Annotated in this window: 55 protein-coding genes and 2 tRNA genes (2 of these 57 running past the window's edge); 30 read left to right on the top strand and 27 right to left on the bottom strand. The window is 41.2% G+C overall.

Features of this window, described 5'->3' with window-relative positions:
* The 4 genes from ACM9H2_RS00575 to ACM9H2_RS00590 form a co-directional block, all read left to right on the top strand.
* A protein-coding gene (locus ACM9H2_RS00575; protein WP_415487113.1) for an amidohydrolase family protein crosses the window boundary here: on the top strand, positions 1–460 show its final stretch. The gene continues 629 nt to the left of window position 1, outside the view; the window shows 460 of its 1,089 coding nt (coding positions 630–1,089); its start codon lies beyond the left edge, outside the window; its stop codon occupies positions 458–460.
* Positions 457–819 (top strand): Rieske (2Fe-2S) protein, encoded by a 363-nt coding sequence (locus tag ACM9H2_RS00580; RefSeq protein WP_415487115.1) that lies wholly within the window; start codon positions 457–459, stop codon positions 817–819. Before ACM9H2_RS00575 ends, ACM9H2_RS00580 begins: the two co-directional genes overlap by 4 nt.
* Before the next feature lie 53 nt (positions 820–872).
* Positions 873–2,366, top strand: a complete 1,494-nt coding sequence (locus ACM9H2_RS00585; RefSeq protein WP_415487117.1) for an amidase — start codon at positions 873–875, stop codon at positions 2,364–2,366.
* A 68-nt stretch (positions 2,367–2,434) separates the two neighbouring features.
* A tRNA-Lys gene (locus tag ACM9H2_RS00590) sits at positions 2,435–2,508 on the top strand.
* A gap of 89 nt (positions 2,509–2,597) precedes the next feature.
* Here the strand turns inward: ACM9H2_RS00590 and ACM9H2_RS00595 are convergent.
* Positions 2,598–3,500 carry an EamA family transporter gene (locus ACM9H2_RS00595; RefSeq protein ID WP_415487119.1) on the bottom strand — a complete coding sequence of 301 codons (903 nt, stop codon included), beginning with the start codon at positions 3,498–3,500 and terminating at the stop codon, positions 2,598–2,600.
* 96 nt (positions 3,501–3,596) lie between these two features.
* On the opposite strand from ACM9H2_RS00595, the gene ACM9H2_RS00600 reads away from it, so the two are divergent.
* On the top strand, positions 3,597–3,950 hold the full coding sequence (locus ACM9H2_RS00600; RefSeq protein WP_415487120.1) for a 4a-hydroxytetrahydrobiopterin dehydratase: 354 nt from the start codon (positions 3,597–3,599) through the stop codon (positions 3,948–3,950).
* Between the two features lie 11 nt (positions 3,951–3,961).
* Here the strand turns inward: ACM9H2_RS00600 and ACM9H2_RS00605 are convergent, their stop codons facing one another.
* The gene (locus ACM9H2_RS00605) at positions 3,962–5,155 is read right to left on the bottom strand and encodes an NAD(P)/FAD-dependent oxidoreductase (RefSeq protein ID WP_415487122.1); all 1,194 of its coding nucleotides are present in this window, start codon (positions 5,153–5,155) and stop codon (positions 3,962–3,964) included.
* A gap of 263 nt (positions 5,156–5,418) precedes the next feature.
* Here ACM9H2_RS00605 and ACM9H2_RS00610 point away from each other — a divergent pair, with 263 nt between their 5' ends.
* Positions 5,419–7,452, top strand: coding sequence for a DEAD/DEAH box helicase (locus ACM9H2_RS00610; protein ID WP_415487124.1), 2,034 nt, complete (start codon positions 5,419–5,421; stop codon positions 7,450–7,452).
* Positions 7,453–7,512: 60 nt separating this feature from the next.
* Positions 7,513–8,274 carry a nickel pincer cofactor biosynthesis protein LarB gene (larB, locus tag ACM9H2_RS00615; protein ID WP_415487126.1) on the top strand — a complete coding sequence of 254 codons (762 nt, stop codon included), beginning with the start codon at positions 7,513–7,515 and terminating at the stop codon, positions 8,272–8,274.
* Positions 8,275–8,286: 12 nt separating this feature from the next.
* Here the strand turns inward: larB and ACM9H2_RS00620 are convergent, their stop codons facing one another.
* A complete protein-coding gene (locus ACM9H2_RS00620; protein ID WP_415487128.1) occupies positions 8,287–9,639 on the bottom strand; it encodes an aryl-sulfate sulfotransferase in 1,353 nt (450 codons plus the stop codon).
* A gap of 107 nt (positions 9,640–9,746) precedes the next feature.
* On the opposite strand from ACM9H2_RS00620, the gene ACM9H2_RS00625 reads away from it, so the two are divergent.
* Entirely contained in the window at positions 9,747–10,922 is a 1,176-nt protein-coding gene (locus ACM9H2_RS00625) for a M24 family metallopeptidase (RefSeq protein WP_415487130.1), read from the top strand.
* Between the two features lie 21 nt (positions 10,923–10,943).
* Here ACM9H2_RS00625 and ACM9H2_RS00630 read toward each other — a convergent pair whose 3' ends face one another.
* From ACM9H2_RS00630 to pyrH, 5 genes are all read right to left on the bottom strand, one after another.
* Entirely contained in the window at positions 10,944–12,179 is a 1,236-nt protein-coding gene (locus tag ACM9H2_RS00630; RefSeq protein ID WP_415487132.1) for a threonine synthase, read from the bottom strand.
* Complete coding sequence (locus tag ACM9H2_RS00635) at positions 12,179–13,186, bottom strand: LLM class flavin-dependent oxidoreductase (protein WP_415487134.1); 1,008 nt, start codon at positions 13,184–13,186, stop codon at positions 12,179–12,181. The genes ACM9H2_RS00630 and ACM9H2_RS00635 overlap by 1 nt, the downstream gene beginning before the upstream one ends.
* Before the next feature lie 68 nt (positions 13,187–13,254).
* Positions 13,255–15,042, bottom strand: a complete 1,788-nt coding sequence (locus tag ACM9H2_RS00640; protein WP_415487136.1) for a site-2 protease family protein — start codon at positions 15,040–15,042, stop codon at positions 13,255–13,257.
* Positions 15,043–15,050: 8 nt separating this feature from the next.
* Positions 15,051–16,706 carry a lysine--tRNA ligase gene (gene lysS / locus ACM9H2_RS00645; RefSeq protein ID WP_415487138.1) on the bottom strand — a complete coding sequence of 552 codons (1,656 nt, stop codon included), beginning with the start codon at positions 16,704–16,706 and terminating at the stop codon, positions 15,051–15,053.
* Between the two features lie 12 nt (positions 16,707–16,718).
* Positions 16,719–17,408 carry a UMP kinase gene (gene pyrH / locus ACM9H2_RS00650; protein ID WP_415487140.1) on the bottom strand — a complete coding sequence of 230 codons (690 nt, stop codon included), beginning with the start codon at positions 17,406–17,408 and terminating at the stop codon, positions 16,719–16,721.
* Between the two features lie 110 nt (positions 17,409–17,518).
* On the opposite strand from pyrH, the gene ACM9H2_RS00655 reads away from it, so the two are divergent.
* From ACM9H2_RS00655 to ACM9H2_RS00665, 3 genes are all read left to right on the top strand, one after another.
* A complete protein-coding gene (locus tag ACM9H2_RS00655) occupies positions 17,519–18,310 on the top strand; it encodes a molybdopterin synthase (RefSeq protein ID WP_415487142.1) in 792 nt (263 codons plus the stop codon).
* Positions 18,311–18,544: 234 nt separating this feature from the next.
* The gene (locus ACM9H2_RS00660; protein ID WP_415487144.1) at positions 18,545–18,793 is read left to right on the top strand and encodes a hypothetical protein; all 249 of its coding nucleotides are present in this window, start codon (positions 18,545–18,547) and stop codon (positions 18,791–18,793) included.
* A gap of 67 nt (positions 18,794–18,860) precedes the next feature.
* Positions 18,861–20,039 carry a site-2 protease family protein gene (locus ACM9H2_RS00665; protein WP_415487146.1) on the top strand — a complete coding sequence of 393 codons (1,179 nt, stop codon included), beginning with the start codon at positions 18,861–18,863 and terminating at the stop codon, positions 20,037–20,039.
* 16 nt (positions 20,040–20,055) lie between these two features.
* Here the strand turns inward: ACM9H2_RS00665 and thiL are convergent, their stop codons facing one another.
* A complete protein-coding gene (gene thiL, locus ACM9H2_RS00670; protein WP_415487148.1) occupies positions 20,056–20,928 on the bottom strand; it encodes a thiamine-phosphate kinase in 873 nt (290 codons plus the stop codon).
* 83 nt (positions 20,929–21,011) lie between these two features.
* Between thiL and ACM9H2_RS00675 the strand changes: the two genes are divergently transcribed.
* From ACM9H2_RS00675 to truA, 4 genes are all read left to right on the top strand, one after another.
* The gene (locus tag ACM9H2_RS00675; RefSeq protein WP_415487150.1) at positions 21,012–21,470 is read left to right on the top strand and encodes a 30S ribosomal protein S19e; all 459 of its coding nucleotides are present in this window, start codon (positions 21,012–21,014) and stop codon (positions 21,468–21,470) included.
* An 80-nt stretch (positions 21,471–21,550) separates the two neighbouring features.
* A complete protein-coding gene (locus ACM9H2_RS00680; protein ID WP_415487152.1) occupies positions 21,551–21,898 on the top strand; it encodes a DNA-binding protein in 348 nt (115 codons plus the stop codon).
* A 65-nt stretch (positions 21,899–21,963) separates the two neighbouring features.
* A complete protein-coding gene (gene hisS / locus ACM9H2_RS00685; RefSeq protein ID WP_415487154.1) occupies positions 21,964–23,274 on the top strand; it encodes a histidine--tRNA ligase in 1,311 nt (436 codons plus the stop codon).
* 12 nt (positions 23,275–23,286) lie between these two features.
* The gene (gene truA / locus ACM9H2_RS00690) at positions 23,287–24,081 is read left to right on the top strand and encodes a tRNA pseudouridine(38-40) synthase TruA (RefSeq protein WP_415487156.1); all 795 of its coding nucleotides are present in this window, start codon (positions 23,287–23,289) and stop codon (positions 24,079–24,081) included.
* On the opposite strand, the gene ACM9H2_RS00695 is transcribed toward truA, so the two are convergent.
* Positions 24,073–24,573, bottom strand: a complete 501-nt coding sequence (locus ACM9H2_RS00695) for a hypothetical protein (RefSeq protein ID WP_415487158.1) — start codon at positions 24,571–24,573, stop codon at positions 24,073–24,075. The two genes, truA and ACM9H2_RS00695, sit on opposite strands and share 9 nt — an antisense overlap.
* 130 nt (positions 24,574–24,703) lie before the next feature.
* Between ACM9H2_RS00695 and ACM9H2_RS00700 the strand changes: the two genes are divergently transcribed.
* Together ACM9H2_RS00700 and ACM9H2_RS00705 are read left to right on the top strand one after the other, a co-directional pair.
* A complete protein-coding gene (locus ACM9H2_RS00700; RefSeq protein WP_415487160.1) occupies positions 24,704–25,999 on the top strand; it encodes a glucose-6-phosphate isomerase in 1,296 nt (431 codons plus the stop codon).
* A gap of 5 nt (positions 26,000–26,004) precedes the next feature.
* On the top strand, positions 26,005–26,805 hold the full coding sequence (locus ACM9H2_RS00705; RefSeq protein ID WP_415487162.1) for a type II CAAX prenyl endopeptidase Rce1 family protein: 801 nt from the start codon (positions 26,005–26,007) through the stop codon (positions 26,803–26,805).
* On the opposite strand, the gene ACM9H2_RS00710 is transcribed toward ACM9H2_RS00705, so the two are convergent.
* Together ACM9H2_RS00710 and ACM9H2_RS00715 are read right to left on the bottom strand one after the other, a co-directional pair.
* On the bottom strand, positions 26,797–27,258 hold the full coding sequence (locus ACM9H2_RS00710; RefSeq protein WP_415487164.1) for an NOB1 family endonuclease: 462 nt from the start codon (positions 27,256–27,258) through the stop codon (positions 26,797–26,799). The two genes, ACM9H2_RS00705 and ACM9H2_RS00710, sit on opposite strands and share 9 nt — an antisense overlap.
* Before the next feature lie 11 nt (positions 27,259–27,269).
* Positions 27,270–27,536 carry a PRC-barrel domain-containing protein gene (locus tag ACM9H2_RS00715; protein WP_415487166.1) on the bottom strand — a complete coding sequence of 89 codons (267 nt, stop codon included), beginning with the start codon at positions 27,534–27,536 and terminating at the stop codon, positions 27,270–27,272.
* A gap of 113 nt (positions 27,537–27,649) precedes the next feature.
* Here ACM9H2_RS00715 and infB point away from each other — a divergent pair, with 113 nt between their 5' ends.
* Complete coding sequence (infB, locus tag ACM9H2_RS00720) at positions 27,650–29,449, top strand: translation initiation factor IF-2 (protein ID WP_415487168.1); 1,800 nt, start codon at positions 27,650–27,652, stop codon at positions 29,447–29,449.
* A gap of 9 nt (positions 29,450–29,458) precedes the next feature.
* On the opposite strand, the gene ACM9H2_RS00725 is transcribed toward infB, so the two are convergent.
* Both ACM9H2_RS00725 and pepF read right to left on the bottom strand, forming a co-directional pair.
* Positions 29,459–29,947, bottom strand: a complete 489-nt coding sequence (locus ACM9H2_RS00725) for a pyruvoyl-dependent arginine decarboxylase (protein WP_415487170.1) — start codon at positions 29,945–29,947, stop codon at positions 29,459–29,461.
* Between the two features lie 2 nt (positions 29,948–29,949).
* A complete protein-coding gene (gene pepF / locus ACM9H2_RS00730) occupies positions 29,950–31,749 on the bottom strand; it encodes an oligoendopeptidase F (protein ID WP_415487172.1) in 1,800 nt (599 codons plus the stop codon).
* Positions 31,750–31,856: 107 nt separating this feature from the next.
* Here pepF and ACM9H2_RS00735 point away from each other — a divergent pair, with 107 nt between their 5' ends.
* Both ACM9H2_RS00735 and ACM9H2_RS00740 read left to right on the top strand, forming a co-directional pair.
* Entirely contained in the window at positions 31,857–32,717 is an 861-nt protein-coding gene (locus ACM9H2_RS00735) for a protein translocase subunit SecF (RefSeq protein ID WP_415487174.1), read from the top strand.
* Complete coding sequence (locus tag ACM9H2_RS00740) at positions 32,714–34,249, top strand: preprotein translocase subunit SecD (protein WP_415487176.1); 1,536 nt, start codon at positions 32,714–32,716, stop codon at positions 34,247–34,249. The genes ACM9H2_RS00735 and ACM9H2_RS00740 overlap by 4 nt, the downstream gene beginning before the upstream one ends.
* A gap of 8 nt (positions 34,250–34,257) precedes the next feature.
* On the opposite strand, the gene rnhB is transcribed toward ACM9H2_RS00740, so the two are convergent.
* Complete coding sequence (gene rnhB, locus ACM9H2_RS00745; RefSeq protein ID WP_415487178.1) at positions 34,258–34,905, bottom strand: ribonuclease HII; 648 nt, start codon at positions 34,903–34,905, stop codon at positions 34,258–34,260.
* On the bottom strand, positions 34,905–36,209 hold the full coding sequence (locus ACM9H2_RS00750; RefSeq protein ID WP_415487180.1) for a tRNA pseudouridine(54/55) synthase Pus10: 1,305 nt from the start codon (positions 36,207–36,209) through the stop codon (positions 34,905–34,907). Before ACM9H2_RS00750 ends, rnhB begins: the two co-directional genes overlap by 1 nt.
* 120 nt (positions 36,210–36,329) lie before the next feature.
* On the opposite strand from ACM9H2_RS00750, the gene trmY reads away from it, so the two are divergent.
* Genes trmY through ACM9H2_RS00765 form a run of 3 tightly spaced genes read left to right on the top strand, consistent with a single transcriptional unit; the run spans position 36,330 to position 39,168 of the window.
* On the top strand, positions 36,330–36,917 hold the full coding sequence (gene trmY / locus ACM9H2_RS00755) for a tRNA (pseudouridine(54)-N(1))-methyltransferase TrmY (protein WP_415487182.1): 588 nt from the start codon (positions 36,330–36,332) through the stop codon (positions 36,915–36,917).
* Positions 36,918–36,973: 56 nt separating this feature from the next.
* Positions 36,974–38,263 carry an OFA family MFS transporter gene (locus ACM9H2_RS00760; RefSeq protein WP_415487184.1) on the top strand — a complete coding sequence of 430 codons (1,290 nt, stop codon included), beginning with the start codon at positions 36,974–36,976 and terminating at the stop codon, positions 38,261–38,263.
* Between the two features lie 8 nt (positions 38,264–38,271).
* A complete protein-coding gene (locus tag ACM9H2_RS00765; protein ID WP_415487186.1) occupies positions 38,272–39,168 on the top strand; it encodes a hypothetical protein in 897 nt (298 codons plus the stop codon).
* Positions 39,169–39,189: 21 nt separating this feature from the next.
* Here the strand turns inward: ACM9H2_RS00765 and ACM9H2_RS00770 are convergent, their stop codons facing one another.
* Entirely contained in the window at positions 39,190–41,136 is a 1,947-nt protein-coding gene (locus ACM9H2_RS00770) for a hydantoinase/oxoprolinase family protein (protein ID WP_415487188.1), read from the bottom strand.
* A gap of 141 nt (positions 41,137–41,277) precedes the next feature.
* On the opposite strand from ACM9H2_RS00770, the gene tgtA reads away from it, so the two are divergent.
* Both tgtA and arcS read left to right on the top strand, forming a co-directional pair.
* The gene (gene tgtA / locus ACM9H2_RS00775; RefSeq protein ID WP_415487190.1) at positions 41,278–42,759 is read left to right on the top strand and encodes a tRNA guanosine(15) transglycosylase TgtA; all 1,482 of its coding nucleotides are present in this window, start codon (positions 41,278–41,280) and stop codon (positions 42,757–42,759) included.
* Between the two features lie 24 nt (positions 42,760–42,783).
* On the top strand, positions 42,784–44,532 hold the full coding sequence (gene arcS, locus ACM9H2_RS00780; RefSeq protein ID WP_415487192.1) for an archaeosine synthase subunit alpha: 1,749 nt from the start codon (positions 42,784–42,786) through the stop codon (positions 44,530–44,532).
* Here the strand turns inward: arcS and ACM9H2_RS00785 are convergent.
* Both ACM9H2_RS00785 and ACM9H2_RS00790 read right to left on the bottom strand, forming a co-directional pair.
* Positions 44,529–44,918 (bottom strand): Rieske (2Fe-2S) protein, encoded by a 390-nt coding sequence (locus ACM9H2_RS00785; protein WP_415487194.1) that lies wholly within the window; start codon positions 44,916–44,918, stop codon positions 44,529–44,531. The two genes, arcS and ACM9H2_RS00785, sit on opposite strands and share 4 nt — an antisense overlap.
* Positions 44,887–46,023 (bottom strand): amidohydrolase family protein, encoded by a 1,137-nt coding sequence (locus ACM9H2_RS00790; RefSeq protein ID WP_415487196.1) that lies wholly within the window; start codon positions 46,021–46,023, stop codon positions 44,887–44,889. Before ACM9H2_RS00790 ends, ACM9H2_RS00785 begins: the two co-directional genes overlap by 32 nt.
* Before the next feature lie 110 nt (positions 46,024–46,133).
* On the opposite strand from ACM9H2_RS00790, the gene ACM9H2_RS00795 reads away from it, so the two are divergent.
* Both ACM9H2_RS00795 and cofH read left to right on the top strand, forming a co-directional pair.
* On the top strand, positions 46,134–47,201 hold the full coding sequence (locus ACM9H2_RS00795; protein WP_415487198.1) for an archaeosine biosynthesis radical SAM protein RaSEA: 1,068 nt from the start codon (positions 46,134–46,136) through the stop codon (positions 47,199–47,201).
* 20 nt (positions 47,202–47,221) lie between these two features.
* Positions 47,222–48,604, top strand: coding sequence for a 7,8-didemethyl-8-hydroxy-5-deazariboflavin synthase subunit CofH (gene cofH / locus ACM9H2_RS00800; protein WP_415487200.1), 1,383 nt, complete (start codon positions 47,222–47,224; stop codon positions 48,602–48,604).
* A 13-nt stretch (positions 48,605–48,617) separates the two neighbouring features.
* On the opposite strand, the gene cofG is transcribed toward cofH, so the two are convergent.
* From cofG to ACM9H2_RS00825, 5 genes are all read right to left on the bottom strand, one after another.
* The gene (gene cofG, locus ACM9H2_RS00805) at positions 48,618–49,715 is read right to left on the bottom strand and encodes a 7,8-didemethyl-8-hydroxy-5-deazariboflavin synthase subunit CofG (RefSeq protein ID WP_415487202.1); all 1,098 of its coding nucleotides are present in this window, start codon (positions 49,713–49,715) and stop codon (positions 48,618–48,620) included.
* Positions 49,712–50,335, bottom strand: a complete 624-nt coding sequence (gene cofC / locus ACM9H2_RS00810) for a 2-phospho-L-lactate guanylyltransferase (RefSeq protein ID WP_415487204.1) — start codon at positions 50,333–50,335, stop codon at positions 49,712–49,714. Before cofC ends, cofG begins: the two co-directional genes overlap by 4 nt.
* Positions 50,335–51,108, bottom strand: coding sequence for a hypothetical protein (locus tag ACM9H2_RS00815; protein ID WP_415487206.1), 774 nt, complete (start codon positions 51,106–51,108; stop codon positions 50,335–50,337). The genes cofC and ACM9H2_RS00815 overlap by 1 nt, the downstream gene beginning before the upstream one ends.
* A complete protein-coding gene (locus ACM9H2_RS00820; protein ID WP_415487208.1) occupies positions 51,086–52,273 on the bottom strand; it encodes a tubulin/FtsZ family protein in 1,188 nt (395 codons plus the stop codon). The genes ACM9H2_RS00815 and ACM9H2_RS00820 overlap by 23 nt, the downstream gene beginning before the upstream one ends.
* A gap of 207 nt (positions 52,274–52,480) precedes the next feature.
* Positions 52,481–53,407 (bottom strand): complex I NDUFA9 subunit family protein, encoded by a 927-nt coding sequence (locus ACM9H2_RS00825; RefSeq protein ID WP_415487210.1) that lies wholly within the window; start codon positions 53,405–53,407, stop codon positions 52,481–52,483.
* Positions 53,408–53,507: 100 nt separating this feature from the next.
* Between ACM9H2_RS00825 and tmk the strand changes: the two genes are divergently transcribed.
* Positions 53,508–54,086 carry a dTMP kinase gene (gene tmk / locus ACM9H2_RS00830; protein ID WP_415487212.1) on the top strand — a complete coding sequence of 193 codons (579 nt, stop codon included), beginning with the start codon at positions 53,508–53,510 and terminating at the stop codon, positions 54,084–54,086.
* Between the two features lie 37 nt (positions 54,087–54,123).
* Positions 54,124–54,546: a VOC family protein gene (locus tag ACM9H2_RS00835; protein WP_415487214.1), complete on the top strand. Its 423-nt coding sequence runs from the start codon at positions 54,124–54,126 to the stop codon at positions 54,544–54,546.
* A 34-nt stretch (positions 54,547–54,580) separates the two neighbouring features.
* Here the strand turns inward: ACM9H2_RS00835 and ACM9H2_RS00840 are convergent, their stop codons facing one another.
* Positions 54,581–55,666, bottom strand: a complete 1,086-nt coding sequence (locus ACM9H2_RS00840; RefSeq protein WP_415487216.1) for a hypothetical protein — start codon at positions 55,664–55,666, stop codon at positions 54,581–54,583.
* Positions 55,667–55,767: 101 nt separating this feature from the next.
* Here ACM9H2_RS00840 and ACM9H2_RS00845 point away from each other — a divergent pair, with 101 nt between their 5' ends.
* The gene (locus ACM9H2_RS00845; protein ID WP_415487218.1) at positions 55,768–57,228 is read left to right on the top strand and encodes a UbiD family decarboxylase; all 1,461 of its coding nucleotides are present in this window, start codon (positions 55,768–55,770) and stop codon (positions 57,226–57,228) included.
* Here ACM9H2_RS00845 and ACM9H2_RS00850 read toward each other — a convergent pair.
* Both ACM9H2_RS00850 and ACM9H2_RS00855 read right to left on the bottom strand, forming a co-directional pair.
* A tRNA-Leu gene (locus tag ACM9H2_RS00850) sits at positions 57,229–57,313 on the bottom strand. It lies immediately after the preceding gene.
* Positions 57,314–57,351: 38 nt separating this feature from the next.
* Positions 57,352–57,671 carry the 3' portion of a peptidylprolyl isomerase gene (locus ACM9H2_RS00855; RefSeq protein ID WP_415487279.1) on the bottom strand. 163 nt of this gene lie beyond the right edge of the window, so only the last 320 of its 483 coding nucleotides appear in the window; its start codon lies off the right edge, out of view; its stop codon occupies positions 57,352–57,354.

Here is a 57,671-nt window from a genome sequence, read left to right on the forward strand (position 1 = left end):
TGCCGGATATGAGAAATTCATTGAGACTCATGTTTTAGGATTTTTGATGGCAAACCAATCTCAAATAACCAGCTTAGTCGTTCAAGGAATCCCTGAGAAATTCCCCAATCTAAAGATAGTTTTCCAAGAATCTGGTGTATTTTGGATCCCATTAATGATGCACAGACTCGACACAGAATACTTAAAAAGACAATCAGAGGCCCCTCTGTTAACAAAAAAACCATCCGAATATATCAAAGAAATGTACTTTGGAATTCAACCACTAGAAATACCCGACGAACTTTCTTATTTGCGCCAGGTAATCGATATGATCGGTGGGGCAGATAGGCTTCTCTACGCATCGGATTACCCCCACTGGGATTATGACCCACCTAGTGCCATCACTGATTTGAGTATCTTATCTGATGATGAGAAAAAACGCATTTTATCAGGAACTGCAAACGAGGTTTTTGGAATATGACACAAGTACTTATTTGTCATGTGGACGAATTACCCGTGGGCGAACGAAAAATAGTTGAGTTAGAGGGGAAGTCTATCGGTGTTTTCAATATTGAAGGAAAGTACTATGCCGCATCCAACACTTGTCCTCATAGAGGCGGACCAGTCTGCACCGGTCGCGTGGGAAATGAACTACTTGCAGACTTTGTCGGAGTTGGACTCCGGGTTAAAGAACACTTTGGTCCCAATTTAGTTCTCGCTTGCCCTTGGCATGGATGGGAATTCAACATGGAAACAGGGGTGCATTTAGGGGACCCTCAGATTTCGTTACCTGTGTACACGGTCACTGTTCAAGACAAAGAAATTTTCATTGAAATATAGTTCTCTATTTCTAGTATGGTCAATTTAACTCGTATCCGAGCTAACTATGACTTATGGAAATCAATCTCACCCCATCTGAATTAGTTCAACTTGGTTCTCGATTCGGCATTTCTGTGAACTCTGCCGATGCAGAAATTTTATGCCAAGATGTGATAGATAACATCCAAAATTTAGAAGACCCATATCTGACCCCTACACTTCCTCCAACTGCTACTGAAAATAGATCTTGGCAACCTCCACAAAAAGATCCTTATAATGCAATTGCAATCTCCTGTATAGTTCCACCCTCTCACCAAGGAACTCTCTCTAATCTAAAAGTAGGCGTCAAAGATGCCATTTCGGTTGCAGGTATACCCATGAGAGCTGGGTCTGAAATATTCTCAAATTTCATTCCAACCTCCGATGCAACTTTAGTGACACGATTGTTATCCTCTGGAGCAACTATCACTGTAAAGACAACTCTAGATGAATTGGCGGCCTCTCCCCGTTCCACGACCAGTGTAGACGGTCCTATACTAAACCCTCATGATCCCAATAGGGTCGCTGGAGGCTCTTCGGGAGGTAGTGCCATCGCTACAGCCACTGGTATTGTAGACATCGCCATTGGAACTGACACAGGAGGTTCTGTCCGCGGACCAGCTTCTTTCTGTGGTATTTTAGGAATTAAACCCACTTATGGACTTATCTCTCTCAATGGTGTTGTGGAAAACACCTATACCCTAGATCACGTAGGTATTTTTTCAAAGACAGTTGAAAATATGGCCCTTTGCCTCGATGCAATTGCAGGAAAAGACGAAAAAGATCCGGCAAGTATGCAGGCAGCAGGCAAAGATGATTACAAATTTGGGGGTTATATGGAATCCTTACAGAACCAACCTCCTGTAGACCAGATAACATTTGGATTGTTAGAAGAAGGATTCGGCGAAGGGGTCAACACCAAAATCGAATCAAAAACACGAGAAACGATCGATAATCTGTCAAACGCTGGCGCATCTATAAAATCCATTTCTATCCCAAAACTAGCAGAACACAAAGCACTAAAGGATCACATATCTTACGCCGAAACAGCGGTTCATTGGAGAGCCAGAGGCGCACCCTACCGAAAAGGAGGTTCTGCCGATCCCTTCTATCAATCGACTTTTACCCATCGCGCACAAGAAAAAGATTTCAAATTGGGACGTTACTACAAATCGAAATTACTTACTGGTTGTTATCTACTCGATGAAAACAATGGGCAGAGCTATACTCATTCTCAAGCAGCAAGATCTCAATTTACCACCAACTTTGAGAATTCGATGATTGACGTAGACGTTTTGATAACTCCCACCATGGTGGGCCTCCCACCTCGCGTTGAAGATGCTTCTAATCCTGGATTTGACACGGGAAGGAATACTCGAATAGCAAACCTCACCGGACTTCCTGCAATATCCATACCCAATGGGAAAATAGACGGTTTATGTATTGGGATTCAATTAATAGGAAAATCTTTCGATGAAGCAAAGCTACTATGTTATGCTAACGCCGTCCAGAATTTTACCTCAAAATAATTTTTACTTAAATAATTAGCTTGGAGTGTATGGAAACCTATTTGACCACGTCGATTTTACACGACTTAGGGCAGTTAGCTCAGTCAGGTAGAGCATCTGGCTTTTAACCAGATGGCCAGGGGTTCAAATCCCTTACTGCCCGTACCTGGGAATGGTTCAAATCCCTTAGGTTCTAATCAACGGAACTAATACCTGTATTTTTCCATAACACCAACACTAAGTAGACTACATCTACCAACTGATAGTTAGGAGCGCAATTCCTATAATGGTCAACAAGGTCCCTATAATCAACGTCTTTGTTATCTTCTCCACTTTCCCCAACAATACAACTGCTATCACTGCAGTGAATAATGGCGCGGTTCCAAGAATGGGATCTGCTATTGAAACAGGCCCTATGATAAGTGCCTGAAATAATAAAAATAAAGCAAAAAAGACAAATATTCCACTTAATAGAAAATTCTGATAACTTTTAACATCACCTTTGTATAGCTCATGTCCCCTCCCTAACCAAATCCCATAAATGCCCACTGTGATTAATGCGGCTATTTCATTTATCGCCAATGCTTGGATGGCACTAATTGGCTCTACTACAAACCCAAATTTTCTAGCCACATTTCCCACCGCAAAAAGGAGAGCTGCAATAAGTGGAAATGCAACATCACTTTTTTTCCATCCTGTCAAATTTCCACTTTTCGACTGAGTTATGAGTATGGCCCCTATTACTGCCAATATTATTCCTATAACTCCTGAAATCGTTATATCCTCCCCAAGAAGAACGACTGCAAGAACAACAACAAAAAGAGGACGAGTATTCGTTATCGCGGTACAAACACTAGCTCCCATCCTATCTACTCCGTTGTAAAAAAGTAATGAACCAATGCCTGCCGCAACCACTCCAGAAAACACAAAAGCCCCCATTGAAACAATGGATATTCCACGAATTAGTATCTCGCCCTCTGACAGCACAAACAACAACGACCATGCTAGTACCGTTCTAACGAAGAGAGTTTGAAATGTATTCTGTAACCAATTCCCCCCACTTTCCAAACCCCTTTTCGAAAATATTACCTCACTCCCTCTGAAAACAGCACATGCCATTAATAACATATAAAACTCAGTTGGCCACTCAAACATCTATCTCAAAATAAACTACATTGTAGTATATGCTTGCCGAACGGTTCATTTCACCATTTTTAGTAAACTCTTTTTTCTTTCAAATTAAGATTAATTATGGATTTCGACCTAGCCAATCAACAATGTCTTGCATGTTCCAGCGACGACGAGCCCCTCCCACCTGAAGTCTACCTAGACTACCTAAAACAACTTGATACCGGGAAATGGAATGTCATAGAATACCATCACCTAAACGGAGTGTATACTTTCCCCGATTTTAAATCTGCCCTATCATTTTCCAATTCAGTAGGACTCTTAGCCGAAGAAGAATGGCACCATCCTGATATTCATCTCTCCTGGGGAAAAGTAGAAATCGATGTTTGGACTCACAAAATAAATGGACTACACAAAACTGATTTTGTTTTCGCTGCCAAAGTCGACCGGATGTACGCAGAACTCTCCGCGAATTAACATGACCATCTCTACTTATTTAATGACCATTTGGTATCAGTATGCCCCTCGAATCTAGTAATCGATACGTTTTCATAAAGTTCAGTTTGATCCCCATCTAGTATTTGTTTTGATATGATATTCCCTACTGCTGGAGAGAGTTGAATCCCCGAAGAATCAAATGCAGCGATGGAGAATCCTTTCACTTCTGTCCAACCCACAATAGGAACTCCATCGGACACACCCGATCGAATCCCAACCCATTCTTTCGCAACTTTGGCCTCTTTTAAAATAGGGAAAAATTTCGTTGCAAACTTTAGCATTTTCTCTCTTAGTTCAACCGGTATCTTGTCATTTATCTCTCTTGGATCGTACTCCCCTCTGTCTCCATAAGATCCAACATATACTGTTTTATTATCTCTTCCTATTACATATACTCCCGATTCAATATTCTGGAACAACGGCGGTACTACTTTCATCGAGTTTGGTACTTTCATCATCAATATTGGTGCCAATGTATGTGTTGCTGGCAATTTAATCCCTATTGATCTAGCCATTGGAATGTTCCATGGACCTGCCGCACATACGATCCCATCAACTTCTTTAAAATCACCATTTACAGTCAACCCTTCTATTTCACCTCCCTTTTTTACAATTTCATTTACCTCTGAAGACTCATGAAATTGAGCTCCATGTTTTTTTGCTCTATATACAAATTCTCTACCCATCCCAATTGGCTCTAAAAACCCTACATTTGGCTGATAAAGACAACCCATTATCTCACTATCATCCAAATATGGCACGGTTGCTATTCTCTTCTTTAATTCCCCCCTGGCTATGTAAGTAACCGGATCGTCTAGTATCAATCTCTCTTTCTCAGGAACACCACTCCCTGCAGAACTTTCATCCACATCTACTCCATCCGTACCTGACAGAGCGTCTGCACCCTCCTTTGTCGTCGAACAAAGCAATCTTCCAGTCAAATTAAAAGACAATTCTCTATCAGATTCTAGAAAAAATTTATTGTATAATTCAGCACCGTATCTTTTCATTTTTACTTCAGTAGCATTTCCGTAGTGACCAAACACCGCAGCGGATCTACTAGTGGTTTCCGAAAGTAATTCCCCCCGTTCGTAAACATCCACTGAACAACTCCCCCTTTTCGATAGATGATATGCTATGCTTGCACCTGCAATTCCACCTCCTATAATTGCGATTTTGGGCATAGATTCAAGTAACGCATCTAAAAAATATAAAGCTTGCTCCCCGATTGACCATATCCAGATTATGGTGGGCACTACCCACCTAGTGGGGGCATAGATTCAAGTAACGCATCTAAAAAATATAAAGCTTGCTCCCATATCAATCTCGTAAAATATTACTCATATGAATGTCTTTAGACTGGAACCTCTGCGCTATCATTCGGTTAGATCAACTTTATACTTGAAAATAGAAAACTCTCATATCAATTGAAATCTTACCCAACCTTGTGGCCCCTAGCCGCCAAGACTTCACACTGTTTTTGCATTCAAAAAATTCTGATTTTTTCGTATCTGGAATTCACAACGATGAAAAATTATTTCAATCCATTCTTGAAATAAAATCAACAAAAGCAGGACCGAGGCCTTTAAGATTTAGGGTACAGGGACGAACAAAAGAACAACTACGCCGCCCCGAAGATTTTATTGATATAGGACGGAAGGCAAAAAAAATAAGAATTTCTAGTCAAACAAAAAAAGAAAAACGCGATGAAATTAAGTCCCTTTTGTCTAGTTATGGACTTCAAGCAGAAGTCGTGCGAACTTGCCATTATTGTTCTTCTTCAGGTGATTTCTCCCCTCTTGTTGATTCTAATGTCATTGTTTCATATCCCCATGAAATATGTTTACCTTGTGCCCTTTCCGAGCTAGAAACTGAGTATTCACCAACTGGTATTTGGACTAAGGCGACCAAAAATCACATCCAAAAAATCCTCTTGGATTTCCAGGACATTGGGCACGTAAAAAAAGCATTTTCTGGAGAACTAGATCCTCATCTAACCACATTTGACCAAGTAACCTCTGAACAACCATCCATCTCCCCCATCGATATTAAAGAGATAGATATTCACGAAGATCTCCGAAAATCCCTGCTCAATCGCTTTGAAACATTACAACCGATTCAAAACCTTTCACTTCAAAATGGATTGTTAACTGAAACCGATCAATTAATAGTTAGTTCTACCGGGACTGGAAAAACTTTAATCGGGGAGATCGCAGGCATCAACCGAGCCCTCAATGGCAATGGAAAATTCCTATTTTTAGTTCCTCTAGTCGCCCTTGCAAATCAAAAATATGCCAATTTCAAGGAGCATTATGGAGATCTACTTGATATCTCTCTCAGGGTGGGATCAAGCAGAGTCCGTGGTGATTCCTACCCTTTTAATCCCAATTCCGACGTCATCATAGGAACTTACGAAGGGATGGACCATGCATTGAGAACGCATAAAAATATCTCCAATGTTGGTACCGTTGTAATTGATGAAATCCACATGGTTGCAGACCACTCAAGGGGACATTGCATAGATGGACTTATCGCACGTTTGAAGCACCATTGTAAACATTTTTCCACCAAAACCCAGTGGATATACCTCTCCGCAACTGTGGGAAATCCAAATCACCTCGCTTCTGACCTCAACGCAATCCCTCTTGAATTCAACAATCGGACCATTCCCCTCCACCGCCACATAGCATTTTCACTTCCTGGTCAAAAATATCAAATGATAAATGAACTTGTCCAACGAGAATTCATGAATAAATCTTCAAAAGGGTATCGAGGCCAGACAATAATATTCACGAATTCTCGGCAGAGATGCCACGATATCTCTAACAAATTAACATCTTCTTCTGCACCTTATCATGCAGGTCTAGACCACCATCAAAGAAAAAAAGTTGAACAGAGATTCTCTGAAGGAAAAATAGCCTCAGTCGTAACTACTGCAGCTCTATCTGCGGGTGTCGATTTTCCAGCATCGCAAGTCGTTTTCGATTCCCTCGCAATGGGAACTAATTGGCTAAATACTCAGGAATTTCAACAAATGCAGGGGAGAGCAGGTCGCCCAAGTTATCATGATACTGGTTTAATCTATTTGCTAGTAGAACCTGGAAAAGTATATTCAAGAACCATGCGTCGCACCGAAGATCAAGTGGCATTCGAATTACTCACAAGTGATGTAGAAAACGTACACCTATCTTACGATGAACAAGCTGCTCTGAGCGAAACCCTCGCAAATGTAGTCGTCGCACCTCAACACACTTCTCAACTCAACTCTTCCATGATTGGGGAGATTCAAACAAAAATGGCTATACAAAATCTCGTCAAATTGGGCCTCGTGTCTAATAACCGAGCAACTCCCATCGGAAAAATCATATGCCAAAATTTCTTTACAACAAAAGAGGCAACTGCAATCATGGACGCCCTCAACAAACATAAATCGCCTTCTGATATAGTCGCCATGATCGAACTTATGAGGGTGGAAAACTAACCATTTTAACACAAAATACAAAACGGTAATTACGAGTATCACGCACTCTTTTATTCATTCATGCGCGACGTGCTTCAAGAGCTTTCAGATGGGAAAATAAGCATCACAGAAGCAGAAGCAAAACTCTTAGGTTATGTCACCAGTGAAGCTGGTAGATTTGACGCAGCCAGAGAACACAGACACGGTATACCTGAAGGTATACTTTGCGATGGAAAAACCATAGACGAAATAGTAACTTTGGCTTCCATAGCAGTCGAAACTACAGGACGGGCCATCATCACTAGAACCACTCCTCAAATTCAAGAAGCTATTCAAAAAAATCTCCCAAAATCTGTAGAAATAAAATCCCATTCCCACCCCCGAATAACTGTGGCGAAGACCCCTGATTTTGAACCACCAGTTCTGGACGCGACTATTGCAATAGTCACTGCAGGAACTAGCGACCGTCCCATTGCCGATGAAGCTGCTATTATTGCTTCTGAAATGGGTGCAAACATAGTTCAAATAAGAGATGTCGGAGTTGCAGGTCTCCATAGATTACTCGACCAACTCGAACTCATCAGATCAGCAGATGTGGCAATCGTTGCAGCAGGGCGAGAAGGAACCTTACCCTCTCTAGTTGCTGGACTTGTGGATACCCCTGTTATCGGATTACCCGTTTCAACAGGTTATGGCCTTGGTGGGTCGGGGGAGGCAGCTTTAACTAGTATGCTCCAATCATGCGCAGTACTCTCTACTGTAAATATCGACGCTGGCTTTGTTGCAGGTGCCCAAGCGGGAATGATCGCAAAATCTATTTCTTCTGCACGTAATCAAAACTAAAAATATCTTTTCTCATCCCGACCGTCTCCACATTTTCCACCCGATACTCACCATGGTTACTGATATGATTGTAGCAATTAATTGTAACTCTTTAAACCAATATGGAATTTCAGGTAACAAAACTCTCGTTATAAACAATAAATCTGAAATTATAGGAACTCCCGAATCTCTTGATCCTATCTCTCCAATTTCCTTCGAATTTTTTACATTATTTTCCAACCCAACTCCACCCCATTCAATCTGATTAGATTCTCTCATATCATCTATTCCATTTATCTCTCCATATGGCAAACGATCCGCTTCATATGGTATGAATTGGGTCCAAACTCCCCACACAATTTTTCCCTGCGGATCTACTTCTATGATCCGCTTGTTCAATGTATCTGTAATCAATATATTCCCACTAGGTAGTTTGTCCGCATCTCTAGGCCAATTTAGATCAATTCCTCCTGCTTCATAAAGTGCCCACACTGGTTCCCACTTCCCACTCACACCCCTGTGCAACTCCACAATCCTATCATTGTCACTATCTGCAACCAATATTTTTCCTTCACCTAACCACTGGGGATTATGCTGGTGATTAAGTATACTTGGATCTCCACATCGTATGTTCCCATCTCCATCTGTATCTTCTAGTGCACCCATCCTCTTGCAACTAACATCATCACTATCATCATAATCCTTATTTATAATTTCAACCACTCCTTCATTTCTATCAATTATCAAAATTTGATTAGCATTTCGCACTGAAACTAGATATCTGTCCTCTCCTATTACATCCACATCATTTATGTGGAGCCAATCACGTTTTGTAGGATCTTTTGGCTCATCGTACAATTCTCTGGCTTCCCAACTCCAGATAACTTCTCCCCCTTTCACTGTAAATATGCGCTCCCGATCCATATCCGATATCAAAAATTCTCCCGAAGGAAGCATGCTGACTGCGTGAACTTCACTATCCTTTCCAGTTCTCACTTCAAAGCTATACTCTTCAACTACTTTGGGATCTTCTCCCCCCGCTATGATTCTAAACCCAGTCCGAACGCACTCCCCCGAACTCAATTCACAATTAGAATACCCACTATTCATAAATCCTACTAACACATCTCCATTTTCTAATACTGTTACATCAAAATAGCTACTAGCACTTGCCTCACGCCATATTTGTTCCCCGCCTTCCAATAGATATATACTACCATATTCATGCCACCCCGGTCCTCCCCCCTGGGACCCCACTAAGGTCATCTTTTCCTGCTCCGAATCTATCCCCATTACTGGAGCAAATGCAAAACTTGTCGCTATGACTAAAATAAACAAGACAACGCCTGCTATTATTACCAACCCTCCTCTATCATCCCAGTCCATTATCATACGAGGCACTGCAACTACTAAAATATCTTTTGATCTGTATTTATCATGATTTATTTCTTCCAACTACACATTTCATGTGCTTCAATGACTAAGTTGCCCTTATGATCTCTAGTACCCGAATACGAGAAGCTCTACTAGAAAACGGCCTGGATATACTCGTCGCCTCTTCTCCTCAAAATGTTTTCTACCTTTCAGGCCTAGAAAGTCTCACCCAACGTTTACTCGGACAGAAAGCATTTGCAATTTGGCAAACCGATCTATCTAATCCCATTATAGTTTTACCTGCCGTTGATGCTAGCATAATTGTTGATGCCAACATACCTTATAATTCCATATACACTTATGGCAATTTTTTCCTCTACGAAGGAACTGATATTTCTCCCTCTGACCGCACCGTACAAACTATTAAAAATGAAAATAACTTTGAAAGTCCAATCTCTGCTCTCCTCTCTGCAATTAATTCTCTTCCACTCACTTCTAGTAAAATCGCCATAGAAACAAGTGGATTTTCATTCACCGAGTTCGATGAGATTCGAAAAAGAATAGCCCCCAAAATCGAAGCTGCAGATGATCTACTCTCTGATCTACGACAAATAAAAAATAAAGGTGAGGTCAAATGTTTAAAACAAGCAGTAGAAATAAACCAAAATGCTATTGAAAACGCAATTAAAACAGTTGAATTCGGCATGGCTGAACACGATCTAGCAAGAAGTTATGAGTCCGAACTCATTTCTCAAGGGGCATATCCTCTTTTCACTGCTATTGGGTTTGGTTCTCATGGGGCATATCCACACGCTGTTCCTGGGACCCGTACACTCCAATATGGGGACTTAATCCGATTCGATGTAGGGTGCACGTACTCCAACTATTCTTCTGACATAGCGAGAACCTTTTCATTCGGAGAACCCGATCCCATTCTCCAGAGAAAATATGAAGTTCTTAATGGATCAATGGACCATGGAATCGATCTACTCTGTGATGGAGTTTCAACTGATATAATTTTCAATGGCGTGATCGACTACGTCAATGAACATGGGCCTGACCTGTTTCCAACATTCGACCGTAACCATGTTGGCCACGGGATTGGGATCGATGTATATGATCACCCAACAATTTCACCTGGCATGGGAACTTTGAAGTCTGGAATGGTTTTGTGCATAGAACCTCCTTATTATGAGTTAGGCACGGCCGGAATACAAGTCGAAGACGAAGTCCACATAACCTCGAACGGGGCCAAACGATTCTCCCATTGCCACCCCGATCTTTTAATAATCTAATTCTTATATCATATGTTCATTTTATATATACTTTAAAATAGATTCTATTTTTGCATTTACTACCGGGACATCTCCCATTCTTTCCCCTGTCATCTTGGCATCTTTTAATCCACTCGAAGTTGATATAGAAACAACCGTTTCCCCCTCTTTAATTTCTCCTTCTTCTTTCAGACGTTCAACTCCCAAGATCGAAGCAATTGCAGCAGCTTCCGCATAAATTCCAACTTTTTCCCCCACTGTTTGTTGCAATCTTTTAATCTCTTCATCCTCTGATAAAACGGCCAAACCATTCGATTCTCTTAAAGTAGCTAGACCTTGGTATGTGCTAATACTAGTCCCAATAGAAAATGCTATCGTAGGTTCCATCTCCACAGATTTAATTATATGATCTTCTGTATCTAGTGTTTTCTTCAAAGAACCAAACGGTTCTACTGCAACCATCCTCGGGAGTTTGTCTATTAATTCCAATTCATACAAGTCTTTGAATCCTCTCCAAATTCCACTTAATCCATCTCCATAGGCTGTGGGTTGGACCACCCATTCTGGAACATTCCATCCCAATTGGGCACAAATTTCATATGCAATTGTTTTGTATCCTTCAATCCCATAAAAATTACTTCCAACGGGAGGGTCCATATAATTCCCAGTTGGATACCATTGAAATTTATCAATGCATTCTTTCATCAATACCCAACGATCTTTTGGCTCTTTCGTAGCCAAAATTTTTGCCCCATATGCTCCTATTTGAATTTTCATCGTCTCAGGAACTGATTCCAACGTAAATACTACACTATCCAAACTTGCTCTACCCGCATAAGCCGCGGTAGATGCACCATGATTTCCTGTAGATGCAATTGTTATCTTTTTTGCACCAATCTCAACAGCTTTAGATACCGCAACAGAACAAAGACGATCCTTAAACGACCACGTTGGATTTTGACTTTCGTCTTTAATATATAATTTTATACCATCCCCATCCCCCAAAGTAGGGCACTCTACCAATGGAGTTCCCCCTTCTCCTAGTGTGACTGCATATTTGATATCAACCGGAAGAAACTCCGCATATGACCACATATCCTTATAATTCTCAAATGACTTTCGAGAAATTATTTTTGCAATCTTATCGTAATCGTATATTGGAACCACATTTGATACAAATTCTTTAGTTTTACAACTAGGGCAACCTTCGAACATAGGTTGATCTGCATATTCCTCGCCGCAGAATACACATTTCAATCCGATAATATATGTTGTCATTAGAAATTCTGTATGACCTCTTCCGAAAATTTTTCTATCATCTCCTCCGTTCTATACGATCGATTCTCAAAAGGAAGTCCTGCAATGTGCTTCACCCCCGATTCAATCAATTGCTCTATGTGGGACTGGCATTCTTCGGAAGTCCCCACAATTGCAAATTGTTCAACTATTCCATCAGTTAAAATTTTTCTAATTTCTTTTAATTTCAACAAATCAATATCATTCATTCGTTTCACCTTTTCTGCATCTTTTTTCGGAATCCCAATCGATTCTAACGTTTTCAATGGAACTGCCTTCACTATCCTGGCGATTATTTCCGCAACAGAATCTAAAGCCGTATCCCTTTCATCAGCAATTGATAAAAACGCCCAACATATAATGTCCAAATCATCGAAATCCCTGTTCGAATCCTCCGCTCCTTTTTGAATATGCTCTCTCGCATATTCCATTCCCGCAACCGAAGCCAAACCCGCACCAGCAATCACACCATCTCCCATTTTCCCAGCTAGCGATAAAATTCTTGGACCCCTTCCTGCAATGTAAATTGGAATTCTATCTCCCGAAACAAAATTTAGTCTGGCATTTTCCATTGAAAACACATCCGATTTCATTGTAACATCTTTCCCTTCTATTAACTCCTTAATGGCATCAGTCGCAGCACACACAGTTTCAATGGGTTGAGTTTGTGAAATCCCAAGTGGATTAAGCACCATGGGGGATCCAGCACCCAATCCTAATATGGCCCTTCCCCCTGATATTTCTGATATGGTAGAGATAGCAGCAGCCGTTAATGTGGGGTGTCGTGTATACGGATTTGTCACTCCCGTCCCAATCCCAACTCTCCTAGTGGCATCGGCCACAATAGCCATTTGCGCATATGTGTTTTTGTATAATCGTTCATCCGCAATAAAGAGATTTTTATATTTTTTATCCCCATCCACTATCTTTGCTACCCTTACCAATTCGTTTGGATCATATTCATTTAATAACCCGACACTAAATCTCATTATTCTGCTTACTTATCTCTCGGCAACAGCCAAAAACCATTCTTCCACCAAAATTGATCTTTTAAATTTCACCCCGAAAATATAGATGGTCCAAAAATAGCAACTACAAGGCACATGACCATTATAACACTAACACCCCTGCACACAAAATTAGCTATCTGCGGTAGTTCTTTTTTTGAAATTTTCTGGATCACTATTTCTACATATTTTCGCAGAATATGTCCCCCATCCAATGGAGCCGTTGGTATGCAATTAAACAGGCCCAAATTAAAATTTATCCACCCCGTCCAAAAAAGAACATTTGCCAATTTAAACACAACCCAATCCATCTTTTCTAGTGAACTCCCCACTGAATAAAAATTAGTATTATCTGCCGTGAATCCTGCAAAATTAAACGAAAAATTAGCACTAGTCGCACTTAGTACCGGTAATTGCAAAGCAATCATCATCCTCGAACCAAAAGAAACCTGTTCATTATTTGCCATCCCCTTGTCCCCTCCTCCTAAAATTTGTAAGTAGGTTTCTGCTGGATATTCTACTATTCCTATATCATCAAATTCAATTCCACTGATCCCTTCTGATGAAATCACGCCCAAAAAACCAGATCCAATTTGCGAATTTGGATGCTTCCCCAATTGAACTTTCTGTTCTGATTTTCCCCACCTGTTTTCACTTTCTAGAAACTCATAATATTTTATTTCCACAACCATTCCAGGTGCGCTCTCTTTTAAAAAATCTGTGAGGCCTTCATCATCTATCACTCGGACCCCATTAATATCTGTGACCACTATGTGGCCGATAGGTGGCCACTGAGTCTCATCCTCCTCCATCCAAGGTCCCTCTTCTATAAGGCTCACCAGTGCCCCCATGGGAATGAGTTGTGCTTCTTCTTCTCCTATTTGAACTAACACAACATCTTTGGTTCCAATTAACTCTTTTAATTCACTTATTGTTTGCACCTCTACTCCCTCAATTAACAAATTATTCTCATATCCTATCACCGACCCTCTATGTTTGTATGGTCCATCCCCGCTCATACTAATTATGCCAATCTCTCGATCCATGATTGTCCTCAAAACTTCGTCCGAATTCCCCCTCTTAACTTCCCATTCTTCCACCATTTCTCCTTTCCCCATCCCTACCACTCGATCCCCTTCTATAATGCCAGCTTGATCCGCCGGAGATCCTGGCAATATACCTCCAACTGCTATCCCTTCTTCCATCACAATCCCTCCTGAAACTGGGCCAAATAATAACAAAAAACATACTATCGCAACTAAAAAATTATTTGCAACACCTCCTGAAAACATTCTTATTTGCCCCGTCCGACTTGCCCTCTTCCGACTATTTTCATTGGGCTCTACAAATGCCCCTATAGGAAGAATTGTAAATAAGGCCAAACCCATTGTTTTCACTTTAATTTTTTCTACCCTGCACATTATCCCATGTCCTCCTTCATGAACAATCAGTCCTATTATTAATCCCAAAAATATTTCTAGAGCAACTTTCCACGGAAGAAATTCATTCACCCCCGGGATTATGAGTACATTCCTAGGCTGGCTCAACGCAGTAGGGGCTGGATTTTGTATTACCATGAACGCAGAGGATATCAATAACACAAATGTAGCAACCATCATCAAACTGGCAACAATAACCCCTATATTTCCCCACATTCTCCACAAACCCGTTGGAGCTGCCAATTTTTCTAATAGTTTCCTCCCCTTCTCTGTATGAATTGTGTGTATCGGCCCTTGAGATCTAATGTATTTTGGAATGATACCTTTCTGTTCTAACCCTCTTATTACAATAGAATAAACTAAAATCCCCCATAAAATAGTCCAAATGGAATATTCCATAGGACTGTTTACCCCTCTCTCCGCAACCGTCTCACTACAAATTCTTGATCAAGAGATGCTAATAGAGGTCCCAATCTTGGTCCTCTATCCTGGGAAAAAAATAGTTTGTAGTTGACTTTGAAAAATTGACTCAATTCAATTCCGTTACTTTTCGCAATTTCATAAATTTTTTCTTGCATTTCTGTGCCCTCATGTCCCTCTTCTACAAAACAAGCCAATTCTTCTAAAGCCTGCTCCACGTTTCCATCTATCTCTATGTCTGGAACCTCTCCTAGAATTTTATAGTTATATTCATTTTGATGAATCTCCGCCCATTTTCTCCCCTTTTGGACACGCCCAATTGCCAATGAAGTGACCCAATCACTCATTTCCACTTCAATCAATTTTCGACGTGTTGCCATACCAATTTGCAAGTCAATATCGTTGGTCATTCCCAATACTGCAGCAAACCTGTACGGTATTCTACGACGCGATTTAAATTCTCCGAGATCTTCTTTTCCCACTCGCTCTATCATTGTATCCCGGATTATTATGGGATATATACTTGAAGGAACAACTTGAGCAGTTTTCTGAACATTTTCTTTGTAGTATGTTTGCTCAAATCCATCAAATTCATCAACCAACACATCTATTTTCTCAAGATCAAGATCTCTCTGTTTATTTGGATTTTTCGCGAAAAAATAACGTACTATTTCTGGTTCAACTAACTCAAACATATCTCTCACTGTGACGATATTACCTTTAGAAGAAGAAAGGGCCTTTCCACCTAGTGTAAACCACTCATATACCATCGGAACTGGTGGTTCTATCCCAAATATTCTCCGAGCAATTTCCTGGCCACTAGGCCATGAGCCTTCGGCATGATCCTTTCCAAATGGTTCAAAATCAATTTTTAATATCTTCCAATCAGCGGGCCATTCAAATCTCCAGGAGAGTTTCCCCTCTCTAAATGTTGCAAACCCCCTATGCCCACAACCATTTACTCGAACCCCGTCTGCATCTGCAAAACCTTCACACTCATATTCAACCAATTGTGACTCTACATCTACATTTTTTACACCGGTTGTCAATCTACGGCACTTCTCGCATTGAGGAACGAATGGGACGTAGTCTTCCGAAACGTTTTTTTGATATTTGCCAAGGATCTCACGAACAAGCGGTAAATCCTGCAATGCTTCTCGAATTACCCCTTCAAATATTCCTTCATTGTACATCTTAGTTGTTGAAACAAATTCAACTGGAACTCCCGCCATTTCCGTACTTTCTCGTAGTAATGCTGTAAAATGATCTCCATACGACTCATATCCACTATCAAATGGATTCGGAATTTCTGAATATGGGACACCCAAATTCTCTCCCAGTAATTTTGCATCTATATCTCCCAATCCAACTAGATTCCAGTTTTCATCCGCCAAGACATTTGGAAGTTTTCTCAGGGCATCTTTGTCATCCGATGTAAATATCTGATTTACTTTGTGACCCCTTTCTCGTAGCATTTCTGCCACGTAGTACCCTCTCATTATCTCATTCAAATGCCCCAAGTGAGGAGACCCAGAAGGCGATACTGCTCCTTTTATAACTATAGGTTCTGTTGGCTCTCTATATTCTATCTCATCTGCAATTTTTTCTGCCCAGAATATTCGATCAGCTTCTTTATCCATCATCGAATATCCCTATCATTTCATATCCGAATTAATAATAGTACCATTATACTTACCATGAAGAACAGCATTTATTACATTCTTGGGGTCTGATCCATCAATTACAACTGTTTTTATACCCGACCGCTCGATCAGTTTTGAAGCTAGTAAATCAACCGGAGCTGGATTCCCTGCTATCATTTCCATACTAGAAATTATTTCCACCAATTCTCCTGGAGATAATTTATCATATCTAGTTGCTTTTGGATTTAATTTTGGATCTGAATCGTATACTCCATCCACACTAGTCGCATATATTAACAAATCTGCATCAGTATACTCCGCTAGCGCTGCACCAACTGCATCGGTAGTTTGCCCCGGGGCAACTCCTCCCATCACTACTACCCCCTCTTGATGGAGTATTTGTTTAGCAGATTCATAATCTTGAGGAGGAAGCTGTCCAAATTTATGATCTATCCCCAACATTAATAATTGAGCATTAACTCTTGTAATCGCTATGCCCATTTGGTCCAATTCACTCTCGTTAGAACCAAACTCTCTTGCAATCTCAATATAATCTCTTGCAATTCTTCCACCCCCTACAACTATCCCCACAGAATTCCCTTCTGCTATGATTTGGTCCACCACTCCTGCGTATTCTTCAATCCTATCTTTAGATAATCCTGGCACAAGAACACTCCCGCCGATCGAAATCACTATCCTCATTATCAAATTTGAAAGCCTTTAATAGATATATCCTTTCCCTTATCTAAGTATCTAATCATATCCATACCATAGTCGATGGATACAAGCCTTTTCTTTCCCTTTATGTATACATGAGACTTCTTGGAATCGCTGCATCTCCCCCTGATTCAGGTGCCCTAATGGATGAAATTTCTGATTTTCTATCCTCCAAAGGATCTTTAGCAGTAATCTCCCCTCTGCCAGTTGTCGACGTCACGAAACAAAATTTCTCCGCGTATCAATTAGACGAGAAAGGAAACTGGTCCGCATTCGGATCTAATATGACTCTCACCACTCTTTTTGATATTCTAGCAACCGAACATGATTATGCTCTTGTTGGCGGATTCGAAAATGCCAATATCCCCTATATCGTTTTGAACGGGCATTCCCACAACGGTACCACTCTAATGGAACTAGACTCTACTGAAAATCTCGATACCAATCAACTCCTTCGTAACTTGCAAACAACAGAACCATTTGAGACTCTAGATTCTCTCATCGCCAAAGTTGTTAAATCCCCAAACGCAAACCAAGCCGGAGCAATAGCCACATTCACCGGAAGAGTCCGCGAATTGGATCATCCTTCTGATTCCCCTACAACTCGGCTAGAATTTGAAAAATATGCTGGGGTAGCTGAATCTAGACTACAACAAATATGTTCCGACCTTTGCCAACGCGACGGGATTTTCGAAGTTCTTATGCATCATAAAGTTGGTCACATCGAATCCGGAGAAAATGTGGTCTTTGTCGTTGTTCTGGGTGCTCATAGAGATGAAGCCTTCAAAACAGTTCAAGATGGCATCAATCGTCTAAAAAATGAAGTTCCCATTTTCAAAAAAGAAATAAAAATCGATGGCTCATTTTGGGTCCACGATCGCCCATAATACCCCATTTTCCCCCAAAATATCCCTTTTTTATACGCCAAATGTCTTGCTTTGTCAGACATTTAAAACGCTATTAAATTATATGAAATAATCTATCTAATAGCTTTATGAAAGGTCTAATTAATTATAGTGTCTTTATGAAAACAACAAAAAAGTAGGTGTTTTCTGAAAACCACCGAAAAAAGAATGGGAGATCATTAGTATATATATGAACTGCTCTCCTTTCCTTACCCAATGGAACGAGATTCCTCCCTATCAACCGAAGCCAAAACAGAGCTACTCAAGGATTATCTCCGTGATAGAGCCGAGAGTGGAAACCTCTACTTTAAGAGTAAATTCATCGCTGCCGATGTGGGCCTCTCACCAAAAGAAATCGGTGCAATATTGGCCAAAATCCGAATTGATTCTACCACCGATTTTCAACTTGAAAAGTGGGCCTATACCAGTGCCACAACCTGGCGCGTAATACCTGCTTCAGTTTAATTTCTTTTCTCCACTCATTTTTCTATATTAGAACCCTTATCTCCCTCTATACCCAATCCAGTATTTGATGCCTAATCCCCCTCCATCTGGGCCCTCATCCGATTTATTTTCTTCCGTTTTCCGTGTCTATGAAACAAAATTTGAAGGGGATTCTATAATCTATTATGGGGAACCTCTATCAAACCCTCATTCTATCATTGAATTTGTCTGGCCACTTTTTAGAGAGCATGGCTACGAACCACAGTTAACTCAACAACTAGGCGAATATGTCCTGGTTGCCAAACCAATCTACAATGCCCCCCCCGAATTCCCATGGTTACAATTATTGCTTTTCATAGCAACCATTCTTTCCACTCTCTATGCAGGATCCATGTGGTACTACATACCCGATCCACTATCTAATCCTCTATCACTCCTTCAAGCCTGGCCATTTGCTGCAGCTGTAATTGGAGTCCTGGCGGTCCACGAATTAGGACATTACGCCGTGAGTAAATACTATCATGTAGATGCAACCTTGCCATATTTCATACCTATGCCCACTTTTATTGGAACGCTAGGCGCACTCATTCGAATAAGAGGTCACATTCCTACCCGAACTGCGCTCTTTGATATAGGAATTGCTGGACCCATCGCCGGTCTTTTGGCAACCATTGCGATCACCGCAATAGGATTGTCTCTCGATCCAATCTCTGTGCCCACTTGGGTGGATTCTTCTACTCCTGGTGTATTCACGGTCGAATTTGGATATCCCATCTTGTTTAAATTAATTGCCATACTGGTTGGATCTCCCGGAACTGAAAATATATTTGAGGTTCTTATGGGGACAACAAAAATCGGTTATTCCGACCCCACTATGGCTTTCAATCCGGTAGTTTTTGGAGGTTGGGTTGGCATGTTTGTTACTTTCCTCAATTTACTCCCTGTAGGCCAACTAGACGGGGGGCACATACTCCGTGGATTATTGGGCCAACGGGCTGCCACGGTTTCTGCTCTTATCCCCGGATTTCTATTCGGGCTAGCTGCATTTCTATATTATTTTGGAGAAAAGTTTTTCACAGCTAATGTCAGTAGTGCGGTTTCCATGTGGCTATTCTGGGGAATTCTTACTCTCTTTCTAGCCCAATCTGGGTACGCCCGCCCAATAAAAGACGAACCCCTGGATCTGAAAAGAAAGGCTTTGGGGATTTCCATATTCTTAATTGGATTCCTCTGTTTCACCCCAATCCCTTTACAAATCTTGGGATAATTCTTCTCTTTCACTCTCACCCATGGGTGTACCCTCGATTTTCGATCAATTCCCCATCCATTTTTATATCCTTTTCAACCACCTCTCCTATGACAGTTATACTAATTTCTATGTCCTCTTCAATCTCCTTAATTTTCTCACGTGGTGCCGTAAATACAAGTTCAAAATCCTCTCCATAAGTCATTGCAACTCTGAGTGCAACCTCGCCATCCTCCACTATTTCTTTAAGCATTTCATTTATTGGAATCGTATTAGAATCGATTTCAAATCCGCACATACTCGCTTTCCCAATTTCGTACAACGACCGAACAAGACCATCACTTGAATCCATCATAGACGTCGAGTATTGGGCTATTATCAAACCCTCTTCAATTCTAGGTTTGAATCTAAACATCTCGTTTGCCTTTTCATTTTCATTTCTTTCGAACAGTCTTTTCGCCGCAGCACTTCTACCCAAATCTCCTGTAACACAAACTACATCTCCCAATTCTGCACCCCTCCTGAATACTGGCTTCACTGACTCCCCAATCGCCGTAGTAACCACGCTGAATTCGTTTGAATTATCTAAATCCCCTCCTACATACTCTGCACCAACTATCTGACAAACTTCATTTGCCCCTCGAATGAATTCATCTATCTCTTCCTTTCTAAATTCAGGAGACGAATACGCCGCAACTACTGCTATTGGATCTCCGCCCATAGCCGCTATATCTGAAAGAGATGCACCCACTGACCTCCAACCTGCAGTATAATGCGTTGTCCCCTGTGGAAAATCCGATTTTTTGTGTAGCATATCTGTAGTAATCAATAAATTTTGTATAAACGCGGCATCATCACCACTTCTTGGAACCTTTCCGTGTATAAATTTAAGAGCGTCTTGTTCATCCATCAAATCTTACCCCTTGGCCTTCCCTCAATATGTGAGCAGTACTTCGACGGACTTAAAAACCGAGGAAGAAAACTTCTACACCAATGGTAACTCTCTATGATGTCCCTGTAGATGCATTCCTAAGCACACTCGCAGAGACACTTTCAAAGCAAATAGAACCCCCTGAGTGGTCTGAATTCGCCAAATCTGGACCCGATAGAGAACTTCCCCCTGAGCAAGATAATTTCTGGTTTGTAAGGGCAGCTAGCATCCTCCGAATTGTAGCTATTGAAGGTCCTATTGGTGTCGAAAGACTATCAAGCATTTATGGCGGTGGAAAAGCAGGATCGAATCGATACCGCGTAGGCCCCGTCCACCACGTCAGTGGGAGTGGAAAGATCATTCGAACAATATTACAACAACTAGAAACTGCAGGTCTACTCGAAAAGCCTCCCAATTCTATAGGCAGAGTTGTAAGCCCACAAGGTCAAAGCCTCCTAGACAAGACTGCCGGAGAAGTGCTTAAAACACTCAAACGGGACGACTTAAATCGATATATCTGAAGTCTATCCTTCACTCCATTCTTCTTTGTCAAATTCACCTCCGCAATCGTTTTGCTACACGGCGCTGAAGTTCTCTCTATATGAGCGGAAATGATGGCGATCTCGATGCTATCCGTCAACAACGCATGGCAGAAATCCAAGCACGCCAACAAGTAGCAGCACAAGACGTGGCCCAAGAACAGGCATTACAACAAGCAGAAATGCAAAAACAGGCCATCTTGCGACAATTTTTGACGGACGGTGCCCGAACACGATTAAACTCGGTCAGAATGAGCAAACCCGAATTCGCATCTCAAGTCGAACAACAAATAATTGCTTTGGCACAGAGTGGGAGACTCGGTGATAAAATAAGTGAGTCACAGATGAAGGATTTACTTCAGAAACTTTCCCCCTCTTCCAGAAAAAGCTTTGACATAAAACGCCGCTGATACTATCTAATTCTCACATATTGTAAACGGAAGAATTCAAGCGCATCCAGGAAATACCTACGTGTATGCACGACCGTCTCAAAGGCTTTCGAGAGTTCTATCCCGAAGAGATGGTCAACCGAAAAGCTGTCTTCACTTCAATTGAAAAGACAATATCTAGCTACGGGTTCCGAGAGATAGGAACACCTTCCCTTGAAAGAACCCAGTTATACATTGATAAAAGCGGCGGCGAAATTGTAGATCATTTGTATTCTTTCCAAGACCAAGGGGGCCGAGATATCACTCTAACTCCTGAACTTACACCCACTGTTGCTAGGATGGTGGCTTTACGTGGCAAATCTCTCCCAAAACCCATAAAATGGTTTTCAACAAGACCTTTCTGGCGATATGAACAAGTCCAGCAAGGCCGTTTCCGGGAGTTTTACCAAACAAATGTTGATATTTTCGGATCTTCTTCCCCTAGTTCTGATGCCGAAATCATCGTTTGCGCTGCACACATACTATCAAATCTAGGATTGGGCGACGATGACTTTATTTTTCTAGTATCTCATCGAAGTCTTTTGTCTGGTCTACTGGAATCTTTCTCTCCCGATGTCGATTTGACCGCTGCCATACGGGCAATAGACAAAAAAGATAAAATTGATTCTCAACTATATGCAACATTGTTATCCGAAGCCAATTTCCCATCCGATTCCATCGATGATTTAACTGATATTCTTTCTCTCACAGATCTATCTGAAATAGCAGAATTTTCACACGACGAAACTATGCAATCTGCAATTAAAAACTTAGAGGAAATATTTGATATAGTGTCTCAAACAATAGCCGAAAAATACTGTTCTATTTCTCTTAAAACCGCGCGCGGACTTGATTACTATACGGGATCCATTTTCGAATGTTTCGATGCCTCGGGAGAAGTCCACAGATCCATCTTTGGTGGTGGGCGGTATGATAATCTAATTAGTGATTTTGGAGGACCTTCAATCCCTGCTGTAGGGTTCGCTTTCGGAGATGCCACTTTAGAAAAATTACTTATGAGAACTGGGACTTGGCCAAATAAAAAACTCAAAACAGATTACTATGTAATTCAAGTAGGTGACACACGTGAATCTACAATCAAACTAGCCCATGCCCTTCGAGACCGCGGTAACATAGTGGAAACCGATGTTTCTGGGAAGAAATTCACGTCACAGCTAAATTATTCAAATTCAATCAACGCAGAGACTGTAATCATTGTTGGAGAACGCGACTTAAAGGAAAACAAAATAACTATCAAAAAAATGTCCACTGGAGAAGAGCTCCAAGTTTCTATAGACGATTTCCCTGGGGATTACCATAGCCCTACATATGACGATTTTGCACCCAAAACATCTTAGACATTTAACATCATGAAACAAGCATTTCGGTTAGCTTATGATGGGAGAAATTTTCATGGTTTCCAGAGGCAATCCCATCTACCTACTATTGAATCATCTTTATTTAAATCTTTGATCAACTTGGGCCTTTGCAGCGACGTGCCCGTTGATTATTCAGCCGCGGGGAGGACCGATTCTGGAGTTTCTGCTATTGCACAAACGGTTTCATTCGAAGCCCCCATTTGGTGTACTCCATCCGCTATAAACTCAAAACTTCCAAGCTCTATTAGAGTATGGGCTTCTACCACCGTTCCAGAAAATTTTAATGCCACTTTGGATGCTTTAAACCGTACATATATCTATTATCTTCACGCATCCAATTTAGATTATGAACTTTTGAACTCTAGCATCCAACTACTATCTGGGCTGCACGATTTTCATAATTTAACCCCTGATAAACAACGTACAAAACGCAATATAACGATAAGTGCTACCCCTTTTGAAGACCATTTTGTCATCTCTATAGAATCTAGTGGATTCTCCCGCGAATTAGTGCGAAGAATAATCTCTTTAATTGTGGAAATTTCTTCAAAAAAATCACCCATAGAAAAAATAGATCGTATTTTTTCTCCCCACCCTCTGACGGGTCCCGAAGGAGTCCCACCCGCACCTGCGTACCCTCTAATCCTTTATGACGTTGGTTACCCCTTCAAATTCCAATGTGATCCAAAAGCTATCGATAGTGCTCGCGACATATTTGAAACATTATCTAAAAAACACTTGACACTCTCTCATATCTTCCAACACATCCCTCAATTTTTAATTTAATTTTCTAGTTTTTCTTTCGATTATCACTATCATTCCCATTGATAAAACTATCACTCCTACTCCATACGATTCAGGAAGTGAATCAATCCACCATCCTACACTTTCCAGTGGCCAATTTAGTGTATGATCATTTGGGTCAATTATGCCCAATCCAATAAAAAGTGAAACTATGTATCCATATCCTGCTCCTGCCATGAAACCCTCATTTCTCACTGTGCTCCTATCCTTTTGCTGGCGCCTTGAAACAATAAAAACCGGGGCAACTAGGGGGATCACTATCCCTAACAGTATGGCACCTAGAAGAATTTGCTCTCTAAATGGACCTGTCCCCACTGGATTTGCAGTCCAGGTAATCCCTGCAAGTGTTGTCAAAAAAACAACAAATATTCCTACCACTGAACTGATAAAAACATACGATTTAAACACTAAAGAACGGCTTTTCTTAGCCGCATATTTGTATGTCCCAATCAAACCTGATTTCTTCCCTACCATATCCGTTATCTACCTATCTTCTCCACCGAACTATATTATCTATTTCTACTTTCACCATCTACTTATAGCATCTGAAGTTGCTAGTCCTCGAACCAAAGCAGATTTGTCCACGAGCGTCACAGAAGAATATATGCGGATAGACATTGGGAACAGTCTTGATACAGTTGCATCTCCTGGCATGTCTTCTGATACTCTAGACTCTTTAGATCGCCAAGTCGATGCTATCCATACAACTATAGTACCTAAGATCCACGACAATAGCTTTGGATATGCCGCCCTCAACCTATTATCTCCCGAAGAAACAAAACAATTACTCGATTTTACCGAGCATTTCTCTGATTTCTCCAATGTGCTCACAATTGGAATAGGCGGGAGCGCATTGGGCTCTGCAACACTCTCAACATCACTTGGACTTTCTGGCCATTATGTACTTGATAATATAGACCCTTCAGCAAATCTAAATATACTCACCAATATCGATTTTACAGATACAGTTGTTAATATCGTTTCTCTTTCTGGTTCTACCATTGAAACCATTTCTAATTTCTTAGTAGTCCGAGATCACATGAACAAACAGAACATAGATTGGACTTCTCAAACTTTTGTGACCACCTCTGGTACTGGCACTCTCTATGACCTCTCCAACAAATACGACCTCCCCCTCCTCCCCTTTCCCGAATCCATCCCAGGACGTTTCTCAGCCCTATCCTCAGTAAGTCTCGCACCCATCTCAATTTTGGGTGGGCCTGTAGAAGAAATTCTCAAAGGGGCACAAAACGGATTTGATTCTCTCTCCACATCTATCTACAATTCTCCCCCTTATGCTTATGGTGCAATTACCTCTGAATTATTTAATTTAGGCATCACTTCCAATTCTCTCATGCCTTATTCAGAACATCTAGAGACTTTCACTGAATGGTTTGCCCAGTTGTGGTCTGAAAGCCTCGGAAAAGACGGAATTGGACAAATCCCCCTCCGAGCAATGGGCGCCACCGATCAGCATTCCCAACTTCAGCTTTACCGAGCTGGAAAAAGAAATCTCATGGTGACATTCATCGATATCGTTGACCATAAAACTGAGTTAAATATACCCCCTTCGGAATTCGAAGATTTTGATTATCTCTCAAACCTACCACTGGAAACTTTACTAAGAACTGAACTTCAAACAACAGAAGCAAGTCTAGCAGAAGCGGGATGTCCTTCTATTCGGATAGAGCTCGATCAACTAAATCCCTACAGCATCGGGGAGCTTTTACATGGTTGCATGGCGTCTTGTATCCTCTTTGCAGAACTACAAGGTATAAACGGCTTTGACCAACCTGCGGTTGAATGGGGAAAACAAGCATTAAAGGATATTTTAACTGGGAAAACTAGTTCCGAATCGAGTTCTACTCAAAATAAGAATTCCCATTGGATTAAAAAATAATACTAATGTCTCTTCTCTCTAATTTATTAACTCCTCCACAACAAAAGTCAAAACAACCACTAAAAGAGATATTTTTTGCCACTTTAATTGGTATATCTGGTTTAATCGCAATCGCATTCTGGAGCGTAATATTCGTTCTAATTGTTGGCGTGGACATTCTTACAGATCCTCTCTGGGGACTTCTTCTAACATCACTTGCTTTTTGTATGGGCATTTTGACAATTTTTTTGTTCTACATGCGCCGTACAAATACGCCTTTTACTTTTCTTGATATTAATTTCCCCACCTGGCGCGATGTCTTCTATATTATATCTGGTTTAATCACACTTTTTTCAATACTCTTAATCATCGGTATCTTATTCACATATTTCGGTGTTGAAACAACATCCCATTCTGTTGAAAATATAGTCTCATCTTCCCCTGAACTAATACTCTTGCTCATTCCGATCTCCCTTTTACTCGTTGGCCCACTTGAAGAATTGTTATATCGAAATATTATTCAAAAATCTTTGTATAGTTCATTTTCCCCAATTGGTTCTATTTTCATATCAAGTATTATTTTCTCTGCCGTTCATATCTCTGCCTACGCCGGAGATTCATTATTCCAAAACCCCCTCCCCGCTCTCAATGCACTCGCTGTAATTTTCATTTTATCGGTTATCATTGGAATCGTATACTATCAGACTAAAAATATAGTCACAGCCGCATTGCTGCATGGCATCTATGATTCAATCATTTTCGCCGTTTTCTATATCAATATCACTACTGATATAACTGCTACAATATCCTCTCTTCTCTTATTTTGAGGGATTTTTTCTATTTAACTGACCCCCGCATATCGGACAGTCTTTCTGCATAGTTCTACTTTCCTTTCCACAACTCCCACATTTGAATATCCAATTTCTTTTATCTTTGATGGTTTCCATCGCGATCCCTTCGACCATTAATCCAATTTCTGCAGCCGTATTTTGAATTGCATAATCATCAGTTACTAATACTCCTTCTAATTCCATTGCAGCAGCAATTAAACAAATATCCGTTCTAGAAAGAACAGTATGGTCTCCTGTTTTTTTAGATATCCGAATTACTTCTTCAATAGTCCTTTCCTGTGGTACTTGTATCTGCATACCTCCTCCTCTCATAGCTTCAAAACGCAAACGTGCTTCCCCCTTCAATTCCTCTGAAACTTCTGCCACTGTTGTGATATTCCTCTCTTTCGTGTGGCCTCTAATAAACGCAGAGGAATCCAAGATATACATGCCCGCTAATTTTAACTCATTAACTCTTTGATATCTTTAACCATAATGTTATCCGTCACCGATTCAACCAAGCCCACTGGAACAAGAAAATTTCCTTCTGAATTCTTATCATAACCCTCAAAATCACTCTGAACGATATCTTCTTTTGGTCTCACCACGATCGATTCAAGCTTACCCGTTTGAAGATCTACAGTTATATTCTCCAAAGTCCCCATCTCCTTTCCATCATTTCTCATAACTCCCTTTTCAATTAGGTTTTGTGCTAATATGTCTGTCATACTCCCTATATCTTTTCAACAAGCATAATACTCACGGAGAAATATCAGTTAGATAGATGATTTTAATGTTCGGTATGGATGGATAACATTGATCATAGCCTGAGGAGATACAGATGCCAAAAAAGAACATTAATAACCAAGACCTCTTTCGAACTCCTATCATATCGGTACTCGGACACGTCGATCACGGAAAAACCACTTTACTTGATAGCATACGGGGATCTTCTATAACAGACACTGAAGCAGGAGCAATCACTCAGCATATAGGAATCACCACTGTCCCAATTGACATAGTCTCAAATATGGCTGGTTCTCTTGTCAGTTCTGAAAGTCTAGAGTTACCTGGATTACTTTTCATAGACACCCCTGGACATCAACTATTCACAACCCTTCGATCTAGAGGTGGATCTCTAGCTGACATAGCGATCCTAGTTGTCGATATAAATGACGGATTTCAACCCCAGACAAAAGAAGCCCTAAATATCCTCCGAAATTCCAAAACACCGTTCATAGTTTGTGCCAACAAAATTGATACCATCCCTGGCTGGAATTCACATCAAAACTCTGCTTCTGTAACTAGCTATACTTCCCAACCAGAACGCGTCCGATTAGCTCTAGATCAAAAATTCTATGAATTAGTCGGTGAACTTTCTACATTCGGATTCACTTCTGATTATTACTGGAAAGTATCTGATTTCAGCAAAACGTTAGGCATAATACCAACTAGTGCCCGAACCTGCGAAGGAATTCCCGATTTACTCGCTGTATTGATGGGCCTGACTCAAAAATATATGCGAGAATCTATGTCAGTCGATATAACTGGTCCTGGGAAAGGCATAGTACTTGAAGTTAAAGAAGAGCGAGGACTCGGAATTGTAATCGATGCAATCCTATATGATGGTAGTCTCTCCGAAGATGATCAAATGGTAGTTGGAGGGCTCGACGGTCCCATCTCTACGAATGTCCGCGCGCTTTTCAGCCTCTTGCCACTTTCCGAGTCAAATTCTAATAACCTTTTTACCCGAACCTCCTATGTCACTGCAGCATCTGGAATCCGAATTGCAGCACCAAACCTTTCCAACGTTTTAGTGGGATCTCCCCTCCGATCAGTCCGCGATTCAAATATTGATTCCATCCTCCTCGAAATAGAATCCGAGTTAGAAAAAGCAAAGATCGATACACAAGATTCTGGAGTTGTAATTCGCGCTGATACTCTCGGCAGTCTTGAGGCACTTTCCAAGGCACTCTCTGACATAGAAATTCCTGTAATGCGAGCATCAGTTGGTGATATAGCACCCAGGGATATTTCATTAGCTAGTACTACCGATAAAAAACAATATCGACTCATCTTGGGTTTCAATGTTAATTTAATAGAAGATGCGGCACGCCACGCACGGGAAAAAGATGTTAAAATTCTTACAAACGATGTCATCTACCACCTCCTTGAAGAGTACGAATCTTACACCGAAGAACTGTCTTCGTATAGGCGGAAGAACCTTTTCGAGAAATTAACTCGACCTGCACATTTCCAGATACTCGAAAACCATATTTTTCGACAATCAAATCCGGCAATTGTAGGGGTAGAAATACTTTCTGGGACCCTTCAAAAAGGTGCACCAGTAGCTATCCCTCTTCAAGATGAATTTAAAAGAATAGGATTTGTCAAAGATATCCACCACCAAGGAGAATCAGTCACTCAAGCAAAAATCGGAGAACAAGTAAGCGTCTCTCTTGATGGCCCCACCATCGGACGACAAGTAGATGAAAAATCTGAACTTTGGGTAGATGTCCATGAGAAACATGTTAAAGCATTGGAAGATACTTTCTACGACGATCTTCGAAATGATGAATGCGAAACTCTCTCTCGCTTTGCCCAAGTAAAACGAACTAAAGATCCTTTTTGGGGAAAATAATACCTGTTCCTAAAACATATTCTCACTTTTTCCATACACACCCACAACCACCGATGTCACAAACTCACTTTTACTTATATCGGAGCTATTTATTTTCATATTCGTATCTCCAAATTCCCAGTCTCTGAGGCCTTTGCAATATTCTATCCCCTGATTCAGTTCTTTTCTGACATCCTCTTCATCATCTCCTCCAGACGATTCATAGAATATCCCTGCTTTCTCCCCCTTGGCCCACGCCAAACCTGCGACCGCTTTTTTATTCCTCCCCTTCAACGTGGTTTTCGCTTGAACTACCCAGAGCCTATCCCCAAACGGCCCCAAATCTGGCATTTTCTTGACAACTTCTACTCCTGCTCCTCTCGGAATCATCGATGAAACCTGTACTAGATTGTAATTACTTATCCCAGCTTCATGAAGGGCGGCATCATACGATGCTATTTCCGTTGGACCTTCTCCCGACCCACACGTGATTCTTATTGCCATCGTATCAATTTGCATATCTATCCATCACCAATAATCAATTCCATTTCTGTAAGATAGTCTTCGTAAACTGATATAGATTTTTCAATTGGTTCTTTTGATATCATGTTCACTCCTGTTTCTTTCAGCAACTCTAAGGGGTACTCACTTGACCCCGATTTGAGAAATGAAATATATCTATCCTGTTGGCAACTATCCCCCTTTATCAGACTCTGCGCCAGTGACACTGCAGCAGAGATGCCTGTAGCATACTGATACACATAATAGTTATAATAAAAGTGCGGAATTCGCATCCATTCCCTCTGTATGTATTTATCCATGCCAATTGGCTCGTAAAATTCACTTTTTATTTTTCTATATATCTCATCAAATGTATCTGGAATCAATGCCCCTCCTGATTCTACAACATTATGAATTTGATGTTCAAAATCAGCAAACATAGTTTGCCTAAACAATGTACTTCTGAATCTCTCTATAGCTTCATCAAGAACGTGAATCTTGAATGATTCATCTTCTACTGTTTCTAAAAGGTAATTTGTCAGAAGAGTCTCATTAACAAGAGATGCAACCTCTGCTACAAATATGTCATAACCTGAATACACATACGGCTGAGACGCGTTGGTCAATCTAGAGTGCATTGAATGCCCTAGCTCATGAGCCAGAGTAAACATAGACTGAATATCATTCTGATAATTCATAAGTATGAATGGTTTTGTGTCATAAGTCCCTCCACTATATGCTCCAGAGTACTTCCCACGATTTTCATACACGTCAATCCACCCCGAATTAACACCATCTTTGAGCCCATTTTCATATTCTTCCCCAAGAGGCGACACCGATTCAACCACGTATTCTAATGCCTGATCGTATTCTACTGTTGGACTTTTTCCATGAGATATTGGAACATATAGGTCCCACATTTTCATCTGATTCAATTCTTGACTCTTCTTTTTTAATTCAACATGTCGATGCAAAACATGGAGATTCTCTTTAACTGTATTCACCAATCCATCATACACCTCTGTCGGGATATTCGACCCGTCCATCGCAGCATCCCTTGCATTTTCATAATTATGTGCCCGGGCTATTTTGACATCTACAATAATATTATTCTTCAACATGGACCCTATGGTATTTCTGAATCTCCCCATTTCTCCATAAAATTTCTGATAAACTTTCTTTCTAAGCCCCCTCTCACCTTCTCTCATAAATTTAGTGAAGTTTACGTGGGTGATCTCAATTAACTCTTGATCCTCCCCTCTAACTTTTGGAAACGATATATCTGCATTCATTAATAATCCATAAACCTCACTTGGGGCCGAAAATATTTCTCCCATATCTGCCAATAGTCCCTCAACCTCTGCCGAACGAACATGATCTTTCACCCGGATTATTTCGTTTAAATAATGGTGATAAATATCAAGTCCCGCATTTGATTTCAATAACAATTCTAATTTTTCGTAATCTAGTTCTTGAATTTCTGGCTCAATGAAACTAGTCACTCCCCCTAGTTTTGCCGCCACCGATCTAGCTTCAATCAACATAGATTGATATTTTTGGTTTCTTCTGTCTTCATCGGAGTGCAATTTTGCATATGAAATCACCATTCCCATCTCTCGCATCACTGACTCCGATAGATCCAATAACTCTAGTAAAGTATCTCCACTTTCACAAACCCTTCCTTCATATAGTTCAAATCCATCCAATCTTTTCTTGACAATCTCAAGTGAATTTCTCCATTCACCATTTTCAGAATATATACTTTCCAAATCCCATTTATATTTTTGAGCAATTTCTGACCTTTCTGGGACCTTTTCCATGATAGGCTTTAGTAGCGACCGACTGTAATTCTTACCTTCTCTTCGTTACCGATTTACAAATTCGCTGTAGTAAGCTTTATCCGCTCTAACTAACACCGCTAATTCGTATGTTTGAGTTCAACGTCGAATCTTTTCCTTTTAAGAAATATTCGAATAAACAACTCGCTTCTATACCTCTGACTCTTTTATTGGTCTCAATTCTAGTATTGGGCGGGTGGTATCTCGCTACAGGATTACCTGTTAACCCCGGAATAGAATTCACTGGCGGAACTGAAATTACATTAATTTCTGATGGCGGAACTGATCCCATTTATTCAACATTTGATTGGCCTATCGATTCTATCCGGCCTATTGCAACCCAAACTAATGCATATATAGTCACATTCCAATCCTCCACCGTTCAACCCGAACAGTTAGAACTTGCTTCAAACAATGCTGGCTTCGAGGTTTTAGCAGTCCAAAGTACTTCCCCGAGTTTTGGAGCAGAATCTCAAACATTAGCACTACTTGGCATCATGATGGCGTTTATTGGAATGGCTATTGTTGTTTTCTTTTTATTCAGAAAATTAATTCCTTCAGTAGCAGTAGTCCTCTCTGCTTTAGGAGACATTCTAATTCCTCTTGCTATTATGAATTTGCTGGGCATTCAACTATCTTTGGGTACTGTGGCAGCCTTATTAATGTTAATAGGATATAGTGTCGATTCTGATATATTACTTACAAATCATATATTAAAGCGTAAAGGGAACTTCTACGAATCTACTTACAATGCTATGAGAACTGGACTTACTATGACTTTCACATCACTTTCTGCAATCACCGTTATGACCATATCCTCATTTTTATTCGGTGTCGATCTTCTAACCTCGATTGGTGTGGTACTTATTTTCGGCTTACTTGTGGATTTGCTCAACACCTATCTCTTAAACTTTAGTCTCCTACGTTGGTACATCGAGGGTCAGCAATGAATATTCGTTCCAATTGGCGTATCTTGGCCCTTTCAATTCTTCTAATCCTCAGTGTGATTGTCATCTCTCCTATCGGATCAACTTCCACCTCTACTTCCGATAGCTTGGATCTAAACCTCAGTTATGGACTAGATCTTTCCGGTGGCACCCGTGTACGGGCCCCGCTTGTTGGTTGGACTGTAGAAGAAGTGTCTTTCATCGGATATCAGGAATCAAATGTAGAAGAAACCATGTTAAGCCAATTTCCCTCTTTATCTCGCAGCGACGTCGATGCCAAAATAGGACCAGACGGGATTGGGACTTTTGAAATATTTGCAGATATCCCGGTAGAAGATTTCAGATTGGCCCTTTCTCGTGCCAACCTATCTCATGGTGAAATCCGCCCAGGGGTCACTGCACAAACTCGAAAAACTACTCTTGAAGTGCTTAACAAAAAATTTGATGAATCTGGACTTACCGGTGCAACCGTACAACAATCAACAACACCATCTGGTCAATATTTTATCATAATTGAGGTTCCCAATTATAATAGCAATGAAGTCCGAAAATTAGTCGAAAAACGTGGATCAGTGGAGGTAATGATCCAATTCCCAACCGAAACTAACGAATGGGGAACTGTAGTCGTACTTACACAAGATGACATAGCAACCGTTGGAACCGTTCAGGACCCAACTATTTCTATTGGGTCTCCCCATGTACCTGTCACTTTGACAGAAGAAGGAGCTTCGAATTTTCAGATGTACATGCAGCAATACGGATTTTCTTCTCAAAGCAATTCTAATACTTGTACAAATTCAATCCCCCGAGAACTGCGATATTGCATTCATACCGTCTTAGATGGGGATATCGTTTACTCCGCATCTATCTCCCCCGGTCTTTCTACTTCATTGGCGAAAGGGGAGTTCATCAACAGTAAGAATTTTGTTATGACCTCTACAAACAGAACGAATGCAGATTCTCTTCGTCTTAATCTCCGAGCTGGAGCGTTACCTGCACCACTCGATTTAGATTCTGGAACAATCAATTTTGTTTCTCCCAGTTTGGCAGAGAATTTCAAAATCTACTCATTTCTTATAGGCCTAATCGCCATCTTGGCAGTCGCCGCAGTAGTGTTCTTCCGTTATGGTGAAATAAAAGTAGCCTTCCCCATGGTTATCACTGCATTATCTGAAGTTATCATCCTATTGGGTTTCTCTTCTGGTATTGGCCTAGCGTTGGACCTCTCCCACATTGCAGGATTTATAGCAGTTATTGGAACAGGTGTGGATGATTTAATCATCATCGCAGATGAAGTCATGGCCGAAGGCTCTGTTTCCTCAGCAAGAATATTCCGTAATCGCTTCAGGGCAGCATTTTGGATCATTGGAGCAGCAGCAGTGACGACCATAGTTGCACTGAGCCCCTTAGCTGTACTTTCACTCGGCGACCTCCGTGGTTTTGCGATAGTAACAATTTTAGGCGTTCTCATAGGGGTACTCATAACACGTCCCGCCTATGGTGACATTCTAAAATTCTTACTTAAATTAAAATAAATTATATTTTAATCCCACTCTTCAATCGATTTTTGAGCGTTTCTTCCCATTATATCTTTACTTGTTTTCCAGGATTTACGCGCGCAATTGGGCAATGTCCCATTCTCTAAAATATATCTCTCCAAAAAATCTATAGTTCTACTATCTGAAGGATAACCACTGCCAATATCCTCATATGTCCTGGCCAAATCCGAAACATGCGAATCCCTCGCTACTTTTGCGAGTATGCTCGCTGCACTAACAATTGGATACTTTTGATCCGCTCTGTGCTCTGAAATAATCTGAACTTCCACATTCAATCCATCTAGAACCCTCCTAGCAAAACGCTCCGGATTGACATCGGCAGCATCCACATATATGTAATCTCCATTTTCAGCTATTTCTGATATCGCCCTCGCATGAGCTTCTGCAGTTAATATGTTCATATTCGAATCCGGTCTATCAATTTCTTCGATGGTTACTTCTTGTGCACTCATCGAGAAAGATTCCACTTCGACGAGTTTGTCTGCAATTTCTTCCCTACGTCTTGCCGTGATTTTTTTTGAATCCACCACGTCATCCGGCAAGTCCTCTTCTGACTGTACCCTAGCTGCCACAACAAACATCGATCCTATCACTGGTCCCTTTCCCGCTTCATCCACGCCAATTATGGCCATTATTTCTCCATATCCTTACTTTCTTTTTGCCTAAGCATATACTCTGGAACACGGAAACTACCACCCTCCGCAACTACTGAAATCACATCTAATGTTTCTACCACGGCTTCTACTCCTACTAACTCCGCCAAGTTAGGCTTTGTTCTACCATTGTCTCCGCTAACTAGTTCTTTTATGTAAAGTCCCTTTTCCCCGTGGATTTCTAAATTCGCTCCCGTAGGACTTATCAGCTCTCCCTTCGCAGAATACACTTTTCTCACTCTAGTTTTATCTGCCCTCCTATGGATAACTCTCGTAGGGGTCTCTTGTTCAATTTCAACCCCTTCTAACACCTCGAGCGCTTTTTTTAATAATTTTTTTTCTACAACATCTTCAAATTTAACTCCAACTTCGTATGTTTTTGACGCAGGCAACTCTTTTATATGTGCCACCATTTTTCTACTCACGATACCTTCTAGTTCCACTTCTACTTTCCCAGTTGCAGCTTCGTTCATACTTTCTTCTAATATTTGAAGATCTACAGACCTTTTTTTAGGGGTTTTAATTTCTACTACAAATGGTCTCCCTGTACCCACCATTTTCGCATCAATATCTTCTCTCCCTGCACCATGGAATGTAGAACTCTCCCCTTCTGTAGCCCCAATTGCCACCGAATCTATCAACTCTTGCACACTCTCTTCGTATTGCTTTCCAGAACCACCGCACCGCTCACATACACCCTCTGAATTTGTTCCTTTCCCCTTGCATTCGCCACATGGCCATTTAGTTTGCGGAATCCCTCTGATCAATTTCTTATACCTCCCATATATGCATATTGGACTCACCTGAATCTCGACAGATCTAGTCGAAACATCCAACAGTATCACTATATCTGGACTATCCTCTTGAAAAGATTTCCCCGTCCTATCTCCTATAATTTTCCCAACCTCTCGATTCATTTCTGTTTTGAGAAACTCACCTGAATCTACTGATATTCCCACGAGCTCCCTTAATAATTTAGCATTCTCGTCAAGTAACGGAGACATCTTAGTGCCAATTTTATACGTTTCAAATTCAATTTCTCTAACTTCTGCCACGGCCAAATCCGCCCATTCTCTAAATCGATAACTTTCCCCCAAACACACCCAACAATCCACTTCCCTTTCCACAATTTTCTCATTTTCCATGGCCAATACGGTTTTCCAAGCCCTCCCTCTCTCTCTATTAGTCAAACCATGTCCTCTATTTGCAAATATCTGACCTAAGCAAGAATCACAAATCTCTCCCTGACCCATTATCTCTTCCACTTGTTCAAACAGATCCATCTCTATGTACTACTATTATTGATAAAACTTAAGTAATTCTGCATTCGTCCCAACTATTTTTGCCTAACAATGGTCACTATATACCGATGGAGATTTACCCCTTGTAATAAAAATGGGTCTATGCGGCAATTCATAGTGATAAGTCACACCGCAACAATAACACCTGATTTTTCTCTCAATGACCTCCCCGGAAGTGGAGGGAGAATGGATATACTTTGTAGGTGTGTCGGGGCATCTCTTCTGACTTCACATGCACTACGGAACAATGTCCGAGTTTATCTTTTATTACAAAACAAAATTTCTATTCGAATTGAAAGCTCCGAAACACGTTATTTACATCCCGATGAGAGGTGTATTGCAGCTTTGATAAAAAAAGCGTTAGAAAAAATACCAGAAATCGTTGGCCAAATTGAACTAGAGAGTACCCCTGGAATCTACATTTCGAAACGGGACCTTAAGTCATTGTTAAATTCTGTTGATCCAAGTGGAACTTTCATCCACCTAGATGAGCGTGGTCTTTCCTCTCAAACATTCGTGTTCCCTCCCGAACCCATATTCATTCTTTCAGATCATCAAAATTTCTCCCCTTCTGAACTTGACATATTGAATGCATACATTCAAACAACCATTAATCTCGGACCCGTCTCTTTACACGCCGATCAATCGATCATCATTGCACACAACTTACTAGATGTTCAAAACATCTAATTCCATCTAATTTTCACACTCGTAACTATAATGCCTACAGACAACTTCTCTCTACCATGAATAGTTCATCTCCCGATTATCCGGCGCTTTCCCGCGAGATATTGGGTTTTTCTAGATGGTGGCAAATTATAGCCGCAGCATTAATGATGGGTTTAGTCAGTCCCTATCAGTACGTATGGTCTTCTATCGAAGGCCCCATGGCAGATAGTCTAGGCGTTCCGTTAAGTGTTTTAGGCGTGGTATTCACACTCTTTGTTATATTCCAAGCAGGATCTCAATTCCCCGTCGGTTGGTGGAGGGATAGGTATGGTCCTCAGAAATTAACTCTTCTCGCAGGAATTCTAGCTGGTGGGGGTTACATTGGAATTTCTCAGGCAACCGAAGTGTGGCAAATATACGTTCTATATTCTATAGGGGCAATTGGTGTGGGTATCATCTACACCGTGGCTGTTAACACGGCTCTAAAATGGTTCCCAGACCGAAGAGGGCTTACAACAGGAATAGGAACAATGGCTTTTGCCGGTGGGAGTGCTCTTTTTATACCCTACGTTAGAGTAAATGCAACTGCAGCTGGCTATCCCGATGTCCTCCAAAACATGGGTCTATTGATACTAATCGGAGTTATTGTGGGGGCAATTATCCTTCGAGACCCCCCTGAAAACTGGCTTAAAACCAATATCACCAAATCGGTTTCTGAGAAAAAATCCACTCAATCACCATCCCAATCCAACGAATTCACGTCAGGTCAAATGATCAAAACTTGGCAGTTTTGGTTAATGTATTTAATGTTTGTCGCAGTAAGTGGTGCCGGTCTAACCTTGACAGCAAAAGTAGTTCTACTAGCTGAAAATCTAGGCTTGACCTTTGCGGCGGTGACTGCATCTGCAACTATACTCCCCATCGCAGGTGGGGTTGGACGGTTGGTTGTGGGATATATCTCAGATGACCGTATTCCTGGAATTTCACTTGGATTTAGCCGTGAACGTGCGATGGCAATTTCATTCGCCCTTTGTGGTTTAGGCCTTCTTGGGACTCTCTTCTTCGGTTATATGGGTCTCAGTATAGGTTTCATCTTCTCTGTATTCATAGCAACGTTTTTCTGGAGCCCTCAATACACCTTATTCCCTAGTGTTGTCGCAGATTATTATGGTTCAAAAAATTCATCTGCAAACTATGCTCTTCTCTACTCTGGAAAAGTATGGGGAGGTATATTCGGTGGGGCTGTTGCTGGATGGCTTGTCGTATCTGCTGGCTGGACTGCGACCTTCCTAATCGGTGCAGGATTGGCTTTATGTGCTGGTGGATCAGCATTGCTACTCCGACCCCCTGCCGCTTCCCCTAATTAACACATCTAATGGATTCATTTCTATCACTTTTCGGACCCAATCCTTCCCCTTTAATCTGGCTTTATGAGCTCGCAGCAAAACTTTCTTCTTTTGATGTAGCTGAAATGGAATCCAATGAAAACAACCTTTATGAATCTTTGCATAATGCTGTAGATCTGTTCGATCTACCTGCACTTTGTGTTTCTTTCGATACAACACTAGAAACTACGGCGATGGGCTATCTGCATCCTCACGAGGATGGACATATTCACACCATGGAAGATGCCCTCAATATGGATGTGGATTCCATCTTAACCGGTGGAAGAATTCCCCAAGTTTTGTCTGTAACATCCCGCCTAAAAGAATCTCTCGACTGCGCTATTATAGGTGGGATATCCAGTCCAGAAATTATATCAAATTCTCTCCTATCTCCTTCTAGTAAAAATGATGATTCAATCAGGGAAGAAGTTCTTTTTTCTGTTGAGGAGGCTCTTTCTCAACTTGCTAACTCTTATCTAGAATCTGGGGCAGATGGAATTGCACTCCTCGATCCCAACGGATTGTCCCTATCCGACCCTCTTTATGTACAAACACTCTCTCCTCTGCCCAACATCATAGCCCATTACGAAGCTTTCGGAGCATTAATCACTCGAGAAACTTCTCCTACTCAAATTAAAGGTGCAGCAGATTTGGGGTTCGATTTGGTAACTGGATCGACACCTTCTCCAGAAAAATCTATAGAATCTGCACAAGATTCTGGTATTCATTTCGCCCTTGGAATTCCCTCTTCTACCTTTTCCCCCGAAATTGATTCAGTCAACACATTCCTTGATTCTATCCCTTGCAATACACTCCTATCTAGTGAATGGACCATTCCTATTCAAACCCCGCCCGAGACTATCCACAACTTAATGGGATCTCTTTAATCCCACTTCTTCACCTTGGATTTATGAAACCACGATATCTGATCGTTTGGATCCTATGATCCCGTTTCCTATGACATCCACCCGAAAAAAAGTACCCTCCACAATTGGTATTGTAGTGTCTATTGACTCAATGATCGCTGGTCCTTCTACAATTGCTCCCTTCTGCAATTTTTCAAATATAAACACTGGAGTAGATATTTTCTCATCTCCCCATATCACTTCTCGTTCTCCTATTTTGGCAATTTCTGGATTTTCTTCTCCACATTTTCCCCTCGTAAAAACAGATACTGGAGCCTCGCCTCTAGCATGAAGCCTTAATGTAACAAGCTCATCTTTCTTTCTCTTTTTTTCTATAGGCACAAATCCATCTACTCTCTCACTCGGATCATAACTTATGGCATCTACATCGAATTTGATCTCATCTGAAGAAAATCCCTCAGATTTCATATCTTTCTCTGCATCCATTTTCATCTGATTAATTAATTCTTCTACATTGGATTTTTGCAACAGTGGTCTCGTGTATGTATGGAGAATGCCCATCATTGATTCCCCAAACGCAGAAAAAATAGCCGAATGCGGTGTAATTATTATCCTTTTTATGCCCTTTTCTTTAACTAACCCTGTCATGTGCATGGGCCCAGCACCCCCATAAGCCACAACAGTGTCAATCCCTGAACCTACTTTTACGATCGAGTCCTTTACTTTTTGTTCAACACCTTCTATTATTTCATTTGCTGCTTCTTCGATTTTATTTTTCCTCTCCCCAACCACGTGCTCTTCCATAGCTTTCCGGGCTTTATCCACTGATAATTCCAATCTTCCCCCTAGGAAAAAATCTGAACTTATTCTGCCTAAAACTACATCAGCATCAGTCACTGTTGCCATTTTTCCACCCTTCCCAAAACAAGCTGGACCGGGATTTGCACCCACGGATTCCGGACCTATTTGGAGTTCTCCCTGTACCACCTTTGCTATTGAACCTCCCCCCGCCCCTATTGTTTGAACTGCTATTGCGGGAATATGTGTTGGTAATCCTTCTATTTCATGACTTAATTCTAATGGAAGTTCTCCTTTTCTTACAACACTCAGATCCAAACTAGTACCTCCCATATCTGCTCCAATAATGTCTACCTGATATTCATCCGAGAGAGCTTTAACCCCAAAAACTCCCGCAACTGGTCCTGAATTCAGAGTATCTATCGCTCTCGTCTTAGCTACTGCCGCAACCCCCCCACTAGAGTGGCCAATAAATAGAGGTTTATTATATATGTGAGACCTTATTTTGTCTTCTGCTCTGTATAATGAAACTTTCATCGGACGATGAATATATGCGTTTCCCACGACTGTATTCAATCTACGGTAATCATCAGGACGAGATGAAACTTCAAACGAAGCTAATGTAGGAACTGATCCTAAATAGTGGCGAGGGTATTCTTCTTGAATTAATCTTTTAACCTCTCTTTCATTGGCATCGTTCCAATAACTATTCTTCAATGAAATCACTATCATTCGAGCCCCGGATTCTTGCAATTTTTTTACGGCTTTTAGCGTTTGTTCTACTTTTGGTTTTATGATTACCTTTCCTTCTATGTCAATTTCTTCCTCTACACCTTCTATCAATTCTGGATTGACAAAATAATCGCTGACTTTGAATTCACCTTCTACAGAATAAAGCTCTCCCTCTTGCCCAGAAGTGACTAGTAACCCAATTTGCATCCCCTTTTTTTCTATAATGGCATTAGTCCCCATTGTAGTAGAGAATCTAACCATACTAGCCTTCGATAAAAATTCAGATAGGCCCATTTCCATTTTTTCAGCCCCACTTTCAATACATTCCATAAAACCAACCGTCAAATCGTGCCCTGTAGTTGGGACTTTCGCAGAGACTAATCTATTCCCCCACGCGAAAAATCCATCTGTAAAAGTTCCCCCCACATCAATATTCACCGTAATCAAATCTTTCTTCATTTATACCTTTTATCTCACTTGTTCCTTTTTTGCCCACCACCTTATTATATTTTTTGGCTTTAATTCCCCCACCATGTCAACTTCTCATTTGTCACTTTTTTTACGAACTACTTTTGCTTCATACACCCTTATGGCACTCCAATGACTCAGGGCCTTTTTGATCTCCGTGATTGTGATGCAAACGGTAGAATTGGACATTTTACAGTTCCTAGATCTAATGTCGTAGTTGAAACCCCTGCACTTCTCCCCGTGATAAATCCAAAATTACAAACCATTTCCCCATCAACTCTAGCCTCGAAATTCGGTGCCCAAATCCTCATAACTAACTCTTACATCATCCACCAAGATGATCACCTCCACGCCGAATCCCTTGAGAAAGGGCTCCATGAATTCTTAGATTTCCCCGGTGCAATTATGACTGATTCAGGGTCTTTCCAGCTAGCAGAATACGGAAATGTAGATGTCACCACTTCTGAAATTATTCATTTCCAGAATGCTATAGGTTCTGATATCGCAACTCCTCTTGATATACCCACTCCCCCCGATGCCCCTCTTGAAACCGCCCAGCTAGATTTAGAAACCACATTCGAACGATTGGAACTATCCAAATCATTAGTCGATGGTGATATGCTCATATCCGCCCCCATCCAAGGTTCTACCCATCTTGATTTACGAGAACAAGCGGCTAAGCATGCCTATGCTCTCGGATTCGACGTTTTCCCCATCGGGGCCGCCGTTCCCCTACTTACACAATATAGGTTTAAAGATGTCGTTGATATCATCATGGCTACTAAACGTGGTCTTGGATTCGACGCTATTGTTCATCTTTTTGGCGCTGGCCATCCAATGATGTTTGCTCTAGCAGTCGCTGCAGGTTGCGATTTATTCGACTCTGCTGCTTATGCCCTGTACGCTAGACGGGGGTCATATCTCACCACTCAAGGAACAAAACAACTTGTAGATTTAGATCATTTTCCTTGCTATTGCCCCGTATGTTCTGCCTATACACCATCCGAACTCCAAAATTTATCTAAATTAGAGTGTGAATCTTTGTTGGCAGAGCACAACCTTTACGTTAGTTTTGGAGAATTAAAGAGAATCAAAGTTGCAATAAAAGAAGGAAATCTTCTCGAACTAGTCGAACTCAGATCTGCTTCCCACCCCGCCATGCTTGATGGATGTCGAGCACTATTTCAATATTCTGCACAACTCGAAAGACAGGATCCCTCTGTGAAAGGAACATTTTTCCACATTTCCGATTTGAGTCCCCTTCGGCCCGAAATAGTAAGACACCATAATCACCTATCCCGAATCAATATTGGAACAAATGTGCTATTAACAACAGATATTGTTCCTCCTTTCTCTACTTCCAATTATAGTGAAATTTTATACGTAAAACCACCTTTTGGTCCTTTCCCCTATAGTCTATCCCACACATATCCTCTCACTGCAGAAATTCCATTTACTACTGACTCAATTTCACTCAAACAAGCCGCAGTTGGAATCTCAACTCTAGTTTCTCTCCACCCCGAAACAGCCTTCACATTCGCACATAACAATTGGCCCCAAACAATTTTAGAAACTCTATCCGATGATGTAAAATTTATCAACCTATCCTCCTAATATGGCACAACTAGAATTCTTACAATGACCAAATATTTTGAAGTTACACACCGGGATGGATCTGCCCGCCTGGGAAAATTACGATTTCCAACACCTCTCCCCACTCCTGCCATTTGCGATGACTTTCTCCACAATTCTGGAAGCTTATGGGCAACTGAAAAAGAAATACCATCTTCCCCTTCTATTGATAAACTTCTTATTTTGCCTCACCGAGGATTCCCCTCTGGAACCGAACCCGTCCTCGAAGATGCTTTTTTTGTTGAACCCCCTGATATAGATTCTCCCACCGCAGCCGTCATCTCGCCAAAAACAGCCTCCGATCTACACACAGATGCTTATATCTTATCCACCACATCTCATCCCCTTGGTCCCCCTAATAAATTTTGCAACGATATCATCCAAACAAAGATATCAATACCCCCTGATTCTGCACTCTACTTACCTGGTATTGCTACTCCTCAGAATCTATCATTTTTTGTTTACTTAGGCATAGACCTTTTCGACACGACACGCGCAGTGTTATCTGGACTACAAGGAACGTATCTATTGCCTACGGGCGACTATTCCTTAGAAAATTTAGACGAACTACCTTGCCACTGTCCCTCCTGCTCTGTCTCTATAGATAAATTCACAAATGAGGATTGTGCCACTCATAATATCAACACTCTGAAAAATGAGCTTTCTCTCATTACACAATATGTTCGATCAAACCGCATACGAGATTATCTTGAAGGCCAGGTTCGCCATGACACGTGGCTAACTGCAGCTTTTCGTTATCTGGATTCGAACTCACATTACTTGGAACAAAGAACCCCTGTCGCACGCACGGAAGGATTCATCGCCACCACCGAAGACTCACTAAACCGCATTGAAATAACCCGCTTCCAAGAGCGCATTCTCACACGGTATAAAAATCGCTTCACACATCCTTTAGTACTCGTACCATGTTCTGCAAAAAAGCCCTATTCAAAGTCAAAGAGCCATCGATTTTTCCATCAATCAATCCGCTTCCGTGGTCATAAAGTGTCTATCTCATCACCCCTTGGAATCATACCTCAAGAATTAGAGTTAACATATCCTGCACAACATTATGACACGGTTGTAACGGGAAATTGGAGTTCCGATGAGATTAATAGAATCTCGAAATTATTATCGCAATATATTGAGTCAAATTCTTATCCAAATATAATCGCACACGTCCCCTCTGGGGGATACCGAGATATCGTCGAACTGGCCACTAAAAATTCTCGTATTCCGATTGAGTACACTGTAGTAGATCATCCACTTTCTCCAGAATCTCTGCAAAATTTAGATAATGCATTGTCTCTCGTATCTCATTATTCCCGCCGTGAGCGTATGCTCTATCAGGCCCAAGCAATCGCAGACTACCAATTTGGAAATGGCGTGGGAGATTTATTATTCACCGACTGCACACTCAAAGGAAAATATTTTGCCCGAAGGATATTTGACACCGATCAAATTGCTACTTTGTTACCTGAATATGGACTTTTTTCTCTAACCTTGCATGGTGCCAATAAATTAAAAAATTCAAAATTTAATATCCCAACTGTTACCATCGACAATTTTGTCCCCCAAGGAAGTGTACTCGCCCCCGGAGTGGTTAGTGCCCCTGAAACCATTAGATCTGGCGATGAGGTCCTTGTCCAAGGTCCTTTGGCTTTCGCAGTTGGAAGGGCGATTATGAGCGGTCCTGAGATGCAACAAAGTTCTCGAGGAGTTGCTATCGATATCCGTCACGTACAAAAACTCTAAACAACAACTGCAACCTCTCCATCTTCCCGAACGACCACATTATAGACTGGTATTTTTCTCTTTAATACCGGACTCTCTCCCGTTTCGAGATCAAATCGTAACCCATGCCAGGGACATTTAATCATCTTTAATTCCAAATCTATTTCACCAAGAAATGTTCCTCCACATTTTTCACTATTGTATCTGTTTGTTCCTGACTCGTGCAATGGGGCATGTTTGTGTGGACAACTATCATGAATTGCATACAATTTACCATCTATGTTAAAAACCGCTATCTTCAAACCCCCCAATTTTACCCCCGTCCCTCTGCCCTCTGGGAAATCCTCAATCCTGCCAATAATTTTCTCTCGCATATTATATTCTGAATACTTCCTTTGAATTACCATGGCAAATTCTCGCCCGAGTCTCTTTGTCTATACCTCTGTTATTAAACAACCAATTTGGAGGATCGAATGTATTGTGAGGCCAATCACTTGAATATAAGAATGTTTCCGAAGCCCTACACATTTCGAACATGGATTTAACATGATCAGGGTTTTTTGGAAGGGCTATTGGTTGTGTTGTATAGTACATATTCTTAAAGAAATACTCACTTGGCATATGCTTCAAATAATCATTTTCATCTTCGAACATTCTGTGTGAAAGCATCACATCTTCTGGTAATGCATAATAGCATTCATCAGCTCTTAGAGATGCAAAAGGAACCCAGTTAGTACCTGCTTCTTGTATCACTACTTTCAGATCCTCGTGCCGATCAAATGTCCCTGTAAATATAAGATTCAGTACATTTGCCATGGCATTGTACGTCCAAGACAAAGTCAAAGCTTCGACGACCGATTTCATCGAGTTTCCTAGTAAATCAAACCTAGACGTAAACCCACTACCGTGTAAAACTAATGGTAATTTTTCCTTTACCAATTCTCTGTGCATTTCCTCATATTCCATCGCACCAAATAAAGTCTGAGGGCTATACCACCCTTGAACTCCTACGATCCCCTTCTCTCCCTTCATTCTTTCTATTTCTTCTACACATGCTGCCGGGTCCCACTGGGGGACTATCGCCAATCCATAAATGCCATTTTTCACATCGATAACTTTGTCTACTATGTAGTCGTTATATGCTCTTACTATCGCATTTTTTACAATTGGATACCGTGCTGTTGGTAGGTTAATCATCCCCGGTCCGACTATCACTGCGTCAATTGCATATTGCTTCTTCAATCCATCTATATCTTCTGCAACCAACGCTGTCCCTTGCGTATTAAGCGAATCAGCAATATGATGGGCATATGGGAAAACCCACCCACCCGTCACCCCTTTAGGAATCCCTCCAACTTCTATTTTTTTCTTTAATCGGGGATCTTCAATGTACTCTAAATATTCTTTTGGGTCAAATAAGTTGAGATGGAAATCAGCATCAATTATATATTCTTCCCAAGCTTCGTCTGGGACATTTATCCTTTTATTTTTTTCTGGTTTTCCTTTACTCATGATACTCCCTAGTCTCCCTATGAATAGTATTTTCCGGTAAACCCAACCCCCCCACGTTTGATATTTCTATTTCCGCACTTGTTTTACACCCCCATAGTCTCATTCTTATCATGAGTGAACCCTCTTCCAGCGTCTATGAACTTGGAAAAGGAATGGACGCACACAATCTCACGATGAGAGAAATACGGTCCCGCAATCAGAAAACCCACGACCCAAAATTTCCCACTCGAGTTTGGATTGATGAGGATAATACTCCTTCTGGTATTTATAATTCTCTCACCATCATCCTTAATACCGGTGGATGTAGGTGGGCTCGAGCCGGCGGATGCACTATGTGTGGGTATGTTGCAGAATCTGTCAAGGGTGGATCTGTTTCCCACGAGAACTTACTCACCCAAGTAACAGTCGCATTAGATTATGAGAAACAACAAAATATATCCTGTGGACAAGTAAAAATTTATACTTCTGGATCTTTTTTCGACGAACGTGAAGTTCCTTCTGTGACTAGAAAATCAATAGCAGAAATATTCTCCAATCGTGATAGAATTGTTATTGAGAGCCTTCCTGATTTTGTCACTGAATCAAAAATTTCAGATTTTACAAATATGAATCTATCCGTAGACATCGCAATTGGTCTCGAGACAACCTCTGATCGTATCCGGAAAGATTGCATTAACAAATATTTCACCTTCGAAGATTTCACCATTGCAAGTGATGTAGCGAACCAAGCAGGAGCCGGAATAAAAGCATATTTACTATTGAAACCTCCCTTTTTATCCGAATCTGAATCCATAACCGACATGATCGATTCTATCAACCAAGTAAGTCCTTATGCACACACTGTTTCAATGAATCCCTCGAATGTCCAACGACACACTCTTGTCGAGCGGCTTTACTTTTCACACGGATATCGGCCACCCTGGCTATGGTCTATTTCTCACGTCCTACGCGAAACGGTGAAAACCAATGTAATTGTTGTTTCCGATCCAGTCGGATCTGGATCCAACCGCGGTCCTCACAACTGTGGGTCTTGCGACGAAAAAGTATTTCATTCTATCAAAGATTTCAATCTTCGACAAGATCCTTCTGTATTGTCTGAACCTTCTTGCAATTGCCAAGATACATGGAATTTCATACTAGAACATGAAACCGGGTACAACCTACCTCTTCTTCATTAATCTTTTATTCTTCGCAGTGCATGAAATCACACAGAATGGCCGCTACTTCTCGTGCACCTTTTACTTTTGATCACCTGCCTATCACTGATCAGTCCTTTGAAAATGCACTGGATAAAGCTAGAAGCGGCTCTCGGTTAAATGTAGATGATGCAGTAGAACTACTCACCACTGGGACTGATACTCTTGGAATAGATCCCCTTAGGAAAGAACAAGTTCTACAAGCCGCGGACCAACGAAGAGCAGAAGTAGCAGGAGAAGTTGTAACTTTTGTTGCAAATCTCAATAATAATATAACCACTGCTTGCAATACTGGCTGTTTATTCTGCAATTTTAAAGACTCCGCATATTTGTTCGAAAAACGTTATAATGGGCACCATAATGGATTCACTAAAACCCCTGAAACCTCTCGAAAAACAGTTGAAGATGCACTCAATCTGGGCATCTCTGAGGTCTGTTCAGTTTCTGGACTTCACCCCGCATTAGTTCTCAATTCTGAGCATAGGGAAATTTTAAATTCCTCCCCCGAATATCACAATTCTATTCATTATAAATCAGCTGAAAACTACCATGTAGACCCTGGAACTTATTGTGACCAAATTCGCGCCATGAAAGTGGATCAAATTCACGTACACTCTATAACTCCAGAAGAAGCTGATCATGCAAAACGTGGAACCGATTGGAGTTATCGAGATGTCTACCATGAACTCAAGAAATCGGGATTGAACTCTGTACCTGGAACTGCAGCAGAAATTTTGGTGGACGAAGTAAGGGAGATCATTTGTCCTGGTAAAATCTCTACCACCGAGTGGGTATGTGCCATGGAAGCTGCCGCAGCTGAAAATCTCCCCTTAACTGCAACTATCATGTATGGACATGTAGAAAACGAAATGCATCGGGCGATGCATCTCGAAGTCATACGAGATCTTCAAGATAGAACCCAAATGATCAATGAGTTTGTCCCACTTTCTTTTGTCTATCCTAATACCCCGTTGCATAAACGTGGAATTGTCTCTACCGGAGCAACTCCTTCCGAAGATGAATTACTGATGGCAGTTTCTAGACTATTTCTTGACAATATTGATAACATCCAATCATCTTGGGTAAAATTTGGAGATTCTCAAGGTCTTAAAATGCTATCTTGTGGGGCAAATGATTTCATGGGAACTCTCTTAACTGAAGAAATAACCACTCGTGCAGGAGGTAAGTTTGGCCAATTCCGAAGCTTCAATGAATATGTAGGGATGATCACCGCTGTTGGTAGAATCCCTGCAGAGAGAACTACTACTTATGACCAAATTGTAGAGTTAGATACAGATTGCCCACCATTTGGCCCTACTCTTGGTCCTAGAGCCGATGGAACTCCTATGCTTTCAAAAACAATTCCTTCAACAATTCTTTCTTAATACGTCCAATTTTTTAAATTTTGACACCATTGAGTATCCTTCGATACCTTTCTCCCGATCTATTTCTTGCCTCTATAGCCTGCCTAATTTCAGTCGAAACCCACCCATCTTTCTTTATAAATCGATTATATATTGGCAGTCTCTCTTCAAGAGAAACCCCCATCTCTGTGGCAATCGATCCCAACTCCTGCAGAGCAGGCCATGCATAATCTGGGTTTATGTGGTCTATTGTGACCGGAGAAATTCCTCCTAAATCATCAATCCCACAGTCTAAAAAATTTCTAATAGAAGCCAAATTAGGTGGAACTTGAATTGAGACTTCTTCAGGTAAACAATACCGAGCCATGCTCACCACCTTTCGCATAGACTCTAACGAAGGAGTTCCCCCCTTCCAACGCACATTTTCAACTACCGGTTGGATAATTACTTCCTGTATGTGGCCGTATCTTTCATTCATCTCCCGAATGGCAAGAAGACTTTTTACCCTGTCTTCTTCCGTTTCCCCAATTCCTACTAATATCCCTGTTGTAAATGGCACTTTGAGTTCTCCTGCAATCTTCAATGTATTGAGCCTCTGTCCTGGATTTTTTTTCCTCACACCTCCGTGAGCTTTAACCTCTGCTACAGTTTCCAACATGACGCCCATACTAGCATTCACTCTTGCAACTTTCTCCATCTGTTCCCGCGTCTGGTCTCCCGGATTAGAATGTGGAAGTATCCCCTCTTCTAGACACATTTCACACATTTCTTCAAGATACGTGTGTATTGATTTATGGCCCCATTCATTCAATTTTCTATAAATCTCAACATACCTTTCATCCGGATCGTCTCCAAAAGTAAATAGTGCCTCTGTACAACCTAGTTCAATCCCCTTTTTTACAATCTCCCTCACATCTTCCGGTGATAATAAAGATGCTTTCCCCGGGGGATCAAAATAAGTACAGTAGGTACATGTATACCTGCAAGCTGTTGTTAAAGGTATGAATACATTTTTTGCATAAGTCAACGTCGAATTAGTCTCCACATCATCCGGACCAACTGAAAGTAGTTCTCTAACTTCTTTTTGTTTAAATTCCATTTCGATCCCATATTTCTCTTCTCCTATTATCATCTCATTTCGCTCCTATATACTCCCACCCGATTCTGTCCCTTCACTTCTAAATGGAATCCCCTTTCTATCAGCCAATCTCGAGATTTCCCCTCTCCGTGAATTAATATTTCAATTAAATCTTCTTTAACATCGATATCAGTCGCGAGTCTAAACGAATCCACCTTGGTCACATTTGATCCAATCTCCTCAGCTATTTTCACATGATCAAGGTATGAGGTACCATGGTAATCCACTCTAAAATCTTCTCTCCGTGTCACAAAAGCGTTAGTTCCCCCTAAATTTCCTGGAACAATTGAAATTTCGCCTTCGGATTCTAATAATCTTCGTATAGAATCTGCCGTTGCAATGGCCAAATCGCTCATCACAATGGCTATGGGCATCTTCGAGTTTTCTAGCACTCCATTCACAGCAACTGACAACGGCCTATCATCTACTATAACTTTCCACCGACTCTCTATCCTATCTGTAGATAGTATCTCTGGGATTCCACCTGCCATTTCCACTGCCACTGCAACATCTTCTAACATCACTTCCGCAAACGAATGACGCTCTTCTACATTGAGGATTTCTGATAATCTAGTTTTTGGATCGCGCGGAGCAAATGGAATTACGACTCGCATTAAAGTCTACTTTTGTGCCGTGTAGACTGATACCATATTATCGCCCCTCCAATAAGTGCCACGACCATCACAACTCCAACAATATTCAATATCAATCCTTTTCTTTCTTGGCTATTTTCCAGTGCAATAGCATTTTCTTCCGCTTGTCTCGCTAAATCTTTCGCATTTTTAAAGTTCCCCACATCGTATGCTGAGATGGCATTTTCGATTGTTTGTTGAGCATCCATATCCTTTGACTCTTCGACGACCACATTTGCCTTGTCTATAGCCTCCCTTGCAAGTTTACTCTCTGGATTATACGGTGAAGCTTCTATAATTCCAATTACATTTTCTGTACCCCCTAGTCGAACTTGAGAGAGCTCCATAACCAAAATTTTCTGTGCTGGCTCATATTTCCAGTCTGATACTTCTGGAATAGTCCCCGAAACCTCTACTATTATTTTCACAACCGAATCATCTAAGCTAACACCGTGTTCAAAAACCTTTCCCGCATACACTTTCTTGGAACCTTGGATAGGGCGATCTGCTGCATTAATTTCTGTCACTGTCCACGTCACGCTCTCGAGTAAAGATTCCCCCTTCAATGTCCATACGTCTATGGGACCTGTATTTGTCGTATACAATTCTGTCACCACTGTCTGCACTATTATGTCACTTCCAATTTCTACCTGGTCAACCCCTCCTTGTTCTATGGATGTAGCGCCAACCATTCCCCCTATTAATATAATTCCAATTACTATTGGAATCCATCTAGAATAGTGGTTCCAGATCATCTGTGCCCTCCTCAATTAACTCCCGCAATCTCTCTTCACTTTGGGATCTAATATCGGCCATGTTCTCCTGGGCTTCAATTGCAACCCGCTGCAAATTCTTTATCCTAGGAATATTGACAACCCCTGAAAGCATAACCGCAGCACCAACCTTATTTTCATTTAATATCGGATAATCTCCACCTCTTACTTCCATACTCCCTGTCACTTCTTCTATCCACCTTCTGCCTTTCTCTATCCCTTTTCGATTGAGATAGTTTGGTGGCCCCGATACAACAACAAGCGCCCTCTCTGCACCCTGGATCTCACACGGAAGCGTCAATCTCCCCAATGTTGCTTTTCGAATCAAACTTGTGATTCTATTTGTATTATTCGCACTATCTTGGAATTGTTCGTTTTTCTTTCCTCCTGGAATTCGTGCCAATATCCCTCCACGTTTAGTTCGAACTGGAACTTCTTCTGCTGCATATCCTACCGTGGTCACACCTCCTCCTGCAAGCGTATTGATAATTTCTGAAGCGTCAACAACAGATTCTGCAATGTCATTATCTTCTTGGATTTCCCCTGCTCCAAACAAGACTCCAAATCTTCTCACTATCTCTTCATTTATCGCGTCATAACCTCCCTCAACAGACTCCCCTCCCATTCTCCACGCATCGTTGTCAAATGCAAGTAAATTATCAGTCTCTTGAACAAATGCTTGAAATGATTTTGCCGCATTCAGTGTATATATCCCACCTTCTTCCAACGATGGAATTATGCCCAAACCATAAATTGGCTCCTTCGTGTATATTTTCTTCAAGTGTCTGGCTAATATTGGCCCCCCACCCGAGCCAGTCCCCCCACCCAATGCTGCAACAATAAGGAATGCATCCACTTCATGAGTTGGTATCTGATCAATAATATTCTGCATAATGTCGAGTTCCTCTTCTGCAATTTCCGCGCCCAATGAGTTATCTGCGCCTACTCCGTGCCCCTTCACTCGATCTTGCCCAATTAATATCCTCTTATCACCCGAAACCTGAGTTAAACCCATCAAATCAGCTTTGGCAGTATTTATCGCAACAGCTTCTCTTACAATGTTGCTTTTAGTCTGCTTATCGTACAAAAGGAATTTATCAACTATCTTTCCTCCGGCCTGTCCAAATCCAATTAGAGCGAGTTTCATATCTAGGCTTAGTCTCCGTGACAACAAATCACTTTATATATCTGAATAAACCTTTTGGTAGCTCATTCTTCCACAATTTCACCATTCCCTTTGTACAAAAACGTGTTGCTGCGATATGATTCAAAATACAATTATGATCCTCCCAATCTCCTCACGGATGACAGACGTCTGACGCTTCCCTCTATCACTTTTTCATTCTTCTATAGTCTATTTTCCTGCCAAGTACGCTTGCATTGTCATTAGTTCCTTTTTTGACTTTCCTAATTTTTCCACATCATTCCCCTTCGTCACAGGATCAAGTTTGAGCGATTTGTATTGGTCATTACCGAATGGAAGTAAAATACTAGGGACTATCTCTGCAATTGCCATTAAATACTTTTGCATAACCATAGGTATTGGAACTACCACACACGGCCTGCCCTTCGATGAATGAATGGCTTTAGTAATCTCTGCCATACTCATAATTTCTGGTCCACCAATTTCAAAAATTTCCCCACTCTTAAAATCTGAATTCGTATAATTGACCATAATTTCAACCAAGTCTTTCACCCAAATAGGATCAAATCTCATCTTCCCCCCTCCTGGTAGTGGAGTAATGTATGGTGGTGCTATTTTCTTTATGAACGAAATGAATTCTCCCCCTTCTCCAAATACCACAGAAGGGCGGAAAATACACCACTCAAAACTAGATTTTTTAACTATCTTTTCCGCGTTTCCCTTTGCACGGAGATATGCCGTTTCTGCATTTGAATTGGCCCCCACCGCACTCATGTGAATCATTCTTTTCACTCCACATTTCTCCGCTGCTCGGACTATATTTTCTGTTCCCCTTCTATGAATCTCATCATGTTTTCTGTTTCCCCCTATAGGTTGATAAAGCGGAGATAATGCTACGAGATTGTATACTATATCTACCCCTTTCAAACACTTTTCGACAAATTCATAATCTTCTATATCACCTTGACGATGCAAAATACCACGAGTAAAAGGAATTCTTGTGAACCCCCACCCTTGGGTAAACCCGTGGCCGCTTTTTCTTTTTCCCACAGAAATTACTTCTTGATTTTTCCCAGCCAATTCATTACATAATACTTTCCCAATGAAACCCGTTCCGCCAAAAACTACAATTTTCATTATTTACTCACTTATACCTCCTATTCTGGTATAATTAATACCTTTCCAACTCGTTCTCCACTTTCCCAAAATTTAACCTTTTTCAGAATCAATCAAAACCATGCTAGTCACTCTTGAAGGAATTGATGGAAGTGGCAAAACCACTATAATTTCTGCTCTTCAAGAAGTCTATCCCGATGCCGTCTACACACTAGAACCGACCGATTCCTGGTACGGAGAAGCAGTACAGAAATCAATCAAAACAACTACTGCTGACCCTCTAGCAGAATTATTCTTATACATGGCAGATCATGCCTATCACCTTCAAACCACTATTATCCCCGCACTAACTGATGGAAAACTAGTCATATCTGATCGTTATATAGACTCTCGGTATGCTTACCAATCTGCTTCTTTAGATGGCATTCTCAAAGACCCTTTATCCTATATAGAACAAATCCATCAACCCTGGACCATACTTCCTAATCTCACCCTCTATTTTGACCTCTCCCCTGAATTAGGGGCAAAAAGAAGTGGATCTACCAATAAATTTGAACAAGTTTCTTTCCTAAAAAAGGTTCATGATAGCTATGAACAAGTTATCTCTAAACATCCCGACCGGTTTGTTCGAATCGACGCTACCCTTCCTCCTGCTGATATGGCCCAACTAGCAATCAAAAGTATCTCCAATTCACTATAAAGATAAGTTTAAAATCTAATATCTTCTCTCTTCATTTATGACCGCAATTCTCGATCATATCGGATTAAATGTATCCGACATAGAACTGTCTCTTAATTTCTACTGTACTCACTTTGGATTTTCGGAACGAAAACGATTCAAAGCCAGCGATTCACAAGATGGCCTTCTTGGTTTAAACGGTGTCAATGCTCAAATAGCCTTCCTCGAAAACGACGGCATTTCCCTTGAATTGAAAGAATATTCTAGTCCTCCAAACACTAATGTAAATCCTTCTTCATCTATACACGATGTCGGATTGGCACATTTGTGCTTTCAAATCGAGAACATAGATGATTGGTATTCTACACTTTCTGGCGATATTGAATTCATAAGTTCTCCACTTCCTGTAGATAGTGGGGCTAAAATTGCCAATCTACGCGACCCAGACGGGAATATAATTGAATTGGTCGAACGTCCTTAATATCATTAAATAGTTGTGCTCGTGGCACACGATTCTATGAGTACGATCGATCTAGATCTTGTTGGAACCAATCACTAGGAATTCCAATTCCAAGTCCTTCTTCTACACTACGACGATGAACTAGATCACAAATTGCCGCAAATTGGATGCCAGTAGATCGATTATTGCAATAAATAGATTCTCCCTCTCCATTTCTCCCCTTTGATGGATCTTGGATTATTTCACTTAGGGTATCATAATCTTTCATCTCGAACCCCCTTTTACCATGAAGATTTTTGTGTTTTTCAAGTAGATTTTTCTGCCCAACTACGTAATCTTCCGACGCAAGATATGCTTCCCGTGTTGTCCCTATGATCTTGTCAAACATGGACTCGGAATTGGAAGATACCTCATTACTTTTAGTATCAACTAAAAACATCCCCTCTGAAACACAATTCTCCGGAAATACCGGGGCACCAGCGTTTGTACACGTTGCTACAATATCTGCATTTTTCACTGCTTTTTCCGGTGAAGAAACTGGTGTAACATCTATCTCCAATAGAGCACTCATTTCGTTTGCAAACTCTTCCCTGTGACTAACTGTAGGTGAATATACCTTCACTTGATCCAACCCTCTAACGGCAGAAAACGATTCGAGATATACTTTTGCCATGCCACCCGAGCCAATTATTCCAACAGTATCTGCATCTTTTCTAGAGAGGTATTTACAAGCAACACCCGCTGTAGCACCAACTCTCGCATGTTGCAGCGCTTCATCATTTAATAACCCTAGTATTTCCCCACTCGTAGAATCAAAAAGTAAAACAAAACCCATTGATTTTCCCTCTTCTACATTATACTGTATCTCTCTCAGTTTACCGTCCTTATCTCTCCTCCAACTGTATACATCTGATACAAAACGAAAGGCAAGTCTTGGAGGATCTAAAATCGCGCCGATGAGCGAGTGCCACCAATAATAATCCAATTCACCCCTCCCTTCAACCGGTGAAAGAACGTCCGTTCTAGGTTGAAATGCTGCATCTCCTCTACCCAATTGAATAAATGCATTTTCCATCACTTCCACAGCATCCGCAATATTCAAAACTTTTTCAGCAGTTTCATTGTCTATAAGAAGCGCCATTCTACACGCTACTTACTAAACGTACCGAAAAAGAGCTTTGCTCTTTGTTTCCCACTGTGCAAATCATAATTGATATTTTCCCAAACTGCTTCAGAAACACCATGGCATTTTCGGATTTACGAGAGTGGATCGACGCTGTAGACGCATTAGGCGATCTAAAGAAGGTCTCTGGTGCAAATATTGACGAGGATATCGGTGCGATTAGTGATGTATATCAGAGCAACCCTGGATCTGAAGCAGTATTGTTCGATAACATCCCTGGATATCCTTCAGGTTACCGGGTACTTTCTTGTATACTTAGCTCCCCCTCTCGAATTGCATTGACATTTGGATTTGATCCAAAATACACTTTAAAAGAAACCACAAAAGGAATTCAGAACAAACTAAAAACTCGGGGTGGAATTCCATCAAAAATAGTCAAAAATGGTCCTATTTTGGAAAACATTCAAGAAGGAAAAGATGTAGATGTAACCATCTTTCCCTCTCCATTATGGCATGAAAAAGACGGTGGAAAATACATAGGAACTGCCGATCTTGTGATCACTCAGGACCCTGACACCGGCTGGGTAAATGTAGGTACCTATCGTTCTATGATTCACACCAAAAACGAGGTAGGGATGCTGGCTTCTCGTGGTAAACATGGCCGGGAACACATGGAAAAATACCACGATCGTGGTGAACCGTGCCCAGTCGCAATTGTTTGCGGTGTCAATCCCGAGTTATATTGGGCATCATCTGTCGAAATACCCCATGGTGTCTGTGAGTATGATTTTGTGGGGTGGTGGCGTGGAAAACCAGTCGAAGTTATACAGAGCCAATTAACTGGACTTCCAATCCCTGCGAACGCCGAAATAGTACTTGAGGGTCATATCCCTCCTAATAAAACCAGGTTAGAAGGCCCTTATGGAGAATTTCTTGGTTATTATGCAGGGGGTGAAAAAGAAGAAATGGTAGTTGATGTAGAGAAAATTTACCACCGAAATAATCCTATTTTGACTGGTTCTCCCTCTGCTAAACCCCCTGCAGAAGAAACTTATTTCAGGTGTCCAATTCGAGCCGCAAACATAGCAAACGCCCTCGAGGAGTTGGGTGTACCTGGCATCAAAGATGTCTGGTGCGACCCCGCTGGAGCAACCCGACTATGGGTCGTAGTCTCGATAAAACAAGAGTACGCGGGCCATGCAAAACAAGTAGGCCAATTAGTCAGTCAAATGCCCCAGAACGTATTCTTGGGAAAATACATCATCGTTGTCGACGAAGACGTCGACGTTTTCGACCAATCAGATGTCATCTGGGCCCTTGGAACTCGCGTCCACCCACCCCGGGATATTCATATAGAAGACTACACCCTGGGAGCCAGTTACGATCCTATTCCTTATGATTACATTTACCCAGGTGGTAGAGGATCTCCTGAAAAAGGATACTATAACGCTAGGGTCGTTATCGACGCCACGAAATTATATGAAGCCCGTGATGAATATCCCGAAGTTGTCCGGGTCAGTCCTGAATTACGCGAGAAAGTTTCTAAAAAATTCCCTGGCCTCTTCGACAATTTGCAATAGTGGGAGGAGCAGGATTTGAACCCGCGGACTCCTACGAGATCGGATCTTAAGTCCGACGCCTTTGGCCTGGCTTGGCTATCCTCCCCTTTATATCTTTACTCTCTACCAGAAAAATGACTTTCGTTAGCCAAATGTTGTCACGTCTTTCAATACTATCTCTTCTAGAGGCCTATCTTGTGGATCTGTGTCTACCCCTCCAATCTCTCTAAGTACTTCGATTCCTTCTACTACTTCTCCAAACACCGCATGCTTTCCATCGAGCCATTCGCACGGAACTAGGGTTATAAAAAATTGAGACCCATTCGTATTCGGTCCACTGTTCGCCATACTTACCATTCCTTCTTTATGATGTGTTAGATCTTCATGGAACTCGTCGGCAAATGGATACCCTTCAATCCCCAGATTCGATGGCCCTCCTGTTCCATTCCCATAGGGGCATCCCG

The organism is Candidatus Hikarchaeum yamanae (assembly GCF_009889665.1).
GTDB lineage: Archaea > Halobacteriota > Halobacteria > Halobacteriales > Hikarchaeaceae > Hikarchaeum > Hikarchaeum yamanae.

Coding starts and splice junctions, on each gene's coding strand:
- rnhB (WP_415487178.1), bottom strand. CDS start 34,905: ATGGCCATAATTGGCGTGGATGAAGCGGGAAAGGGACCAGTGATAGGA.
- lysS (WP_415487138.1), bottom strand. CDS start 16,706: ATGATGGATAAAGAAGCTGATCGAATATTCTGGGCAGAAAAAATTGCA.
- ACM9H2_RS00620 (WP_415487128.1), bottom strand. CDS start 9,639: ATGGACTGGGATGATAGAGGAGGGTTGGTAATAATAGCAGGCGTTGTC.
- ACM9H2_RS00695 (WP_415487158.1), bottom strand. CDS start 24,573: ATGGTAGGGAAGAAATCAGGTTTGATTGGGACATACAAATATGCGGCT.
- arcS (WP_415487192.1), top strand. CDS start 42,784: ATGACCAAATATTTTGAAGTTACACACCGGGATGGATCTGCCCGCCTG.
- ACM9H2_RS00750 (WP_415487180.1), bottom strand. CDS start 36,209: ATGGATCTGTTTGAACAAGTGGAAGAGATAATGGGTCAGGGAGAGATT.
- ACM9H2_RS00715 (WP_415487166.1), bottom strand. CDS start 27,536: ATGACAGACATATTAGCACAAAACCTAATTGAAAAGGGAGTTATGAGA.
- hisS (WP_415487154.1), top strand. CDS start 21,964: ATGCACGACCGTCTCAAAGGCTTTCGAGAGTTCTATCCCGAAGAGATG.
- ACM9H2_RS00710 (WP_415487164.1), bottom strand. CDS start 27,258: ATGTATATCTTGGATTCCTCTGCGTTTATTAGAGGCCACACGAAAGAG.
- ACM9H2_RS00790 (WP_415487196.1), bottom strand. CDS start 46,023: ATGAGTAAAGGAAAACCAGAAAAAAATAAAAGGATAAATGTCCCAGAC.
- ACM9H2_RS00835 (WP_415487214.1), top strand. CDS start 54,124: ATGACCGCAATTCTCGATCATATCGGATTAAATGTATCCGACATAGAA.
- cofC (WP_415487204.1), bottom strand. CDS start 50,335: ATGCGAGTCGTAATTCCATTTGCTCCGCGCGATCCAAAAACTAGATTA.
- ACM9H2_RS00665 (WP_415487146.1), top strand. CDS start 18,861: ATGCCTAATCCCCCTCCATCTGGGCCCTCATCCGATTTATTTTCTTCC.
- ACM9H2_RS00735 (WP_415487174.1), top strand. CDS start 31,857: ATGTTTGAGTTCAACGTCGAATCTTTTCCTTTTAAGAAATATTCGAAT.
- tmk (WP_415487212.1), top strand. CDS start 53,508: ATGCTAGTCACTCTTGAAGGAATTGATGGAAGTGGCAAAACCACTATA.
- larB (WP_415487126.1), top strand. CDS start 7,513: ATGCGCGACGTGCTTCAAGAGCTTTCAGATGGGAAAATAAGCATCACA.
- ACM9H2_RS00680 (WP_415487152.1), top strand. CDS start 21,551: ATGAGCGGAAATGATGGCGATCTCGATGCTATCCGTCAACAACGCATG.
- truA (WP_415487156.1), top strand. CDS start 23,287: ATGAAACAAGCATTTCGGTTAGCTTATGATGGGAGAAATTTTCATGGT.
- ACM9H2_RS00785 (WP_415487194.1), bottom strand. CDS start 44,918: ATGGTAATTCAAAGGAAGTATTCAGAATATAATATGCGAGAGAAAATT.
- ACM9H2_RS00580 (WP_415487115.1), top strand. CDS start 457: ATGACACAAGTACTTATTTGTCATGTGGACGAATTACCCGTGGGCGAA.
- ACM9H2_RS00635 (WP_415487134.1), bottom strand. CDS start 13,186: ATGAGATTTAGTGTCGGGTTATTAAATGAATATGATCCAAACGAATTG.
- ACM9H2_RS00605 (WP_415487122.1), bottom strand. CDS start 5,155: ATGCCCAAAATCGCAATTATAGGAGGTGGAATTGCAGGTGCAAGCATA.
- ACM9H2_RS00770 (WP_415487188.1), bottom strand. CDS start 41,136: ATGAAGAAAGATTTGATTACGGTGAATATTGATGTGGGGGGAACTTTT.
- cofH (WP_415487200.1), top strand. CDS start 47,222: ATGAAATCACACAGAATGGCCGCTACTTCTCGTGCACCTTTTACTTTT.
- cofG (WP_415487202.1), bottom strand. CDS start 49,715: ATGATAATAGGAGAAGAGAAATATGGGATCGAAATGGAATTTAAACAA.
- ACM9H2_RS00640 (WP_415487136.1), bottom strand. CDS start 15,042: ATGGAATATTCCATTTGGACTATTTTATGGGGGATTTTAGTTTATTCT.
- thiL (WP_415487148.1), bottom strand. CDS start 20,928: ATGGATGAACAAGACGCTCTTAAATTTATACACGGAAAGGTTCCAAGA.
- ACM9H2_RS00795 (WP_415487198.1), top strand. CDS start 46,134: ATGAGTGAACCCTCTTCCAGCGTCTATGAACTTGGAAAAGGAATGGAC.
- ACM9H2_RS00765 (WP_415487186.1), top strand. CDS start 38,272: ATGGATTCATTTCTATCACTTTTCGGACCCAATCCTTCCCCTTTAATC.
- ACM9H2_RS00815 (WP_415487206.1), bottom strand. CDS start 51,108: ATGATCTGGAACCACTATTCTAGATGGATTCCAATAGTAATTGGAATT.
- ACM9H2_RS00700 (WP_415487160.1), top strand. CDS start 24,704: ATGCGGATAGACATTGGGAACAGTCTTGATACAGTTGCATCTCCTGGC.
- ACM9H2_RS00585 (WP_415487117.1), top strand. CDS start 873: ATGGAAATCAATCTCACCCCATCTGAATTAGTTCAACTTGGTTCTCGA.
- ACM9H2_RS00825 (WP_415487210.1), bottom strand. CDS start 53,407: ATGAAAATTGTAGTTTTTGGCGGAACGGGTTTCATTGGGAAAGTATTA.
- ACM9H2_RS00820 (WP_415487208.1), bottom strand. CDS start 52,273: ATGAAACTCGCTCTAATTGGATTTGGACAGGCCGGAGGAAAGATAGTT.
- ACM9H2_RS00655 (WP_415487142.1), top strand. CDS start 17,519: ATGAGACTTCTTGGAATCGCTGCATCTCCCCCTGATTCAGGTGCCCTA.
- ACM9H2_RS00760 (WP_415487184.1), top strand. CDS start 36,974: ATGAATAGTTCATCTCCCGATTATCCGGCGCTTTCCCGCGAGATATTG.
- trmY (WP_415487182.1), top strand. CDS start 36,330: ATGCGGCAATTCATAGTGATAAGTCACACCGCAACAATAACACCTGAT.
- ACM9H2_RS00705 (WP_415487162.1), top strand. CDS start 26,005: ATGTCTCTTCTCTCTAATTTATTAACTCCTCCACAACAAAAGTCAAAA.
- infB (WP_415487168.1), top strand. CDS start 27,650: ATGCCAAAAAAGAACATTAATAACCAAGACCTCTTTCGAACTCCTATC.
- ACM9H2_RS00740 (WP_415487176.1), top strand. CDS start 32,714: ATGAATATTCGTTCCAATTGGCGTATCTTGGCCCTTTCAATTCTTCTA.
- pepF (WP_415487172.1), bottom strand. CDS start 31,749: ATGGAAAAGGTCCCAGAAAGGTCAGAAATTGCTCAAAAATATAAATGG.
- ACM9H2_RS00840 (WP_415487216.1), bottom strand. CDS start 55,666: ATGGCGCTTCTTATAGACAATGAAACTGCTGAAAAAGTTTTGAATATT.
- tgtA (WP_415487190.1), top strand. CDS start 41,278: ATGACTCAGGGCCTTTTTGATCTCCGTGATTGTGATGCAAACGGTAGA.
- pyrH (WP_415487140.1), bottom strand. CDS start 17,408: ATGAGGATAGTGATTTCGATCGGCGGGAGTGTTCTTGTGCCAGGATTA.
- ACM9H2_RS00595 (WP_415487119.1), bottom strand. CDS start 3,500: ATGTTTGAGTGGCCAACTGAGTTTTATATGTTATTAATGGCATGTGCT.
- ACM9H2_RS00725 (WP_415487170.1), bottom strand. CDS start 29,947: ATGCAAATTGATACGATGGCAATAAGAATCACGTGTGGGTCGGGAGAA.
- ACM9H2_RS00675 (WP_415487150.1), top strand. CDS start 21,012: ATGGTAACTCTCTATGATGTCCCTGTAGATGCATTCCTAAGCACACTC.
- ACM9H2_RS00630 (WP_415487132.1), bottom strand. CDS start 12,179: ATGACAACATATATTATCGGATTGAAATGTGTATTCTGCGGCGAGGAA.
- ACM9H2_RS00660 (WP_415487144.1), top strand. CDS start 18,545: ATGGAACGAGATTCCTCCCTATCAACCGAAGCCAAAACAGAGCTACTC.
- ACM9H2_RS00845 (WP_415487218.1), top strand. CDS start 55,768: ATGGCATTTTCGGATTTACGAGAGTGGATCGACGCTGTAGACGCATTA.
- ACM9H2_RS00600 (WP_415487120.1), top strand. CDS start 3,597: ATGGATTTCGACCTAGCCAATCAACAATGTCTTGCATGTTCCAGCGAC.
- ACM9H2_RS00625 (WP_415487130.1), top strand. CDS start 9,747: ATGATCTCTAGTACCCGAATACGAGAAGCTCTACTAGAAAACGGCCTG.